Genomic DNA, 57,671 nt, shown 5'->3' with positions numbered 1-57,671 from the left:
GACTGGCCCCGGTGGAACTGGCGGTCATCGAGACCGACGGCGCGCTCGAACAGGCGGACTCGCTGAAGACCGCGTACGACGGAGCACCCGGCACCGGCATGGACGTGCACGCCAACTCCCTGGACGAGATGGCCGTACACCCCGGCATCGTGGCCCGGCAGCTGGGACTGGACGGACTGTGCGAGACCTGCCGTGACTGTCCGGTCGTCCGCTCGTGCGGTGGCGGGCTGTACGCGCACCGCTACCGCTCCGGGAGCGGTGCCGGCGGGTTCATGAACCCGTCCGTGTACTGCGCCGACCTGAAACAGCTCATCACCGGGATCCGCGACAGGGAAGCCCAGAAGACGCCGATGCCGCAACTCCCCCTGGACGAAGCGCACCTCGACGAGCTCGCCACCGGCTTCGGTGGCGCCGAAGCCGTGGAACTGCTGGTCCGGCACGAACTCACCGTCAACCGCGAACTCCTCGCCGCCGTCTGGCACGAGAGCGCGCACAGCGCGACCGGTTCGGCGGCCTGGGAGACCCTCTCGGTCCTCGACGCGGAGGCTCCCGAGTCGGTGGACGCCGTACTGGCCCACCCCTACCTGCGCCCCTGGGCACAGCGCGCGCTGCGCGGTGACGGGGAAGCCGGCCGGATCGCGATGCGCGGGGTCGCGGAACTCGCCGCGGCGGCACTGGTGCGGGCCGGGCGCGAAGGCACCGTGACCGTGCCGACCGGTTCCGGGGTGCTGCGGCTGCCGACGCTGGGCGCGTTCGTCGTGGGGGACGCGACTCGGGCGCAGGTCACCGGGGGCGCGGACGAGGGCTTCACGGTCCGGGTCGGAGAGCGGGCGCACACCGTGGGCCGCAAGTCCGGTGCGGATCCCGCCTGGTGGGCCCGGCACCGGTTCGAACTGCCGGGCTGGGCCGTCGCTCTGGAGGACACGGACCCCTGGCGGGACGCCCACGGCTACCCCGTGCGGACGCGGTTGTCCCCCTCGGCGGCCGAGGACTGGCGCGACCATCTCGCCGCCGCGTGGGAGTGGATCCGGCGTGAACTGCCCGCGTACGCACCCGGACTCGCCGCAGGCCTGAACACCGTGACCCCGTTGCGGGAGTCCGCCACGGGCGCGGACATCAGCTCGGCGGCCCGGGACGCCTTCGGCGCGGTCGGCATCGCCCGGCCGGACACACCTCAGACCCTGGCGTGTCTGCTGGTCCACGAATTCCAGCACGTCAAGCTCGGCGCCGTACTCGATCTCATGGACCTCTACGACCCCACCTGCGAGCAGCTCTTCTACGCCCCCTGGCGTCCGGATCCCCGCCCGCTGGAAGGGCTGTTGCAGGGGACGTACGCGCACATCGCCGTCGTCGACTACTGGCGCGCCCTGCGACGGACCGCGGACGGCACCGAGGCGCGCGAGGCCGAAGTCCGGTTCGCCCGGTGGCGCGAGCAGACCGCGGAGGCGGTGGACACACTCGCCGGCTCCGGAGCTCTGACAGAACTGGGCGAACGATTCGTGTCGGCCATGGGGGAGACCGTGTCGGCACGGCTGACGGATCCGGTGCGCCCCGACGCGCTGATCAGCGCCCGCAGAACAGCGGGGGACCACAAGGGACGCACGGTGCCGGGGAGTTGACTGAGACCCCGGCATATCGGCGGCCCGCAGTCGACTTCGCCGTACCGTTCCGCTGATGAGGCGCTGGTTCCTACACTGAAGCTCCGTCGGCGGCGTATCGGGGGTATTCGTGCGAGGGGACTCAGAGGACCCCAGGAATGGGCGGCCGTACTTTTTCCTCAGTTACGCGCATACACCGCGCAACGACTCCGAGATCGCCGGGCCCAACGCATGGGTGAAGAAGCTGTACGACGGCCTGTGCGCGCACATCCTGGAGATGACGTCGTTACCGGTGGGCGCCAGGGCCGGCTTTCTGGACCAGGGGATCGCGCTGGGAACGCGGTGGACGGACGAGTTGTCGGAGAACCTCGCCCGCTGCCAGGTGTTCGTGCCGCTGTACTCGCCCCGGTACTTCATCAGCGAACAGTGCGGCCGTGAGTGGTGGGCGTTCTCGCAGCGGGAGATCTACCGCCGCACTCTTCGCGGGGAATCGCGCGAGAGCGCCATCGTCCCGGCGTTATGGGTTCCCGTCGAACTCGCCCAGCTTCCCCAGGTGGCCAAGGACCTGCAGTTCCAGCACGGGGACTTCGGGGACGACTACGCCGCGGAGGGTTTCTACGGGCTGACCAAGCTCAGCTATCTCAAAGACCAGTACGAACTCGCCGTCTACCGGCTGGCACAGCGGATCGTGCGCGCCAGCAGGGCCATAAACCTGGAGGAGGGGCAGGTCTACCGGCAGTACGAGTCGCTGCCCAGCGCCTTCGGCGACGGCGCTCACCCGCCCGAGTTCGACGTCACGGTGATCGCCCGCTCCCGGTCGGACCTGCCGCCGGGCCGGGTGCCCGACTACTACGGGGACACCCCGCTCGAGTGGAACCCCTACCACCCGGTGTCGACGCGCTCGCTCGCGGAACACGCCGCCGACCTTGTCAGGGCCATGAACTACCGGGTCACCGTCAGCGACTTCGAGAACGAGGCCGACCGCCTCCTCACCATGGGCCCGCCCACCGCGCCCGCCCTGCTGCTGCTCGACCGGTGGGCCCTCAACTCCCCGCGCGTGAAGGAACTCATGGCGCAACTGGCCGAGCAGCAGCGGCCCTGGATCAGCGTGTTGATCCCCCAGCACAGGGACGACGCGATCTCCCCGGAGCGGGACCGGCAGTTGCAGGAGCTCACCGACCGGGTGCTGGCCGCACGCCAGTTGGTCGGTTCGGGCCACCGCTCGTCCGGCGGTGCCATACGCACCCTCGAAGCCTTCCAGCTCGAACTCCAGAAGGCCGTACGGCAGGCGGTCAACTACTACGAGTCCCATGCGAGGACCTATCCGCCGAAGGGGCCACCCATCGAACCCCCGCGGCTGCCCAGGCTGGGACACCACGTCTGAGCGCGAGGCCGGGGCACCCGCGCGGACCCGCCCGCGGGACCCGGCACGTACGGCACGAGGGAAGAGCAAGGCCGACACAGCGGAGGGCGCCATGACCGAGAACCGCAAGGGTTCAGTGATCACCTTCTACTCGTACAAGGGCGGTACCGGCCGGACGATGGCCCTCGCCAACGTGGCCTGGATCCTGGCCGCCAACGGCTACCGCGTGCTCGCTGTCGACTGGGATCTCGAAGCCCCGGGCCTGCACAGGTTCTTCCACCCGTTCCTGAAGCCCTCCTTACTGCGGGCCACTCCGGGCCTGGTCAACCTGATCGACGACTACCGCCGCGAAGCACTGCGTGACCTGCCCGACCGCGAACCGGACTGGCACCGCCGCTACGCCCGGGTGCGCCCCCACGCCATCTCCCTGGAGTGGAACTTCCCGGAGCCCGGCAGCCTGGACTTCCTGTCGGCGGGCATGCGCCACCGCGACTACCCGATCGTCGGCAACATGGACTGGGACAGCTTCTACAGCAGCTACGGCGGCGGTCAGTTCTTCGACGCGATGCGCTCGGACATGGAGCGGTACTACGACTTCACCCTGATCGACAGCCGTACCGGCCACAGCGACCTCGCCGACATCTGCACCGTGCAGATGCCCAGCACCCTGGTGGTCTGCTACACACTCAGCGACCAGAGCATCGAGGGCGCCGCCGCGGTCGCCCAGGACATCGAGGAGCGCTACGGCGACAAAGGGATCCGGATCCTGCCGGTCGCCATGCGCATCGACGACGGCGAGAAGGACAAGGTCGACGCCGGACGCGCACTGGCCCGTGAGCGCTTCGACGGCCTGCCCAGCGGCATGGACCCCGAGGAACTCACCGCCTACTGGGGTTCGGTGGAGATTCCCTACCGCCCCTACTACGCCTACGAGGAGATCCTCGCCCCCTTCGGTGACCCGCCCAAGGTCGCCAGTTCCATGCTGACCGCCTGCGAGCGGCTGACCTCCGTCGTCACCGCCGGTCGGGTGACCTCCCTGCCGCCCCTCAACGAGGTCAAGCGCAACCAGTACGTCTCGGCCTACACCCGCCGCCGCCCCCTGCCGCCGTCGAAACTGCTGCTCCAGTACGTCTCCGAGGACCGGATGTGGGTGGACTGGCTGGAGGCGGTGCTGCGCGAGGCGCGCTTCGAGGTGGCCTCCCAGGACGTGCGGTCGATGACGACCCTGGAGGTCGGCGCGGAGGCGCTGGCCGGCGGCTCGCAGCGGGTGCTCGCCGTGGTCTCCCCCGCCTTCCTCGGTTCCCGGACGGCCCAGGCCGCCTGGGAGGCCACGGTGCACTCGGGCGGTCCGCACCAGCACCAGCCGGTCGCCCTGCGGGTCGGGGACGTACAGCAGATTCCGTACGCGAACCGGGGCAGCACCATCGATCTGGCCCGGCTGGACGAGGAGACGGCGGCGACCCAGCTGCTCACCGGCCTGGGCCGGCCCAGCTCGCCGCAGCCGGCCGCCCACCCGCACGGCGCGCGCTTTCCCAACAGCAGCACGAGCGTGTCCAACGTCCAGCCCCGCTATCCGTTCTTCACCGGCCGCTCCTCGATCCTGGAACAGGTGCGCCACCAGTTCGTCACCGGCGCGTCCGGGGGGCGGCTGCCCCAGGTGCTGCACGGGCTCGGCGGGGTGGGCAAGACCCAGCTGGCACGCGAGTACGCCAACCGCTTCAAGCCCGACTACGACCTGGTGTGGTGGGTGGACGCCGAACAGCCCGACCTGGTCGCGCCCAAACTCGCCGACCTCGGCCGACGGCTCGCCCCGGGCATCGGCGACGACGTGTCCGAGGCCGCCGTGGCCGCGCTTCAGGCCCTGCGGGCCGGCCACCCGTACAAGCGCTGGCTGCTGGTCTTCGACAACGTCGAGGACCTGGACGACGTGCTGAACCGCTTCAGCGACCAGACCGGCCCGATCCCCGACGACGTCTACGGCCACCTCCTGGTCACCACCCGCACCAAGCCGGCCTCGACCCAGGTCCGGACGGTGGAGGTCGAGGTCTTCACCCGGGAGGAGAGCGTCGAGCACCTCACCGGACGGGTGCCGGGACTGCGCGAGGAGGACGCGGCCCTGGTGGCCGACGCGGTCGGCGACCTGCCCCTGGCGATCGAGGTCGCGGCGGCCTGGCTGGCCACGACGGCCACGCCCGTGGGGGAGTACATCGAGCAGCTGCGTGAGCAGAGCACCCAGGTGCTGTCGGTCCAGGCCGCCGTCAACGCCGTGGAGTACCCGTCCTCCGTGGGCGCCACCTGGAACATCTCCGTCACCCGGCTGCGTCACGAGTCACCCGCGGCGGCCCGGCTGCTCGAACTGTGCAGCTTCCTGTCCGCCGAGCCGATCTCGATGGCCCTCGTCGGCAGCGACGCGATGATCAGGGCGCTGCTGCCCTACGACAAGGACCTGCGCGCGAGGTACATGCTCGGCAAGGTCACCCAGGCGCTGAACAGGTTCGCGCTGGCCAAGGTGGACGCCTCCGACAACTCCATCCAGGTGCACCGGCTGGTGCAGGCCGCGGTGCGCGACAGCATGGACCCGCAGGTGGCCGAGGACACCGTCCACGAGGTGCACCGCATCCTCGCCGCCATACGGCCCTCCGAGGACGCGGTGGACGACCCCGCCAAGTGGCCCGAGTTCGAGGTGATCTGGCCGCACCTCGTCCCCTCCAACATCCGCGAGTGCGCGGAGGAGGAGCCCCGGCAGCTGATGGTGGACCGCATGCGCTACCTGTGGAAGCGCGGCGAACTGCACCTCGCCCGCACCCTGGGTTCCCAGCTCGACGAGTTCTGGAGCACCGAGTTCCCGGACTCCAACGACGAGCAGATACTCAACCTCCGATTCGAGCTGGCCAACATCCTGCGCTCCCAGGGTGAGTACCAGGCCGCCCGGGAGATGGACGAGGACACCCTGGCCCGGCAGCGCAGGCTCCTCGACGAGGGCCACCCGTCCCTGCTCATCACTTCCGGCAACGTGGCCGCCGACCTGCGGGCGCTCGGCCGCTTCAACGAGGCACTGGAGCTGGACCAGCGCAACTACAACGGATTCCGCGAGATCTTCGGCGAGGACCACTCCCGAACCCTCCGCTCCGCCAACAATCTGGCCATCGACCACCGCCTCACCGGGGACAGCGAGGCCGCCCGGCGGCTCGACGAGGACACCGTGCGCCGCCGCACCGCGCTGGTCGGCCCGCTGCACCCCTACACACTCACCACCCGCAGCCACTACGCCCGCGACCTGAGGGAGCTCGGCGAGTACGACGAGTCGGTGGAGATCCTGCGTCAGGTGCGCGAGCTCTTCGGCCAGGTGCTCAACCCGTACGTGCCGGAGGTGCTGCGGGTCGACAAGAGCCTCGCCGTGTCCCTGCGCAAGGCCGGCCGGTCCGCGGAGGCGCTGCAGCTGAGCGAGCAGACCTGGGAGACCCACACCCGCTACCGCGACCGGTACGGCCGCTCCATTCCCGAGGAACTGGCCTGTCAGCTCAACCTCGCCGCCGACTACCTCGCCACCGATCCCGAGCAGGGTGCTGCGCGGGCCGTACGGCAGGTCGAGGAGGTGCTGGAGGGGTATCGGAACTCCTTCGGCCCCGACCACCCGTTCACGATGTTCTGCATCAACAACCTGGCGACCTACCACCGGGCCCTCGGCGATGCGCAGAAGGCCGCGGACCTGGCCGAACAGGCCCACACCGCCCTCGCGGCGGCCCTCGGCGGCGATCACCCGGCCGCTCTGAGCGCGGGGACCAGCCTGGCCAACGCGCTGGCCGACCTCGGTCGCCTCGAAGAGGCCGAGCACTGGGAGCGGCCGGCTCTGACCGGGCTGCGCGCCCGGCTCGGGCCCACCCACCCCGATGTCCTCAGCAGCATGGCCAACCTGGCGATCACCCTCCGCGACCTGGGCCGGGACAAGGAGGCCACCCGACTCCACCAGGACGCGGAGACCGATCTGATCCAGCGGCTGGGCGAGACCCATCCGCTCAGTGAGGCAGCGACCGCATGGCAGCGGATCGATCGGGATCTGGAGCCGCAACAGGTGTGATCCGGGGTGGCGCGGGGCGGGGGCCCCGCGCTGTCATGCGCCGGTGCCGACGCCGCGGCCGTCGTGGCTGGGTGTTGATGCCGCGGCCGTCGTCACCCGTCGAGTCGGGCGGCCCAGCCGATGATGCGGGTCATCACGCGCAGTGCCCCGAAGTGGGCGGCGCCGCGTTCCACCTCGACGCGGGCCCCGGGGATGTTGCGGCCGAGCCAGCGGGTGTGTTCCACGGGGGCGAAGATGTCCTCCTCGCCGTGCCAGAGAAAGACGGGGGCGTCGATGCCCGACAGCTCGAAGCCCCAGCCGGTACTGAACGCCATGACGTCGTCCACCCAGCCGTCGGCGGAACTGCGCAGGCCCTCGGCGAAGTTGCGCTCCAGCATGGCCTGGATGCCGGCGTCCGCGAAGATCCGGCGGTCCGACTCGGGCAGCCCGCTGCGCATCTCGGCGACGGAGGCCGCCGGATCGGCGCGGATCGTCAGTGAGCGTCTTCCCAGCGTGGCGGTGAGCCGGTGCCGGCCCGCGGCCGCGTTGACGTAGGCATGGACATTGGCCTCGGTCATGCCGTCGAACCAGTCGAGGTCGGCGGCGTCCTGAGGGGCGAGCCCGACCAGGGCGCCGACCCGTGCGGTGCGCTCGGGGAGCAGTGCCGCGCAGGCGAGCGCGTGCGGGGCACCGCCTGAGCGGCCCACCACTCCGAACCGGCCGATCCCCAGCGCGTCGGCGATCAGGCGCACGTCCTCGGCCGCCGCGCTCACCGTACGGCCGAGGCTGCGGTCCGAACCGCCGTATCCAGGCCGGTCGAAGGTGATCAGCCGGATTCCCATGCGGTAGAGCACCGACGGCCGCGGGGCGGGGCCGAGCCTGCTGCCCGGGGTGCCGTGCAGCAGGAAGACCGGGCGGCCTTTCGGATCGCCCCGCTCCTCGACCGACAGCCGCCGCCCGTCCCTCGTGCATACAGTCCGCGCCATCCGCAGTCCCCCCACGGCCGGCGTTCCCGTGACTTTCGGCAACAGACCAACCGGCACCGGTCAGTATGCAGACCGGAACCCCCCGGAGTCATGACGTCGGATCACACCGCCATCAGCGGAGCGTCCTCCCGCCACTTGAGGATCTTGTCGAAGCTCACCACGGCGCCGCGGCCCGGCTTGTTGCCGATCTGGACGTGGTCGGCGAGTTCCTGGATGAGACCGAGGCCCCGGCCGCTCTCCGCCTCCACGGGGGTGGGGCGGGGCCGCACCGGCGGGAAGCCCGGGCCGGAGTCGGTGACCTCGATACGGCACTTCTCGCCGTCGAGGTAGGCGGTGACCCGGTAGGCCGCCGTGGAGTCCTGCCGCCCGCTCTCCCCGCCGTGCTCCACCGCGTTGGCACAGGCCTCGCTGAGGGCGAGGGAGAGGTCGTAGGAGACGTCCGGGTCGACGCCCGCGGTCTCCATGGTGCCGAGCAGCAGACGCCGGGCGAGGGGAACGCTCGCAGCCTCGCGCCGCAAATGGAGTGACCACCAGATGCTCATGCTCCAGCCTCCTGGCTGCGGCTCGACATACCGTTACGTATTGCCGCGCGCGCCCCGGTGTAAGCACATCGTTGACGTGATGCCGCCCATATGGGCGATGCGTTGGGCACAACGAACGGTGTATGTGGGGCAGTGCGCACCAGAAGTGACCTTCCGGTCGTACACCCCGTACGTCATCTTGTGGACCTGCCGTATGGCGCTCATAAGCCCAGTGCGATGATGAGCCCGCCATGACTGCCCCCCACGCGCGCTCCGGAGGAGATCTCCGGGTTCTGCGGGCCGCGGTGTTCGCCGCGGTCTGCGTCGTGCTGGCCGCGGCCGGTCACTCGATCGCCTCCTGCGCCACGGTTCCGCTGTGGACGCTCGGCGCGGGGTTCGTCGGGGTCGTTCTCGTCGTGGCACCTCTCGCCGGGCGCGCGCGTTCGCTGCCGGGGATCGCGACGCTGCTCGCGGTCGGACAGACCGTGCTGCATGTGCTCTTCGGGCTCGGCCAGCACGGCACGGCCACGATGACGATGTCGTCGATGCCGCCGGCGTCCGACACCGCTCTGGTCCAGCAGGCCGCGCGGCTGCTGTGCGGGACCACCGCCGCGGCGATCAGCCCGGCGCAGGCACAGAAGGTCCTCACCGAGGCGCGGCTGTACCCCGGGACGACCGGGGTGACGCACCATCCGGCCGAGGCCATGGCCGGCACCTCCGTGTGGCCGTCCCTGCCGATGATCCTCGGGCACGTCCTCGCGGCCGTCGCCGCCGGGTGGCTGCTGCGACACGGGGACCTGGCGCTGCTGCGGCTCGCCGAACTGTCCACGTGCTCGGCGCATTCGGTCGCCGAAGGAGCGCTCGTACGGTCCCTGCGCGGGGCGCTCGCGCTGGTGCGTGCCCTGCGTGCGGGGCTGCCGGGGGCGCCTGACGCCGGGCCGCGCGCCCCGCTCACGGCGTCGCTCGCGCCGCCCCGACCGCGTACGGCGGCACTCCAGCACACGGTGATCCGGCGCGGCCCGCCGGCCGCCGCCGGACTCCTTCTCGCCGCCTGACGCGACGCGACCACCACTCCACTTCGCGAACTTCCTGAAGGACCTGTTCCCGAGGAGACCTGGATGAGGGCCGCCGTCGTGCGGCCCGCGCGTGTGCGCACGCGTATCCCTCGTCACAGGTATCCCTCTCGAAGCGGAGTGCTCTTCATGAAGGCTTCTCGTCTCGCCGCCACCGGTGCCGTCGCCGCCACCGCCGTCGTCATCCTGTCCTCACCCGCGTTCGCACATGTCAGCGTGCAGGCCGAGGGCACCGCCGCCAAGGGCGGTTACGCGGTCGTGGACTTCAAGGTTCCCAACGAGCGCGACAACGCCTCGACCACCAAGCTCGAGGTCACCTTGCCGGCCGACCACCCGCTGGCCTCCGTCATGCCGGAGTCGATGCCGGGCTGGAAGATCGAGGTCACCAAGTCCAAGCTCGCCAAGCCGCTCACCCTGCACGGCGAGCAGATCACCGAGGCCGTCTCCAAGGTCACCTGGACCGCCACCGGCAAGGACGGCGGCATCCGGCCCGGCTACTTCGAGAAGTTCCCGGTCTCCGTCGGCGCCCTGCCCGAGGACGCCGACGAACTGGTCTTCAAGGCGGTCCAGACGTACTCCAACAAGGAGGTCGTGCGCTGGATCGAGGTCCAGGAGGACGGCGCGGAGGAGCCCGAGACGCCGGCTCCCGTGCTCGCCCTGTCCGCGGCCTCCGAGGGCGGACACCACGGCTCGTCGGCCGCCGAGGAGGCGGACGCCAAGACCGAGAACGCCGCCGCGAGCACCGGGTCCGAGGACGGCGACAGCAGTGACACCACCGCCCGCGTCCTCGGCGTGGTCGGCATCGTCGTCGGCGCGCTGGGCGTGGCCTACGGCGTGCTCGCCGGCCGCCGGCGCAGCGACGCCTGACCCTGTTCTCGCGGACGCGCGCCGGGGTCCGTACGGCCCCGGCGCGCACCGGAAAAAACTTACATCTGGGACATTTTGATATGCGCAAGAAGATGTTCGCCGCGGCCGCGCTGGTCGCCGCCGCCACCCTGACCCTCTCCGCCTGCGGCAGCGGTGACGACAACGGCTCGCCCGTGTCCGTGGTCTCGGAGGAGGCCGGCTCGGACAAGGCGGCCACCGTCCTCGACCAGCCCTTCGAGAAGCCGGACCTGGTCCTCACCGACACCAAGGACGGGAAGTACGACCTGCGCAAGGAGACGAAGGGCAGGCCGACGCTGATCTACTTCGGCTACACCCACTGCCCCGACATCTGCCCGCTGACGATGAACAACATCGCCGTCGCGAAGAAGCAGCTGCCCAAGTCCGAGCAGGACAAGCTGACCGTCGTCTTCGTCACCACCGACCCGGCCCGCGACACCCCCGCCGAGCTCGGCAAGTGGCTCAAGGGCATCGACACCCAGTTCGTGGGCCTGACCGGCGACTTCGCCACCATCCAGGCGAGCGCCCGCTCCGTCGGCATCTCCATCGAGCCGACCCACAAGGACAAGAAGACCGGCAAGACCGTCTCGGTGCACGGCACCCAGGTCGTCGCCTTCTCCCCGAAGACCGACCAGGGATACGTCCTCTACGGCGAGGACGCCACCGTCGACGACTACACCAAGGACCTGCCCAAGCTGATCAAGGGGCAGAACCCGTGAAACGTACCTCCACCGGGCTCGCCGTCCTGACGGGGGCGGCCCTGCTGCTGGCCGGCTGTTCGGACTCCGGCGCCTCCTCGGGAGGCCTCAGCGTCTCCGGCGCCTACATCCCGCAGCCCGTCTCCGCCGACATGGCCGCCGGGTACCTGACCATCTCCAACCCGGGCTCGTCGAAGGACGAGTTGACCTCGGTCACCAGTGACGACGGCGAGATCACGATGCACGAGACCACCGGCGGCGCGATGGAGCAGGTCTCCCGCCTGCCCGTCCCGGCCCACGGTCAACTCGTGTTCAAAAGCGGTGCCAACCATCTGATGTTCGAGAAGCTGAAGCAGACTCCGAAGCAGGGTGGGACGGTCACCGTCGAACTGCACTTCGCCAAGTCCGACCCCGTCGTCGTGAAGATGCCGGTGAAGTCGGCGACCTACGTCCCCATGACCGGACACTGAGGGAGGGACCACCTTGACGCAGACCATCGCCCCCCGCGTCCGGACCCTGGTACTGCTGCTCCTGGCCGCGTGCGGCCTGCTGCTGACCACGGCCGGGCCGGCCTCGGCGCACGCCGCGCTCACCGGCAGCGACCCCCAGCAGGGGGTGGTGGTCGACAAGGCGCCCGACCAGGTCTCGCTGACCTTCTCCGAGAAGGTCGCCCTGTCGAACGACTCACTGCGGGTCCTCGACCCCAAGGGCAAGGCCGTCCAGCAGGGCAAGCCGTCCGAGGTCAGCGGCACGACGTACGCCGTGAAACTCCACAGCGGGCTGCCCGACGGCACCTACACCGTCACCTACCAGGTCGTCTCCGCCGACAGCCATCCCGTCGCCGGTGCCTTCACCTTCTCCATCGGCGCGCCCTCCGTCACCTCCGTCTCCGTCTCCGGGGACACCGCGGGCGGCGGGGTCGTCGGCTGGCTGTACGGCTTCGGGCGGTACATGTCGTACGCCGGCTTCATCGTGCTGGTCGGCGGCGCCGCCTTCGTGCTCGGCTGCTGGCAGCGCGGCGCCGGAGTACGGCCCATGCAGCGGCTCGTCGTCGGCGGCTGGCTCACGCTCACCGCGGCCACCCTGCTGCTGCTCCTGCTGCGCGGCTCCTACACGGGCTCCGGGAAGGTCGGGGACATCTTCGACCTGGACCTGCTCGGGAACGTCCTCGAGACCAAGGCGGGCGCTGCCCTCGTCTCCCGGCTGCTGCTGCTCGCGGCGGCGGCCCTGTTCATCTCCGTGCTCTTCGGGGCCTATGACAAGCGCGAGGACGAGGAGAAGCGGGACCTCACCTTCGGGCTCGCGATCGGCGGGACCGTCGTCGCGGCCGGGCTCGCGGCGAGCTGGGCGATGGCCGAGCACGCCTCCGTCGGCCTCCAGGCGGGCATCGCGATGCCCGTCGACGTCGTCCACCTGCTGGCCGTCGCCGTCTGGCTCGGCGGGCTGACCGCGCTGCTCGTCGCGCTGTACCGCTCCGAGGCGCCGGTCGAGTCGGCCGCCGTACGGCGGTTCTCCCAGGTCGCCTTCGGCAGCGTCGTCGCACTCGTCGCGACCGGCGTGTACCAGTCGTGGCGGCAACTCGGCTCCTGGTCGGCGTTCACCGAGACCCGGTACGGGCAGCTGCTGCTGGTCAAGATCGGGCTGGTGGCGCTGCTGGTCGGCATCGCGTTCATCTCCCGGAGGTGGACGGCGCAGCTCGCGGACACGGTCGTGCAGCGGAGCAAGCGGGTGCAGCAGAAGGAGCGGGTCACTGCGAGTGCCTCCGGCTCCGGCAAGTCCAAGGGGGCCGGTTCCAAGGGCGCAGGTGACTCCAAGCGGGCCGCTCAGCTCGCCCGGCAGCAGGCGGCGATGGACACCGCGCGGCAGAAGCGGACACGGGACGCGGATCCGAACCGGTTCGGGCTGCGGCGCTCGGTGCTCGCCGAGGCGGGGGTCGCGGTCGTCCTGCTGGCGGTCACGACCGTGCTGACGCAGACCGAGCCCGGCCGTACGGAGCAGGACGCCAAGGCGGCCAAGGCGGCCTCCTCCTCGTCCTCCTCGTCCTCCTCGTCCTCGACGGCCGGGTCCGGGGCGGTGACCCTGGACATGTCCTTCGACACCGGCGGCACGGACGGCAAGGGCGTCGTGACGGTCGACTTCGACCCCGCGCGCGTGGGCGGCAACGAGATGCACGTCTACGTCCAGCGGCCCAACGGCCGCGCCTTCGACATCCCCGAGGTGAAGGTCGCCCTCACCCTGGAGGCCAAGAAGATCGGGCCGCTCGCCGTCACCCCCGACCGCATCGCCACGGGCCACTGGTCGGCGAGCAACGTGCAGATCCCCATGGCGGGCGACTGGAAGGTCGCCGTGACCGTGCGGACCTCCGACATCGACCAGACCACCGTCTCCAAGAACGCGCAGATCGGCTGAACCGCACCATGGCTGAACAGTCCCTTCCCGTCGTCGCCGAAGGCGCCGCCACGGAAGACGGGCCCGCCTCGGGGCAGGGCATCTCTCGCCGCGCCCTGCTCGGCACCGCCGGCGCCACCGGGCTCGTCCTCGGCGCGGCCGGCGGAGCCGTGGGGTACGCCGCCGCACCCGCCGGGGCGACTCCGCTGACCTCGGTCGGCAGCGACGAGGTGATGTTTCACGGGAAACATCAGCCCGGCATCACCGACGGCCTCCAGGCCCGCGGCCATCTCGTCGCCTTCGACCTCGCGGCAGGGGCCGGTCGCAAGGAGGCCGCCGCGCTGCTGCGCCGCTGGTCGGAGACGGCTCGGCGGCTGATGGCCGGGGAGGCCACCGGGTCCCACGACACGGATGTCGCCCGGGACGCCGGACCCTCCTCACTGACGCTGACCTTCGGCTTCGGGCACGGCTTCTTCTCCCGCACCGGGCTGGAGAAGCAGCGTCCCGTAGCCCTAGACCCCCTGCCCGACTTCTCCTCCGACCAGCTCGACAAGGCCCGCAGCAACGGCGATCTGTGGGTGCAGATCGGCGCCGACGACGCCCTGGTCGCCTTCCACGCCCTGCGCGCGGTCCAGAAGGACGCGGGCAGCGCGGCGAAGGTCCGCTGGCAGATGAACGGCTTCAACCGCACCCCGGGAGCCACGGCCCACCCCATGACGGCCCGCAACCTCATGGGCCAGCTGGACGGCACACGCAATCCGAAGCCGGGCGAGTCCGATTTCGCCCAGCGCGTCTTCGTCCCCGAATCCGGCACGCCCGCGTGGATGGCGAACGGCTCCTATGCGGTCGTACGACGGATTCGGATGCTGCTGGACGACTGGGAGAAGTTGTCCCTGGGGACCCAGGAGGCCGTCATCGGGCGCCGGAAGGCGAACGGCGCGGCCCTCTCCGGGGGCACCGAGACGACCGCGATGGACCTGGAGAAGACCGACGCCAAGGGCGATCTGCTCGTCCCGGTCAACGCCCACGCCCGGATCACCCGGCCCGACCAGAACGGGGGCGCGGCCATCCTGCGCCGCCCGTTCTCGTACCACGACGGCATCGACGCGGACGGCGCACCGGACGCGGGGCTGCTGTTCGTCTGCTGGCAGGCGGATCCGCTGCGCGGCTTCGTCCCCCTGCAGCGCAAACTCGACCGCGGCGACGCGCTCTCCCAGTACATCCGGCATGAGTCGAGCGGCCTGTTCGCGGTGCCGGGCGGGGCGGCGGAGGGGGAGTACGTGGGGCAGCGGTTGCTGGAGGGGTGAGAGGGGGGCGTGGGATGCAGGGGGGTGCGCTGCGTGGCCGCGGTGGCTGGGCGGACCGGGTCACGCGAACGCCCCGTGCGGCCCCTTGGTCACGCCGTTTCACCCCGCGGAGGGGCACTCCTGAGACAGGTGGGTCCCGTTCCACAAGGGCCATTAGGGTGAGGTCATGCCAGCGAGCTATGCGTATCTCGGCCCTGAGGGGACCTTCACCGAAGTCGCGCTGCGGACGCTTCCCGAGGCGGCGACCCGGGAGCTGATCCCGTACGTGTCGGTGCAGTCCGCGCTGGACGCGGTGCGCACGGGCGAGGCCGAGGCCGCGTTCGTGCCCATCGAGAACTCGGTCGAGGGCGGCATCACGACCACTCTCGACGAGCTGGTCGCGGGCGCCCCGCTGATGATCTACCGCGAAGTACTGCTGTCGATCACCTTCGCGCTGCTGGTCAGGCCGGGTACCGGGCTCGCGGACATCAAGACGGTCTCCGCGCACCCGGCCGCCCAGCCGCAGGTGCGCAACTGGCTGAAGAAGCACCTCCCGGACGCCCACTGGGAGTCGGCCGCCTCGAACGCGGACGCGGCCCGGCTGGTCCAGGAGGGCCAGTACGACGCGGCCTTCGCCGGCGAGTTCGCGGCCGCCCGGTACGGCCTTGAGGCGCTGGAGACCGGCATCCACGACGCCGAGAACGCGCAGACGCGGTTCGTGCTGGTCGGCCGCCCGGCCCGGCCCGCCGCAGCGAGCGGAGCCGACAAGACCTCCGTCGTGCTGTGGCAGCGCGACGACCACCCCGGCGGACTGCGCGACCTGCTCGGCGAGTTCGCCACCCGCGGTATCAACCTGATGCTGCTCCAGTCCCGGCCCACGGGCGCGGGCATCGGCAACTACTGCTTCTGCATCGACGCCGAGGGCCACATCACCGACCGCCGGGTGGCGGAGGCGCTGATGGGGCTGAAGCGGATCTGCCGCGAGGTGCGGTTCCTCGGTTCGTACCCGCGTGCGGACAAGGACCCGGCGGACCTGCGGGCGCCGCTGGCCGGCACCTCGGACCAGGAGTTCATGGCGGCCTCGGACTGGGTGGCCCGGTGCCAGGACGGCCGCTTCTAACGCCGGTCCTACCTGCAGATTTTAGTTATCCACAGGAGTTATCCACAGGTCCGCTTCTCGACCTGGGGACAAGTCGACAACAAAAGGCGACCCTGTCGACAAATCGGCCCTCAGGACCCATCCGTGTCCACACGCACGCACGTCACCCTTCGTCCACTGTTTTCCTTTAGGCAATCCTTTGGGGTGACCACTTTCCACTCGAAAGTAGGGGTAAGGGCGGGTTTGCACAGGGAATCCTCAGCGTGACCCCCAGGTTTCGGAGTGATCAATTCCGAAATCCACAGATCCTCCGCACACCCTGTGGATAACTTTTCGAGGGGTGTGGATTCCTGTGGACAACCGCATGCCAAGTCCCGCTCTCCACAAGGGAGTCGAGTCAACAGGACTACGCGCACATGCCTCGCCCCGGGGACCTTGAGCACCTTTCATTGACACGCTGCGCAATTCGCCCATAACGGTACGTAAGACACGATTCGGTACGGCACGGAATAGTGAGTCGTGGGCCGTATCCCCGCACCGGTAGCCTTGGCCGCGTGATTGACCTTCGCCTGCTCCGTGAGGACCCCGACCGAGTGCGCGCCTCCCAGCGCGCCCGTGGAGAGGACGTCGCCCTCGTCGACGCCCTCCTGTCTGCCGACGAGCGGCGCAGGTCGTCCGGCGTCCGCTTCGACGAGCTGCGATCCGAGCAGAAGTCGCTCGGCAAGCTCATCCCCAAGGCCACTCCGGAGGAGCGCGCCGAGCTGCTCCAGAAGGCGGAGCAGCTCAAGGCCGACGTCAAAGCCGCCGAGGCAGCGCAGAACGACGCCGACGAGGAGACCAAGCGCCTCGCCCTGCAGCTCGGCAACCTCGTCCACCCCGACGTCCCCGTCGGCGGCGAGGAGGACTTCGTCGTCCTGGAGACGCACGGCACCATCCGCGACTTCGGCGCCGAGGGCTTCGAGCCCAAGGACCACCTGGAGCTCGGCGAGGCGCTGGGCGCCATCGACGTCGAGCGCGGTGCCAAGGTGTCCGGCTCGCGCTTCTACTACCTGACCGGTGTCGGCGCGCTCCTGGAGCTCGCCCTGGTCAACGCGGCGATCGCGCAGGCCACCGAGGCCGGCTTCACCCCGATGCTCACCCCCGCGCTGGTCCGCCCGCGCGCCATGGAGGGCACCGGCTTCCTCGGCCAGGCCGCGGAGAACGTCTACCACCTCGAGAAGGACGACTACTACCTGGTCGGCACCTCCGAGGTCCCGCTCGCCGCGTACCACATGGACGAGATCCTGGACGCCGACAAGCTGCCGCTGCGCTACGCCGGCTTCTCGCCGTGCTTCCGCCGCGAGGCCGGCACCTACGGCAAGGACACCCGGGGCATCTTCCGCGTGCACCAGTTCGACAAGGTCGAGATGTTCTCGTACGTCGCCCCCGAGGACGCGGAGAACGAGCACAAGCGGCTCCTGGACTGGGAGAAGCAGTGGCTGACCGGTCTTGAACTGCCGTTCCAGGTCATCGACGTGGCCTCGGGCGACCTCGGCTCCTCGGCCTCCCGCAAGTACGACTGCGAGGCGTGGATCCCGACCCAGGGCAAGTACCGCGAGCTGACCTCGGCCTCCAACTGCGACGGCTTCCAGGCCCGCCGCCTGTCCGTGCGCATGCGTGACGGCAAGAAGGTCCAGCCGCTGGCCACGCTCAACGGCACGCTGTGCGCCGTACCGCGCACCATCGTGGCGATCCTGGAGAACCACCAGCTGGCCGACGGTTCGGTGCGGGTGCCCGAGGTGCTGCGTCCGTACCTGGGCGGCCGGGAGCTGCTGGAGCCGGTCGCCAAGTGAGCCGGCCCTTTCCGTACCGGCTGATCGCGACCGACCTCGACGGGACGCTCCTGCGCTCCGACGAGTCGGTCTCGCAGCGCACCCGTGACGCGCTCGCCGCGGCCACCGCGGCGGGCGCCGCCCACATCGTCGTGACCGGACGCGGCGTCCCGTGGACCCGGCACATCCTCGACGACCTCGGCTACGACGGTCTCGCGGTCTGCGGCCAGGGCGCGCAGGTGTACCACGCCGGCGAGCACCGTCTGCTGACCTCGGTGACGCTGGACCGGCAGCTGGCCGGGGTGGCCCTCGCGAAGATCGAGGCGGAGGTCGGCCCGCTGTACCTGGCGGCCAGCCGTGACGGCCTCGACGGCGACGTGCTGGTCGGGCCGGGGTACGCGGTGACGGGCGCTCTGCCGTCGACGCCGTTCACGGACGCGTCGGATCTGTGGGCCGCCCCGCTGAACAAGATCTACATACAGCATCCGAAGCTGTCGGACGACGAGCTGGCCGAGGCGGCCCAGCGGGCCGCGGGCGGCTTCGTCACGGTCGCCATGTCGGGAGAGGGCATCGTCGAACTGCTCCCGCTGGGTCTGTCCAAGGCCACGGGCCTGTCCTTGGCCGCCCGCCGCCTGGGACTGAAGGCAGCGGACACGATCGCCTTCGGCGACATGCCCAACGACATCCCGATGTTCGCCTGGGCCTCGTACGCCGTGGCCATGGCGGACGCGCACGAGGAACTCAAGGCGGTGGCCGACGAGGTGACGTCCTCCAACGAGGAGGACGGAATCGCGGTGGTACTGGAACGACTGCTCGGCTGACGCCAAGCCCTTCTTGCTGGAGCACCTCGCCGGGAAGCCCCGGTCTAGTCCCAGTGACAACGTCTCGCGGAGGATGCACGAATCGAACGTGCGCGGGCTTTCCAGCCCGACCACGGCTTAGCAAGCCGGTGCCTTACCTCTCGGCCAATCCTCCGGGTGGGCGGCCTCACGCGAGAGCGACGTCGCGTGCTCGAAGCGGCCGCCCCGGGCGGTTCCTGCGGGTGGACTCCACGGTGGCGTAACTACACCGGAGTCCTCCGCGGGCTGCCCTGACGGGAGCTGGACGTACTGTCGTGCAGGGACATCGTCCGGCTCCTCTCCCAGAACGTGGCGCCGGTATGTCGTCCGGCGATGTGGACACAACCACTGTGCCTGTACGACCAGTTGGGCGCCACCGATTAAATGCGGCCGTGTGTTCGAGGCTACCGGCGCCGCCACCGCCGTCGGCGCTTGCTGAAGAACCACCCGGCGGGCGGCTCGTCGGAGCGCCAGGGCTGCGGTTCGGGCTCCTCGTCACGCCAGCGCGCCGCCAGCATCCGGGCACGGGCAGACGGCTCGGTCGTCCCCGCGGACCGTATGAAGTCCTCGTCCAGAACGAGGTCGTCCCAGTCGTCCGCCATGCCCGTCCCCTTCGACTCGCAGCCGAACGTTCCCCTTTGTCCAGTCTGCCCGGACAACGGTGAAGTCCCTGTCAGTAAGCGGGACATCAGTGGTACGTCAGGGGCGCCTACTCCTCGCCGGCCAGCGTCAGCGACCGCAGCTTCTGTCCCGCGTACCAGGTCGCGAGGACGGTCACCACGACCAGCAGCACCGTGGCCGTCGGCAGTCCGACGTCCGAGGTGACCAGGTCCCCGCCCGCGACCTTGTGGGCCACGGCCAGCGACCACTGCTGGACGCTCAGGGTCCTCGCGCCGGCGACCAGGGAGCCGAACAGGGCCTCCCAGACCAGCGCGTAGACCAGACCGAAGACCACCGCGTGCCGGGACACCGTGCCCAGCAGCAGGAAGAGCGCCGCGTAGGCGATCGAGGAGACCAGCGCCGCCACCGTGTAGGCGACGGCGATCTGCTGGCCGTTGCCGTTGAGGATGAAGCCCGCGATCAGCGTCGGCAGGGCCGAGAACACCATCGTCACGGCGATCGCCACGATCAGCTTGGTGAAGATGATCGTCGGCCGCTTGAGCGGCTTGGACAGCAGGTACACCACCGAGCCGTCGTCGATCTCCGGGCCGATCGCGCCGGTGCCCGCGATGACGCCGATGATCGGCACCATGGTGGCGAGCGCGAGCCCGCCCAGCAGGTCGGAGGCGGTCTGGTCGTCGGCGCCGACCAGGGCGCGCACGATCACGGAGATCACGATCAGCAGCAGGGGCAGGGCGCCCAGGATGAGGGCCCGGCGGCGGCCGAGCAGGGCCCGGTAGGTGAGTCGGGCGACTGTGGGGTCGTACATCTTTGGGCCTCCTACGCCGCGACGAGATACGAGAAGACGGACTCGAGGGACTCGTCGGAGGGCGAGACCGTGAGCAGCCGGATACCGTGGTCGCGCGCGACCTTGGGCAACAGCGCGGTGAAACGGCCGAAGTCGACGGCCTGGATGCGCAACGCGCCCTCCGCCAGGTCGACTTCGATGCCCGACGTCGACGGGTCGGCGATCAGCGCGGCCGCGAGGGCCCGGTCGTCGCTGGAACGCACCAGGTAGCGGTGCGGACGGTCGGTCATCAGACGGCGGATCTTGCGGAAGTCACCACTGGCCGCGTGCCGGCCCGCGACGACCACCTCGATGTGCCAGGCGAGCTGCTCGACCTCTTCGAGGATGTGCGAGGAGAACAGCACGGTGCGGCCCTCGTCGCCCATGCGCCGCAGCAGGTCCATGAGCTGCATCCGCTGACGGGGGTCCATGCCGTTGAAGGGCTCGTCGAGCAGGAGCAGCGAGGGGTCGTGGACGAGCGCGCTCGCCATCTTCACGCGCTGGCGCATGCCCTTGGAGTACGTCGAGATCTTGCGGTCCTGCGCGTACTCCATCTCGACCGTGGCCAGCGCCTGCTGGGCCGCCTTGGCACCGAGGCCGTGCAGCTCGGCGTTGGCGACGACGAATTCGCGGCCGGTGAGGAAGTCGTACATCGCCTCGCGCTCGGGGACGATGCCGATGTGCCGGTAGATGGCCTCGTTGCGCCACACCTGCTGTCCGTCGAGGGTGACGGTGCCGGTGGAGGGGGCGAGGAAGCCGCCCATCATGTTGATGAGGGTGGATTTTCCGGCGCCGTTGGGGCCCAGGAGGCCGGTGACGCCGGGGCCGATCGTCATGGTGATGTCGTTGACGGCGACCACGTTGCCGAACCAGCGGGAGACATGGTCGATCTGGAGCGTGGTCACAGTCCCACCTTCTTGTAGCGGCGCATCAGGAGGCCGTAGCACGCGGCGATCAGGCCGAGGACGGCCAGGACGTAGACCACGCCCTCGCCGTTCGACGGGCCGACCGCTCCCGGGAACGCCGAGTTCGCGCCGAGGAACGCCGACTGCAGTCCGTCGATGAGCGTGACCGGCGAGAACAGGCCGATCCACGGGACGGCACTGGAGCTGCCCTGGGCGTCGGCGATGGCCTGGAGGGTGGAGACCGCGCCGTAGGAGATGGTCATGACGGCGATCACGGCCGCGATGCCGAAGCCGCGGCGCGGAGTGACCGACGCGATCACCAGGCCGATACCGGCGAAGAGGAGCGAGAGCAGCGCCACGGAGACGAGTCCCTGCCCGAACCCCTTGGTCTGGTCGGCAAAATCCAGCTTGGCCAGGAGCGCGCCCACATAGAGCACGATCAGCGGGGCGGCGGTCAGGATGAACATCGCCGAAGCCAGCGCCGCGTACTTGGCGCGTACGTAGTCCGCCGTCTCGATGGGCCGCGAGAAGTACAGCGGCACGGTCTTGAAGCGCAGGTCGCGCGAGACGGACTGGGGTGCCTGCGAGGCGACGTACAAGCTGATGACGGCCTGCATGATGATCGCGTAGCGCGTGTAGTCGACGGGCAGGTCCTTCGCCTTCGTGGCGACCGCGACGGCCACCATGATGGCCGCGGGCACGCACATCACGACGAACAGCAGCATCGGCAGCACCTTGGACTTCACCGAGCGGCCGAGGCCGTAGGCGCCGCGCAGGGACTGCGAGTACAGCGAGCGGGTGGCGTAGGAACGGCCGAGGCGGGGCCCGTCGTAGGTGCGGTAGCCGATGTTGTGGATGCGGGTCTGGTCACCCGAGGGGACGGTGACCGGGTGCTCAACTGCCATGGCCGACGGCCTCCTTCCGCTGCTCGTCCTCGTTCGTGAAGACTTCCGAGATGTGGTGCCTGCGCTGCTCCATGCGGACCAGGCCGAGGCCGAGGTCGGCGACGACGTCCCGGACGACGTCGTAGGTCTCCTCGCCCTGTGCGGTCAGCAGCAGGATGTGGCCGGCGCCCGGCAGCCCGCTCTGGGAGTCGAGGACCTCCACCCCGCGCGCGTGCAGCGCCTCGCGCACCGCGCGGGTGCCGTCCGGGTGCGCGTCGGTGTCGGTGACCTCGACCGCGAGGGTCGCCGTGGTCTGGGTGAAGTCGGTGGTGGAGCTGGAACGCAGGAGCTTGCCGCCGTCGATGACGACGACGTGGTCGCAGGTGCGCTCCAGCTCGCCCAGCAGGTGCGAGGTGACCAGGACCGAGATGCCGAAGTCGGTGTAGATGCGGCGGATCAGGCCCAGCATGTCGTCGCGGCCGACCGGGTCCAGGCCGTTGGTCGGCTCGTCGAGGAAGACCAGCTGCGGGTCGTGCACCAGGGCCTGGGCGAGCTTCACGCGCTGCTTCATGCCGGTGGAGTAGCCGCCGATGGGGCGGTAGCGCTCCTCGTACAGGCCGACATGGCGCAGGGTGTCCGCGGTGCGCTCCCGCGCGGCGGTGGGCGGCAGGCCGGACATGCGGGCCATGTGCACGACGAACTCGGTGGCCGAGACGTCGGGCGGCAGGCAGTCGTGCTCCGGCATGTAGCCGACCCGCTCACGGATGGCGGCGCCCTCGGTCGCGACGTCGAGCCCGAGCACTTCGGCACGGCCCTCGGACGCGGGGGACAGACCCAGCAGGATCTTGATCATGGTGGACTTGCCGGCTCCGTTGGCGCCGACGAGTCCGGTAACACCGGGTCCGACGTCCAAGGAGAGCCGGTCAAGCGCGGTCACCCGGGGGAACCGCTTGCTCAGGCTTTCGGTCGCGATCACAGTCACATCCCCGACAGTAGTGACGCGGACCACTCCGGTCGTCACCCCGCAGAGCTGCATCGGCATCAGACTCCAGAGGTACGGGCACCTAGGGGTCACCCTGAGGTCCCACAACGCGGCCCCCGTTTTCCACATCGCCGGGTTTTTCCACAGCCGATCCGGGCCCTATTGACGCAACCTCCCATGACTGTCACATTCGCCAGTGTCACGTTACGGGCACGTACCGCAGTCGACGGGGACGAGGCGGCATGACCACAGCAGTGAACAGCGAACTCTCCACCCGGTTGCGGGGATTCAGGCAGGTCCAGCGACTCGCCTACGACTGCGCGGAGGCGGTCGCGGCCCGCCTGGAGCCCGGCGTGAGCGAGCGGCAGGCCGCCCGGATGCAGCGCCAGTGGCTGCGGGAGCGGGGCGTACGGGACTGGTTCCACCTGCCCTTCGCCTGGTTCGGGGACCGCACGGCGTTCACGGGCTTCCGCGTTCCGCTCCAGTTCTTCCCCACCGACCGCCGCCTGGAGCCCGGGATGCCGTTCATCCTGGACATGGCCCCGGTGTACGAGGGCTACACCGCGGACATCGGCTACTCCGGCTCGCTCGGCATCAACCCCGTCCAGGACAGGCTGATGGCCGACCTGGAGGCGCACCGCGAGCTGATCCTGCGCGAGGTCCGTGAGCGGCGGTCCCTGCGCGAGATCTACGAGGATGTCGACCGACTCATGGTCCGCCAGGGATACGCCAACCGGCACCGCGCGTACCCCTTCGGCGTGATCGCCCACAAGGTCGACCGGGTCAAGCAACGCCGCTGGTCACCGCAGGTGTTCGGGTTCGGCACCCAGTCCCTGAAGGGACTGGCGGCCGACGCGCTGCACGGTCACCGGGAGGGCTGGTCGCCCCTGTGGTCGCCGTACCGCTTCTCCGACCACCCGCCGCAGCCGGGCCTGTGGGCGGTCGAACCCCACCTCGGATTCCGGGGCACGGGCGCCAAGTTCGAGGAGATCCTGGTCGTCACCGACTCCCGGGACCCCGAGCAGAGCGCCTTCTGGCTGGACGACGATCTGCCGCACGTGCGGCGCTGGGCGGAGGAGAAGTGACCTTGCTCGAAGACGCGCGCGAACGCCGGGTACGGACCGGCGGAGTCGACCTGTGCGTGGCCGAACTGGGCGACCCCGGACAGCCGACCGTGGTCCTGGTGCACGGCTACCCGGACAGCAAGGAGGTCTGGTCCGAGGTCGCCGCCCGCCTCGCCGACCGCTTCCACGTCGTCCTCTACGACGTCCGAGGCCACGGCCGCTCCACGGCACCCGAGCCGCTGCGCGGAGGGTTCACCCTGGAGAAGCTGACGGACGACTTCCTTGCCGTCGTGGACGCCGTCAGCCCGGACCGGCCCGTGCACCTGGTCGGACACGACTGGGGCTCGGTGCAGTCCTGGGAGTTCGTCACCGTCCCGCGCACCGAGGGCCGCATCGCCTCCTTCACCTCGATGTCCGGACCGTCCCTCGACCACTTCGGCCACTGGATCGCGGGCCGCCTCAGGCGCCCCACCCCCCGCCGCATCGGCCAGCTCCTCGGCCAGGGCGCGAAGTCCTGGTACGTGTACGCGCTGCACACCCCCGCCCTGCCCGAACTGGCCTGGCGAGGCCCGCTCGGCAAGGCCTGGCCGCGCATGCTGGAGCGCGTCGAGAAGGTCCCGGCCGACGGCTACCCGACCGCCTCGCTGCCCGCCGACGCGGCCCACGGCGCCTGGCTGTACCGGGACAACATCCGGTCCCGGCTGCGCCGCCCGCGCACCGACGCGTACGCACACGCGCCCGTGCAGCTCATCACGCCCCTGGGCGACGCGTTCCTCTCGGAGAAGCTCTACGACGGCCTGGAGCAGTGGGCACCCCGGCTGACCCGGCGCACCCTGCCCGCCAAGCACTGGATCCCCCGCTCCCGGCCCGACCAGCTGTCGGCGTGGATCACGGAGTTCGTGACGTCCGTCGAAGGCGGCCGGACCGCCGTGCGGGCGACCGGGAAGCACGCCGACCGGTTCGGCGGGCAGCTCGTCCTCGTCACCGGCGCGGGCAGCGGCATCGGACGGGCCACCGCCTTCGCCTTCGCCGAGGCCGGCGCGCGCGTGGTGGCCGTCGACCGGGACACCGAGTCCGCCGCCCGCACCGCCGAACTGTCCCGGCTGCTCGGCGCCCCCGAGGCCTGGGCGGAGACCGTCGACGTCTCCGACGAACAGGCCATGGAGAAGCTCGCCGCCAAGGTCGCCGCCGAGTACGGCGTGGTGGACGTCCTCGTCAACAACGCCGGCATCGGCATCGGCGGCTCCTTCCTCGACACCACCACCGAGGACTGGAAGAAGGTCCTCGACGTCAACCTGTGGGGTGTCATCCACGGCTGCCGGCTCTTCGGCAGGCAGATGGCCGACCGCGGCCAGGGCGGCCACATCGTCAACATCGCCTCGGCGGCCGCCTACCAGCCCTCCCGGGCGCTGTCCGCCTACGGCACCTCCAAGGCCGCCGTCCTCATGCTCAGCGAGAGCCTGCGCGCGGAACTGGCAGGCCGGGGGATCGGTGTCTCGGCGATCTGCCCCGGCTTCGTCAACACCGCCATCACCTCCACCGCGCGCTTCGCGGGCGTCGACGCCGACGAGGAGAAACGCCGCCAGAAGCGCACGGCCCGCCTCTACCGGCTGCGGAACTACCCGCCCGAGAAGGTCGCCGACGCGATTCTGAGAGCGGTCGTGCGCAACCAGGCCGTCGTGCCGGTCACCCCCGAGGCCCGCGGCGCGCACGCCCTGGCCCGGTGGGCGCCGAAGACACTGCGGGCGATCGCACGGCTGGAGCCGCCGAAGTGAGCCACGAGATCGCCCCGCGCCGGGTGGCCTTCGACTGGTCCCGCACTCCGCTGCACTGGATCCCCGGCGAGCCCACCGCCACCCACGTCATCAACGTCCTGCACCTACTGCTGCCGGCGGGGGAGCGCTGGTTCGTGAAGGTCTTCAAGGAGGCCCTGCCGCTGATCACCGACCCCGAACTCCGCGCCGACGTGAAGGGGTTCATGGGCCAGGAGGCCACGCACAGCGTCCAGCACACCCACGTACTGGACCACCTGGCGGCTCAGCGGCTCGACACCGCCGACTTCACCAAGTACGCCGACTTCCTCTTCGAGCGGCTGCTCGGCGAGCGTCCACCGCTCAACGCGCCCATTCCCGCGCGCGAGTGGCTGCGGTTCCGGTTGTCCGTCGTCGCCGCCGTCGAACAGTTCACGGCGGTGCTCGGCGACTGGGTCCTGGCCGCCGACGGCCTCGACCGGGCCGGCGCCGACGAGGTCATGCTCGACCTGCTCCGCTGGCACGGCGCCGAGGAGGTCGAACACCGCGCGGTCGCCTTCGACATGTACCAGCACTGCGGCGGCACCGGCACAGCCCGCTACGCCCGCCGGATCGCGGGCATGGCGGTGACGGCCCCGGTGATGCTGTACCTGTGGGTATGGGGGACGGCCTATCTGATGCGTCACGATCCACAGCCGACGGGACGGGCGCGCTACTCGCTCAAGGAGCACGAGCAGGCCGTACGAAAGGGCCTGCTGCCGCCCTGGCGAGAGCTGGGCGCGGCCGTACCGCGCTACCTCCGACGGTCCTACCACCCTTCTCGGGAAGGGTCGTCGAGCCGCGCGGCGGAGTACCTGAAGCGGTCACCGGCGGCGAGGGCGGCCTCGTGAGCGACACCCCCGCCTACCGGATCGAGGACCTCGCCCACCTCAGCGGCGCCACCGTCCGCACCATCCGCGCCTACCAGGACCGCAGACTGCTCCCCCGCCCCGAGCGCCGCGGCCGCGCCAACATCTACACCGACACCCACCTCGCCCGGCTGCGGCAGATCGCCGACCTCCTAGACCGCGGCTACGGCCTGGCCTCCATCAAGGAACTCCTGGAGGCATACGACTCCGGCCGCGGCCTCGGCGGGATCCTCGGTCTGGTCGCCGAGGTCGACGGCCCGTGGACCGACGAGGAGGCCGTCCGCATCTCCCGCGCCGACTTGGCCGCACGCTTCGGCGGCATCCCCGACGAGGCCGCGGTGGCCGAGGCGGTGGAACTCGGCGTGCTGGAGCCGGTACCCGGAGACGAGGGCTCCTTCCTCGTGCCGAGCCCCCAAGAGCTCGCCGTGGCGGTCGAGTTGCACGCGTCCGGAGTACCGCTCTCCGCGATCTCGGGCCACCTGCGGGAGTTGAGGGGGCAGGTCGAGCACATCGCCGCCCGTTTCCTGGAGTTCACCACCGAGCATGTCTTCGCCCGCTACCTGCAAGGACCGCACCCACCGACCGACGCGGACGCCACCGAAGCGGCCTCACTGGTACGACGGCTTCGGCCCCTCGCGCAGCACACCGTGGACGCCGAACTCGCGCGAGCGATGAGGTCGTTGGCGGCCCGGCAGCTGCGGCAGCACCTCGGGTCCGAGGAGACGCCGGACGAGCGTGGCGCGTCACGTTCCGTGGCCGTGCCCGAGGAGACGATGCGGGCGGTGGAGGGGCTTGTTGGGGCGGAGCGGGTGACGGAGTTCTTTGTGCTGGCGGCTGAACGGGAGGTGCGGGCAAGGAAGTTGGATGCGCTCACGTCAAGTGGGCGTCCCCCAGTCGATCTTGACGAAGAGGGCTGACATGACAGGGAGTTGTCCACAGAAACGCCAAGTAGCCTGTGGATAACTACAGTTGGTTGTGGATCAAACATCCGAGTCAAAATCATTCGCGTGATTCACGTCTCTCCCGGCACCCTGGCGGGATGAACGAGAACAGGCCACGCGAGTGGGACGAGAGACGTACCGTCAAGGTGTCGAAGTACCTCTCGAAGCATCTGCGCCACCAGCCCGAGCGCATCGGGCTCACGCTCGACGAGGCCGGCTGGGTCGAGATCGACATGCTGATCGCCGCTGCCACCGCGCACGGCTTCCGCTTCACCCGGGACGAGCTGGACCACGTGGTCGCCGCCAACGACAAACAGCGCTTCGCGATCGACGGCACCCGCATCCGCGCCAGCCAGGGCCACAGCATCGACGTCGACCTCGGCCTACCGGCGTCGACTCCGCCGCCGTACCTCTACCACGGCACCGTGGCCCGCTACCTGGACGCGATCCGCGCCGAGGGACTGCGTCCCATGAACCGTCACGATGTCCATCTGTCGGCCGACCGCGAGACCGCGACCCGGGTCGGAGCCCGCCGTGGGCGCCCCGTCGTGCTCTCCGTGGACGCGCAGGTCATGCACCGCGACGGCCACGTCTTCCACGTCAGCGCGAACGGGGTGTGGCTGACCCAGGCCGTGCCACCGCGATACCTGCGCCTGCCCGAGTCGCACTGAGCCCGGTGGGAGATGATCGACACCATGGACAACGGCAGGGACCACCTCCCCACCACCGAGGCCGCCGTCACCGCACTGCGCATCCTCGCCACCGAGTACGGCCTCGCCATCGAGGTGACCCACGACATCGGCGCCGACCAGACCTCACGCCGCAGCGCGGCAGGCGTCGGCGTCACCACCGACCCGGACGGCACCCTGCCCCACGAGGCCTACGTCGAGCTCGGCGGCCGGCCCCGGGTGGATGTGCGCCTGTTCCCGGACGACGACGCCCTGATCACCGTGGACGGAGTCGAGTGCCCCGACGTCGCCCGCGACGACGTCCCCGCCTTCCTCCGCGCCCTCTACGAAGGCCACGCCTGGGTGAAGGCGCGCCGCTTCCCGCCCGGCCACTTCCTGATGGTGCCGCTCCCGGGCGACCGCGTGCACAAGGAGTTCATCCTGGTCGGCCTCAGTTCCTGGCTCAGCGCCCGCACACAGTGACCGTGAGTCGCTGTTTCACGTGAAACACGGCCCGCCGCTTACGCTCGGACACATGAGTCTGCGCCTGAGCACCGTGATCCTCCCTCACCGCCGCTGGAACGAGGGGGGCCGCGAGACATGGCAGCGCGCGGAGCAACTCGGCTTCCACACCGGATACACCTACGACCACCTGTCCTGGCGCACCTTCCGCGACGGACCCTGGTTCGGAGCCGTGCCCACCCTGACAGGCGCCGCGGGCGTCACCGACCGGCTGCGCCTGGGCACCCTGGTGACCTCGCCGAACTTCCGGCACCCCGTGACCCTCGCCAAGGAACTGATCACCCTCGACGACATCTCCGGCGGCCGTGTCACCCTCGGCATCGGCGCGGGCGGCACCGGCTTCGACGCCACCGCGCTCGGCCAGGACCCGTGGACCCCGCGCGAGCGGGCCGACCGGCTCGCCGAGTTCGTCCCGCTGCTCGACCGCCTGCTCAGCGAGGACTCCGTGTCCTACGAGGGCGACTTCTACTCGGCGCACGAGGCCCGCAACATCCCCGGCTGCGTCCAGCGGCCCCGGCTGCCCTTCGCCGTGGCCGCCACCGGTCCGCGCGGCCTGAAGCTCGCCGCACGACACGGACAGGCATGGGTGACCACCGGAGACCCGAAGCTGTACGAGAACGGCACACCCGAGCAGTCCCGCCAGGCCCTCCGCGGTCAGGTCGACAAGCTCACCGATGCCTGCGCGGCACTCGGCCGGGACGTGCACACCCTGGACAAGATCCTGCTCACCGGTTTCACCCCGGACCGCGGGCACCCGCTGGGGTCCCTCGACGCGTTCGTCGACTTCGCCGGCCGCCACCGGGAACTCGGCTTCACGGAACTCGTGATCCACTGGCCGATCCCCGACTCGGTCTTCGCCGCCGACCAGAAGATCTTCGAGCAGATCGCCATGGAGGCACCGGCACAGCTGGGCTGAGACAGCGGCACCGGGAGGGTGGGGTCCGCCCCCGCGTCATCTATGTCTCACGTGTGCGGGCACCCGCACGGTCGTGCAGGCATATGCGGGAGAATGAGCGGGTGACCTCAGCGACTCGACAGCCCGAGACCCCGGCCGCCGGCATACCGCCGCGCCTGATCGCCACTGATCTCGACGGCACTCTGCTGCGCGACGACAAGTCGGTGTCCCCCCGCACGGTGGCAGCCCTCGCCGCCGCCGAAGAGGCCGGCATCGAGGTCTTCTTCGTCACCGGCCGCCCCGCCCGCTGGATGGATGTCGTCAGCGACCACGTCCACGGCCACGGCCTCGCCATCTGCGGCAACGGCGCCGCGGTGGTCGACCTGCACGGCGGCCCCGGTGCCCACCGGTTCGTGAAGGTACGCGAGCTGGCGCGGGAGAACGCCCTGGACGCCGTACGGCTGCTGCGGGAGGCGGCGCCCGGCACGGTGTACGCGGTGGAGCAGACGTACGGCTTCTACCAGGAACCCGACTATCCCAAGCTGCACATGGAGATCCCGGACAACCTCGCCCCCGCCGAGGAACTGCTGGCCGAGGACGGTCCCGGTGCCGCCGAGCCGGTGCTGAAGATCCTCGCCTACCACCCCTCGATCGACCCGGACGCCTTCCTCACGCTCTCCCGCATGGCCGTCGGTGACCGCGCCAACGTCACCCGGTCCAGCCCCAGCGCCCTGCTGGAGATCAGCGGCCCCGACGTCTCCAAGGCCAGCACACTCGCCCTGTGCTGCGCCGAGCGCGGGATCTCGCACGAGCAGGTCGTCGCCTTCGGGGACATGCCCAACGACGTGGAGATGCTGACCTGGGCGGGACAGTCGTACGCGATGGGCAACGCCCACCCCGACGTGATCGCGGCGGCCTCGGGCCGGACCGTCGCCAACAACGACGACGGGGTGGCCGTCGTGATCGAGCGGATGCTGGAGCGGCTATAGGGGGCGCGCGGCTCAGCCGACCGGTGCCCCTCGTGCCGCCAGCCACGGCACCGGGTCCACCGCCGAGCCCGCCTCGGGCGTGACCCGCACCTCGAAGTGCAGATGCGGGCCGGTGGAGTTGCCGCTCGTGCCCGACTGGCCGATCCACTGCCCGGCTGCGACGCTCTCCCCCTGGTCGACGGTGACGGCGGCCAGATGGGCGTACTGCGTGTCATAGCCGCCCGTGTGCTCGATCACGATCTCGATGCCGAAGGCGCCGCCGCAGGACACCTTCACCACCCGGCCCGCGCCCACCGCCCGCACCGGCGTCCCGATCGGCACCGCGAAGTCCTGCCCGGTGTGCCGGCTCGCCCAGTGCGACCCACCGCTGCCGAACCCGGCGGACAGCTCGTACGCCGCCACCGGAGTGACCCAGGCCTGCTCGACGGCCTGCTGCGGCTGGCCCAGGCGCACGGCACCCCGGCACGAACCGGCCGCCACCGAGGCGTCGGCCTGTCCCTGCAACTGCCCCCGGGCCTCTTCGAGCGTCCGCTCGATGTCCCGCTTCAGCGTGGCGAGTTCGGCACTGCGCCGCTCCATCCTCCGCCGGACCGCCGCGGCCTTCGCCTCGTCCGCCGCGAGCCGGGCCTCGGCCCGACGGCTCTTCTCGACCGCGTTGTCGACGGCCAGCGTCGTCCGGGAGAAGACGTGCTGACCTCTCATCAGTTCGGCGGGGTCGGTCGCGAAGATGATCTGCGCGGTGAGCGGAAGACCACCGCCGTCGCGGTACTGGGCCCGGGCGATACGTCCGAGGCCCTCGCGCAGAACGGCGATCTCCCGCCGCTCCCGGCCGAGCAGTTCCTCGAACCACTGCTCCCGCGCCCGCTGCGCCTCCGCCTCCTGGCGCCCCGCCTCGTACCGGCCGGTAGCCAGCGCCGCGTCCTGGTACAGCCGCACCACCTGCGCGCTGATCCCCGAGTCACCGTCCTCGCGGCGGCCCACACCGGCGGCGGCGTCCGTGGGGCGAGCCACCAGCACCGCCAACGCACACAGCAGAGCCGGAACGAGCAGCGGATGACGGCGAGGTGATCGCATGTCAGCGATCCTGTCGCGGGCACCTGGCCCCGGTCCTGTTCAAGGCGTACGGCTGGGGGACACGTTGCTGCGGACGGGTCAGTGCGCGGCCACCAGCAGCTCCGACTCCGCCTCCCGCTCGGCCATCCTCCGCAGGGGCCCCTCCACACCCGTCAACTCCGCGTAGGAACCACGCTGCACGATCCGTCCCTCGTCGAGCACGACCACTTCGTCGACCGACTCGAGCCCGGCCAGGCGGTGGGTGATGAGGAGGGTCGTACGGCCCTCGGTGGCGGCCAGCAGATCGGTGGTGAGCGCGTCGGCGGTGGGCAGGTCGAGATGCTCGGCGGGCTCGTCCAGCACGAGGACCGGGAAGTCGGCGAGCAGCGCCCGGGCCAGCGCGAGCCGCTGGCGCTGACCTCCGGACAGCCACGCCCCGTGCTCTCCGACCAGCGTGTCGAGCCCGGCAGGCAGGCTTTCGGCCCAGTCGAGCAGGCGGGCCCGCCGCAACGCGTCCCGCAACTCCTCCTCTGTCGCGTCCTTCTTGGCCAGGAGCAGGTTCTCGCGCACCGAACTGTCGAAGAGGTGCGCGTCCTGCGCACACAGCCCCACCAGCCGCCGTACGTCGTCGCCGCGCAGCCGGTAGGCGTCCACTCCGCCCAAGGTGTAGGTGCCGGCGCCCGCGTCCAGGAAGCGGAGCAGCACCTGCGCGAGCGTTGTCTTGCCGGAGCCGGAGGCACCGACCACGGCGATCCTCCGGCCCTCGGCGAGGGTCAGGTCGAGGCCCGCGAGCGCGTCCCGGTCCTGGCCCTCGTGCCGGGTGGTCAGCCCTCTGAGGACGACCGGGAACGGCGAGGCGGGCGCCTGCCGAGCGTGCTCCGGCTCCCGTACCGGCTCGGGCGCGTCCAGCACCTCGTGGACGCGCTCCGCGCTCCTGCGCACCCGCTGGCGGTACTGCACGGCGAGCGGCAGCCCGAGGACGGCCTCGAAGGCGGCCAGCGGAGTGAGCACGACAACGGCCATGGCGACCCCGCCGAGCCGCCCGAAGGCGACCGCCTGAGCGCCGACCAGGGCGGTTGCGGTGACGGTCAGGCCACAGATCAGGGCGGTGAGGCCGTCACCGAGTGCGGTGGCGGTGGCGGCGCGCGAGGCGATCCGGGTGAGGACGCCGTCGGCCCGCCGTGCCTCGGCGGTACGGGCAGGAAGGGCACCGGCGACGGTCAACTCCGCGGTCCCGGTGAGGAGATCGGTCACGCGGGTCGACAGTGCCCCACGGGCGGGGGCGAGCCTGCGCTCGGCCCGGCGCGCCACGGTCCCCGTGATGAGCGGGACACCGACACCGGCGGCCAGCAGGCCCGCGGCCAGCACGGCACCGGCCTCCGGCAGCAACCAGGCCGTGAAGCCCACGGAAGCCGCGGACACCACGACGGCCGCACCGGCCGGCAGCAACCAGCGCAGCCAGTAGTCCTGGAGGGTGTCCACGTCGGAGACGAGCCGCGAGAGCAGATCACCACGGCGGGCCGTGCGCAGACCGGCGGGCGCCAGCCGTTCCAGACGCCGGTACACGGCGACCCGGGTGTCGGCGAGCATGCGCAGCACGGCGTCGTGCGACACCAGCCGCTCCGCGTACCGGAACACGGCCCGCCCGATCCCGAAGGCACGGGTCGCCGTCACAGCCACCATCAGATACAGCACGGGCGGCTGCTGCGAGGCCCGCGAGATCAGCCACCCGGAGGTGGCCATCAGTCCCACGGCGCAGCCGAGCGCGAGACTGCCGAGCAGCAGCGCGAGCACGAGCCGGCCTCGTCGGGGGCCGGACATGGCGCGGACGCGGGCGAGAACACCGCGCGCCCGTGTCGGCACCTCACTCGTCCCGGGCTCGGCCGAAGCCGGGCCGCCGTCCTCGACCGTGTGTGCCGTGGACGTGCTGGCCACGCCGCCCACCGGAGCCGGTGCCGCAGGCTCCGCCAGCCGCACGACCCGGTCCGCCACCCCGAGCAACGCCGGTCGGTGCACCACCAGCAGGACCGTCCGCCCGGCCGCCAGCCGCCGTACCGCCGCCACGACCTCCGCCTCGGTGGCTCCGTCGAGCGCGGCCGTCGGTTCGTCGAGGAGCAGTACCGGCCGGTCCGCGAGGAACGCCCGGGCCAGCGAGAGCCGTTGCCGCTGCCCGGCGGACAGCCCGGCACCGTCCTCGCCGAGCGCGGTGTCGGCCCCCAGGGGAAGGGCGTCGACGAACTCCAGGGCCCCCGCGTCCCCCAATGCCCGCCGTACCGCGGCTTCCTCGGCGTCGGGCCGGGCCAGCCGTACGTTCTCGGCGATCGTCCCGGCGAACAGCTGCGGCCGCTGCGGCACCCACGCGACGCGTGACCGCCACTCCTCCAGGTCGACCTCGGCGAGATCGGCTCCCCCGATCCTCACCCGCCCCCCGGCCGGCCGCACGAACCCCAGCAGGACGTTCAGCAGCGTCGACTTGCCCGCCCCGCTGGGCCCGACCAGCGCGACCGTCTCCCCGGGCGCGACCTCGAAGGACACGTCCGTGACGGCGTCCCCCGAGCGCCCGGGGTACCTGACCGTGACCCGCTCGAAGGCCAGCGCACCGGCCGGTACCGCAGCGGTGCCCGATGCCGGTACCGGAGTCTCCAGGACCGTGAAGATCTCTTCGGCGGCCGCCAGTCCCTCCGCCGCCGCGTGATACTGCGCCCCCACCTGCCGCAGCGGCAGATACGCCTCGGGGGCCAGGATGAGGATGACCAGGCCGTCGTACAGGTTCATCTCGCCGTGGACGAGACGCATCCCGATCGTCACGGCGACCAGCGCCACCGAGAGCGTCGAGAGCAGCTCCAGGGCGAAGGAGGAGATGAAGGCGATCCGCAGCGTCCGCATGGTCGCCTGCCGGTACTCGCCGGTGATGCGCCGGATCGACTCGGCCTGTGCTTTGGCCCGGCCGAACACCTTCAGGGTGGGCAGACCCGCGACGACGTCCAGGAAGTGCCCCGACAGCCGGGACAGCAGCCGCCACTGACGGTCCATCCGGGACTGCGTGGCCCAGCCGATCAGCACCATGAAGACCGGGATGAGGGGAAGCGTCCCGACGATGATGGCCGCGGAGACCCAGTCCTCGGTCACGATCCGCGCCAGCACCGCCACCGGCACGACCACCGCAAGGCCCAACTGCGGGAGATAGCGAGAGAAGTAGTCGTCGAGGGCGTCGACCCCCCTGGTGGCGAGGGCGACCAGGGAACCCGTCCGCTGCCCGCTCAGCCACCCGGGCCCCAGTGCCGTGGCCCGTTCCAGCAGCCTCCCCCGCAGCTCCGACTTCACTGCCGCGCTCGCCCGGTGTGCGGCGAGCTCGGTGAGCCAGGAGACGAGTCCACGGCCGACCGCGACGGCCGCCAACAGCGCCAGGGGAGTGCGGAGTTCAGCAACCGCGAGACCGTGCTGGAACGCGCCGACCACGATCTCGGCGATGAGCATCGCCTGGGCGATGACCAGCAGGGCCCCGAGACCGCCCAGACCGACCACGGCCACCAGGAAGAGGCGGGTGGCCCGGGCGTATCGGAGCAGACGCGGGTCGATCGGTTTCACGTGAAACACACCCTCTTCTCAAGGGGCATGTTTCACGTGAAACATGCCCCATATCGGGCTCAGTGGGCGGCTTCGGCGATGTGCTGCGTGCCGATCCGCTTGCGGAACACCCAGTAGGTCCAGCCCTGGTAGAGCAGGACGACCGGTGTGGCGATCCCCGCGCACCAGGTCATGATCTTCAGGGTGTACGGGCTCGACGAGGCGTTGGTGACCGTCAGACTCCAGTCCGCGTTGAGCGAGGACGGCATGACGTTCGGGAAGAGCGTCAGGAAGAGCATGGCCACGGCGGCCACGATGGTGACGCCCGACAGCGCGAACGACCAGCCCTCACGCCCCGCCTGGTTGGCCACCAGAGCGGCGACCAACGCCGCCACGGCCACCACCAGCGCGACCAGGCTCTTGGCGTCACCACTGTCGACCTGCGTCCAGAGCAGGAAGATCAGCGCCAGCGCGGCGGTGACGAGACCGACCCGGGTCGCCAGCTTCCGTGCCCGCTCCCGGATCTCCCCGACGGTCTTCAGGGCCGTGAACACCGTTCCGTGGAACGTGAACAGCGTCAGCGTCACCAGTCCACCGAGCAGGGCGTACGGGTTGAGTAGGTCCCAGAGGGTGCCGACGTACTCGAAGTGCTGGTCGATCTTCACCCCGTGCACGATGTTGCCGAAGGCCACGCCCCACAGGAACGCGGGGATGAGCGAGGTCCAGAAGATCGCGGTCTCCCAGTTGCGCTGCCAGTTCTCCTCGGGCCGCTTGGCCCGGTACTCGAAGGCGACCCCCCGGACGATCAGGCAGACCAGGATGACCAGCAGTGGCAGGTAGAAGCCGGAGAAGAGCGTGGCGTACCAGTCGGGAAAGGCGGCGAAGGTCGCGCCGCCCGCCGTCAGCAGCCACACCTCGTTGCCGTCCCACACAGGACCGATGGTGTTGATCAGGACGCGCTTCTCGGTCCGGTCACGGGCGAGCAGCTTGGTGAGGACGCCGACCCCGAAGTCGAAGCCCTCCAGGAAGAAGTAGCCGGTCCACAGGACGGCGATGAGCACGAACCAGACGTCGTGAAGTTCCATGACTCGATCTCCCTCGGCCTAGTACGAGAAGGCCATCGGCTTGTCGGCGTCACGCGGGTCGCCGCCGATCTTCGTGGGCGGGTTGAGGTCTGCCTCGGTGAGCTCGGGCGGGCCGGCCTTGACGTACTTCACGAGCAGCTTCACCTCGACGACGGCGAGGATGGCGTACAGCGCCGTGAAGACCAGCAGCGAGATGAGGACCTCGGCCTGGGAGACGCCGGGGGAGACCGCGTGCCGGGTCTGCAGGACGCCGTAGACGACCCACGGCTGGCGGCCCATCTCGGTGAAGATCCAGCCCCAGGAGTTGGCGATCAGGGGGAAACCCAGGGTCCAGATCGCCACGAGCCAGTAGAGCCTGCCGAGCTTGGGGCTGAGGGCCTTGTTCTTGAAGAGGACCAGATGCGGCACCTCGTCGTCGGCGACCCTCAGGTGCTGCGGGAGCATGAACTTCTTGCGGGTCAGCCAGAGTCCGGCGAGGCCGATGGCGAAGGACGCCATGCCGAAGCCGATCATCCAGCGGAAGGCCCAGAAGGTGACGGGGATGTTGGGCCGGTAGTCGCCCGGACCGTACTTCTGCTGCTCGGCCTTGTTGACGTCGTTGATACCGGGGACGTACGAGGTGAAGTCGTCGTCGGCGAGGAAGGACAGCAGGCCCGGGATCTCGATGGCCACGCTGTTGTGGCCCTTCTCCACGTCGCCGTAGGCGAAGATCGAGAAGGGTGCGGAGTCCTGGCCGTCCCACAGCGCCTCGGCCGCCGCCATCTTCATCGGCTGCTGCTTGAACATGACCTTGCCGAGCGTGTCACCGCTGATCGCGGTGAGCATGCCTGCAACGACCACGGTGATCAGGCCGAGGCGCAGCGAGGTCTTCATCACCGCGATGTGCCTCTTGCGGAACAGATGGAAGGCCGCGATGCCGACCATGAAGGCGCCACCGGTCAGGAAGGAGGCCGACATGGTGTGGAAGACCTGGGTGAGCGCGGTGTTCTGGGTCAGCACCGCCCAGAAGTCGGTGAGCTCGGCGCGGCCCCTCGCCTTGTTGATCCGGTAGCCGACGGGGTGCTGCATCCACGAGTTGGCCGCGAGGATGAAGTACGCCGACAGGATCGTGCCGATCGAGACCATCCAGATGCAGGCCAGGTGGATCTTCTTGGGCAGCTTGTCCCAGCCGAAGATCCACAGGCCGATGAAGGTGGACTCGAAGAAGAAGGCGATCAGGGCCTCGAAGGCGAGCGGGGCACCGAAGACGTCGCCGACGAACCGCGAGTAGTCGGACCAGTTCATGCCGAACTGGAACTCCTGGACGATGCCGGTGACCACACCCATCGCGATGTTGATCAGGAAGAGCTTGCCCCAGAACTTGGTGGCCCTGAGGTACTTCTCCTTCTCTGTACGCACCCAGGCGGTCTGGAGGCCTGCCGTGAGGGCGGCCAGGGAGATCGTCAGGGGGACGAACAGGAAGTGGTAGACGGTGGTGATGCCGAACTGCCAGCGCGCCAGGGTCTCCGGCGCCAGAGCCAGGTCCACGTCGCCGCTCCTTACCTCACAGGCTTGTGGAACAAATCCTTGCAAAGCGAAGCGCTTGTGAAAGCGTTCACATTCACAAGCAATTATGACGCATGGCGGTTCGACACGTGATGGGTGGGGGGTCCCTGAGTGGGTCCGATAGGTCACATCTGAAGGGGCCCGTTCGGCCCCTGGCGCGCGGGGCCCGGGGTTTCACGTGAAACCCCGGGCCCGCAGACTCGGCGCGTCGCGTCACAGCTCCTTGCGAAAGCCCTCCGCCACCTTGAGGAAGATGTCGTTCGCCTCGGCCTCCCCGACCGTCACGCGCACACCCTCTCCCGCGAAGGGCCGTACGACCACACCGTGCTGCTCGCACGCCGCCGCGAAGTCGACGGTGCGCTCCCCCAGCCGCAGCCAGACGAAGTTGGCCTGGGTCTCGGGCACCGTCCAGCCCTGGGCCCGCAGCCCCTCCACCACACGGTTGCGCTCACAGACCAGCGAGCCGACCCGGCCGAGCAGTTCGTCCTCGGCCCGCAGCGAGGCGATCGCCGCGTCCTGGGCGAGCTGGCTCACTCCGAAGGGCACCGCCGTCTTGCGCAGCGCCGCGGCCACCGGCTCATGGGCGATCGCGAAGCCGACCCTGAGGCCCGCGAGGCCGTACGCCTTGGAGAAGGTGCGCAGCACACAGACGTTGGGCCGCGTGCGGTACAGCTCCACACCGTCCGGCACCTCAAGATCGCGGATGAACTCGCGGTAGGCCTCGTCCAGCACCACCAGCACGTCACTCGGCACCCGGTCGAGGAAGCGTTCCAGCTCGGCACGCTTCACGACCGTGCCCGTCGGGTTGTTGGGGTTGCAGACGAAGATCAACCGGGTCCGTTCGGTGATCGCGTCGGCCATGGCGTCCAGGTCGTGCACATCACCCGCCGTCAGCGGTACCCGCACCGAGGTCGCGCCGCTGATCTGCGTGATGATCGGGTACGCCTCGAAGGACCGCCAGGCGTAGATGACCTCGTCGCCCGGTCCCGAGGTCGCCTGGATCAGCTGCTGGGCGACGCCGACCGAACCGGTGCCGGTGGCCAGGTGGGAGAGCGGGACGCCGAAGCGCTCGGACAGCTCGTTCATGAGGCCCGTGCAGGCCATGTCCGGGTAGCGGTTGAAGGAGGAGACCGCGGCCGTCACGGTCTCCAGCACGCCCGGCAGCGGCGGATAGGGGTTCTCGTTGGAGGACAGCTTGTAGGCCACCGAACCGTCGGCAGCTGCGGGCTTGCCCGGCCTGTACGTGGGGATACTCTCCAGCTCGGCGCGCAGCTTGGGGCTTGTCTCGCTCACCGCAGTCCTCCTCATGACCACCGACGCATGGCGGCCGACTCCGGCAGCCGGCTCCAATACTGCTCACCTTATGAGGATTGGGCCCTGCTGCGTACAGGTGAGAACCAACCTCATCAACCCCACAGGCATCAGGGGCATCACCGTACGAAGGCAGGCGAATCCGGGGGCGCGATCACATATATCTATGCGCCGGTGGCTCACGCCGTAGCGCGCATCACCCGTGCAGGTGAGTTGAGACCTCTTCGAAACATCGGGAACTTGGCAGGCTCATGCGTGCCGACAAGTTACGTAGTGCCATTGGATCGTGCAACTGGCTTTCTTTCATAGGCAGTTGGCACTAAATGACCTTGCAGAAACGTGCCTGTCAACGCGTGCATATGCGTCCGCCCTACCCCACCGCATGAGCCCTACTATCGGCTCGCCATGACAGCAGCAGGGAAGCACCAGGTGAGCCGCGCGGAAACCTCACGTCGAGGCAGTCGGCCGGGCCGGGCGGGCATCAGAGACGTGGCCGCCGCAGCCGGAGTCTCCATCACGACCGTCTCCGACGCCCTGAACGGCAAGGGCAGGCTCCCGGACGCCACCCGCCGCCATGTCAGGGAGGTCGCCGACCGGCTGGGCTACCGGCCCTCGGCCGCGGCCAGAACCCTCCGTACGGGCAAGTCGGGACTCATCGGCCTGACCGTGACGACGTACGGGGATGAACCTTTCACCTTCACCGAGTTCGCGTACTTCGCCGAGATGGCGCGGGCCGCCACCTCGGCCGCGCTCGCCCGCGGCTACGCCCTCGTCATCCTCCCGGCCACCTCGCGCCACGACGTGTGGTCGAACGTCGCCCTGGACGGCACCGTGGTCATCGACCCGTCCGACCAGGACCCGGTCGTCAGCGAGCTGGTCCGGCAGGGCCTGCCGGTGGTCTCCGACGGCCGCCCGGCCGGCGCGCTCCCGGTCACCGCCTGGGTCGACAACGACCACGAGGCCGCCGTCCTCGGCATCCTCGACCATCTCGCCGACGCCGGCGCCCGCCGCATCGGCCTGCTGACCGGGACGACGACGGACACGTACACCCATCTGTCGACCACCGCGTATCTGCGCTGGTGCGAGCGGGTGGGCCAGGATCCGGTCTACGAGGCCTACCCGGCGCACGATCCGTGCGCGGGCGCCGTCGCCGCCGACCGGCTGCTCGCCCGCCCGGACCGACCGGACGCCGTCTACGGCCTGTTCGACCCGAACGGCACCGACCTGCTGGCCGCCGCCCGCCGCTACGGGCTGCGCGTCCCGGACGACCTGCTGATCGTCTGCTGCAGCGAGTCCACCGTGTACGCCAGCACCGAGCCGCCCGTCACCACGCTCTCCCTCAAGCCCCGCCGCATCGGCACGGCCGTGATCCAGCTCCTCATCGACGCCATCGAAGGGGTCGAATCGGACCAACCGGTCGAGCAGGTGATACCGACGGAGCTGATCGTGCGCACCTCGTCCCAGCGGAGGGCCCCGCGCACGACGGTCAGCCCGCCGCGGTCGCCCGAGGAGCAGTAACCGCAGAGTGGCCGGGTGAGGGGCGAAGCCCGGCCCAATCGGGGCGAATGCCGCGGTGAACAGGAGTCTTGCTCCGATTCACCACCCCTGGGTCATCACACGGCGCGATCCGCATTCCTATGATGGGCCCACGACACCGCGGGCCGCTGCGACCAGGCAGTCCGAAGCGGTGCAGATGCGGCGCGATGGTGGAGGGGTCTGATGACTCAGGGGGCCGGTCAGGGACCCGAGGTGGAGCGCACGGCGGTGCTGCGCGACTTCCGGGTGCCCGCGTACGTCAACGAGACCGGTCCGTACGGCCACAGCACACACCCCGGCGACGTCGTCCCGGCCCACGAGGAGGCCTACCCGGAGGGGTACACCCCGACCGAGCAGGACCTGCCCGTCATCGACCACGGTGACGGGATCCAGACGGCCGCAGATCCCACCGAGCACGCGGAGGACGGCCCCGGCCCGCTGTACGTCGTCGGCGACGTCCACGGCTACCTCGACGAACTGATGGCCGCACTCCACGAGAAGGGCCTGGTCGACGACGCGGGCAACTGGAGCGCCGGCACCGCCCGGCTGTGGTTCCTCGGCGACTTCACCGACCGAGGACCCGACGGCATCGGCGTCATCGACCTCGTGATGCGGCTGTCCGCGGAGGCCGCCGCGGCCGGCGGCTACTGCAAGGCGCTCATGGGCAACCACGAGCTGCTGCTGCTCGGCGCCAAGCGGTTCGGCGACACCCCCGTCAACTCCGGCGCGGGCACCGCCACCTTCCAGGCGGCCTGGCTGCTCAACGGCGGACAGAAGACCGACATGGACCGCCTCCAGGACCACCACCTGCAGTGGATGGCCCGCCTCGACGCCGTCGAGGAGGTCGACGGCCATCTGCTCGTGCACTCCGACACCACCGCCTATCTCGACTACGGCGACTCGATCGAGGCGGTCAACGACACCGTCCGCGAGACCCTCACGCGCAATGACGCGGACGAGGTGTGGGACCTGTTCCGCAAACTCACCAAGCGTTTCTCCTTCCGCGACGAGGGCGGCGCCGACCATGTGCGGTCCCTGCTCGACACGTACGGCGGCACCCGCATCGTCCACGGCCACAGCCCGATCCCCTATCTGCTCGGCGAAGTGGGCTCCGAGGACGACAAGGAGGAATCCGGTCCGGTGGTCGAGGGACCGCACGTCTACGCCGACGGACTGGCCATCGCGATGGACGGCGGGGTGACCATGGCCGGAAAACTGCTGGTCCAGCAACTGCCCCTGGATATCTGAGCCTTCACAGGGCAGTCGTTCCCCCACGACGGAGTGACCGTCGACCGCGCAGGCCAGAGGCCAATTTCTGGAAACCCCCTGTCACCCTGTGCCGTGACCGCTCTACCATCTGCTTATCCGTAGCAGGCTCCCCTCCGTTTCTGCCCGACGGCTCGTTGGCATGCGAGCCCCAAGCCCTACGGAGCATCGGGGGATGCACATGAACAGCGTTCCGCAGCACCTGCACAGCGAGGACCGCCAGGAGTACGAGCGGATCCTCGATGAGGCGCTGCGCTCCGCACCACGCCGTCCCGAACTGGCCGCGGTCGGACAGCGGCTGAATCCCGAACAGCTGCGCACCATGGCGCTCAACGCCACCGCACTCATCACGGCGGCCGCGGCGACCGAGTACCAGCACTACGTGAAGGTCCGCGAGGAACAGCGCCGCCCGGCGACGCCGTCCACCCTGTCGTCCGTGCACGAACCCGGCCCGGCCGAGTCCGGCACGGGTGCGATGGGGCTCGCCACCACCATGGGAGAGGTCGCCGAGACCGCCGGTGCGGGCGCCGTCGCCGTCGCCGCCGTTCTGACGCCTGTCCTGGCCGGAATCGCCGCGGCGATCTTCCTGCTCGTGGGATACATCCTCCAGATGCTCAGCCCACCGCCGGCATTCGCCCACGCCATGATCACTATCGGCTGGGTGTTCGGAGCCCTGACCGCGGCCGCGATCCTGGTCGCCGCCGGCGGCCTGCTGATCACCGCCCTGCACAACCGGCCCTCGCCGGACGCGGAGTACGGCGAGCTGAGCGAGGAGGTGGCACGGGCCAGGGACGCCTGGCGCGAGGCCCTGCTGGAACGCGGCCTCCTCCCCTTCCTCGGAGAGGCCCTGGCCGACCCCGGCACCGCCGCACTGCACCACACGGCACCGCCCGCGCCGACCAGCAGGATGCCCAGCCTCGGCTACGACCGTCCGGGCTTCAGCAGCCCCGACGAGGGAGCCTCCGGTGCCCGCCCGAGCTTCACCAGCCCGGACTACACCAGCCCGGACTTCGGGGGGCCGGAGCACCAGCCGGAGTGACACCCGGCACAGCCCCTCGGCTTGCGCCCCCACCCCGGGGAGCGCAAGCCGAAGACCTGCCCGCGGACTGCCCGTCGACGGTCCGCCCGTCGATGGTCCGCCCGCGTCAGTCGGCGATCGGGAGGTACACCCGGTTGCCCGCCGCCGCGAACTCCTTCGACTTCTGGGCCATGCCCTCCTCGATCTCCTCCTGACTGTCGCCGTGGAGTCGGCGGATGTCCTGGGAGATCTTCATCGACGGCAGGATCAATCCACAGGTGGCCGACACCGGATCTCGCTTCTCGATTCGTGATCGGATACTCCCTGGTCACCGACTGCCCAGATCACTAGCCTCGGCTTCTCATCCACACCTGTCCGGGGGGCCTCATGCAAACGCGCACGACACGGCTGACGACAAGAGCCGCAGCAACTGTCGTAGGAGTCTTACTCGCGTCAGGGTGCGGCTCGGCGCAGGAGCCCAAGAGCGTTGCTGAAGCCTCGTCCGCCACGGCTTCGGACAAGGCCGCGGTGGCGCCCCTGACGATGGCGCAACTCAAGGACCTCGCCTTCAAGGACGGAGAAGTCCCGCAAGCCCACGAGCCCATCGAGGTGCAGGAACCTCGGCCGCAGGGAAGCGGACAATCCTTCCCGCCCATATCCGTACCCGCCTGCCAGCCACTCATCGACATCCGCAATGGCAAGAGGTCATCGGCTCACGTCTTCCAGATCTTCAACTGGAAGAAGAACATCATGGGCGGCAGCTCGACGCTCGCCTCCTATGAGGAGGACAAGGCCGAACAGCGCTTCGCGGAACTCAAGAAGGCCCTCGCCACCTGCCGGTCCTACGAGGGCGAAGGCTACGTCGGACCGTTCAAGGTGAAGGTGACCACGGAGACACCGCCGCAGGTCGGCGAAGAGGCGGTGGCCTTCTGGGAGACCATCCCCGTGGGGCCGGAACAGCCCGAGGCCCGCAACGAGCAGTTCATCGTGGTCCGCACAGGGAACACCATCGCCGCGTTCTCCGAGCTCAGCGTAGGCGCGCGCCTGTCGTTCCCCGTCGAACTGATCAGTCGGCAAGTGGAACGTCTGCACAACGCTCAGCAACCTTGATCACAGACTCAACGGCTGGCCGACGCCCCGGTAGGCATCGGCCGGCTGTATCTGCCCAGGTCAGTCCGCCAACGGCAGGAAGACGCGGTTGCTGGCGGCCGCAAACTCCTTGGACTTCTCCAGCATCCCGGCCCGGCCTCCTCCGGGGTGGCACCGGCGTCACCAGCGAACCGCTCTGTGATGATTTGACTGATCTTCGTCAACTACGCGGGAGGAGCGAAAGGATTCCTGTTGGGCGCCGATGGAGCATTCCACCATGATTCGGGCGGCGGGACAGGAACCCAATCCGGTCCACGGTGGTCCAGCCACCACCTGCCAATGGTGTGGAACTTCTCTTCAAATTCGCGATCCCAGAATAGGAAACCGGTGAGAGGTGCCCGCAGGCTGGTGCGGCGGCCGCCCGCTTCGTAGATCACGACGGTCCGGTTCCCGAGGACAGCCTCGATGCGGATGGCTTGGACGTCGTCCCACTGGATGGTCCGGCGTCGCAGGTTGTGCACGATGGCCGTCGACTGCGTGAGCGTGACGCCGAAACGCCTATTCGTGATCAGCAGCACGAACAGCAGGGCGGCCCACGTACCAGACGTCTTGGCCACCTCAGCGCCCGACAGCGCCCCAGCCACCCACTCCCAGATGCGCGTCCCCATGACGACGCCGAGGAGAGGCAGAACGGGCAGCACGCGTTGCAGACGCGTCGACCGGTAACGGAGGGCCTTCGGCGGCACGGCCCCGGCCTGTGATCGCTCCACCAACCCCACCCCTCGCACGATGCAGCCGTCGCCGGCACATGATCGACAAGGCAGCATGGCGCACCCGGGACACGCTGTCCATCCGTCTAATCCTGGAAACGCCAGGTCCGTCGCACGCGGGCCTCAGTCCACGATCGGCAAGTACACCCTGTCGAACGGGGAAGGCAATGCAGTCACACTTACGATGCCACGAACTCCAAGGTCCAATCGGCAGTGGTCACTGGCCTGGTCGACGACCACGCTGCAACCACCCCAGCGACTGCAGCACTCGACGGCTGCTGCCGCCCCAAGAAGGAACCTCAGGACTCGATGCCACGGACAGCAGCAGTGATGCCGTCCTTCTTGAACGGCTCGACCAGACCACGGACAACTGCCACGAGCGCCTTGGGTTCCGGGAAGATCCTCCACACGTCTGCGTGGCCGTCGATCCATTGAAAGTGCTCAAGCGTAAGGATGCGCGCGGCGGTCGACATGATCGCGAATCTCGTACCCACCCGTCACCCGGGTAACTGGATACCTCGGCGGGACCCGCCCGAAAGTGGCTGCACCGAAGCGCCGCCCCGGAAGCGAAGTTTCTCGGAGCGGCGCTCGTGGGGGCGTCAGTCCGCGAGCGGGAGGTAGACCCGGTTTCCTGAGGCCGCGAACTCCTTCGACTTCTGCAGCATCCCCTCAGCGACCTCCTCTGCCGTCGCCCCCGCAGCCGCCGTACCGCCGAACTGTGCTGTGATGCTTTGGCTGATCTTCATCGAGCAGAACTTCGGCCCGCACATGGAGCAGAAGTGAGCCGTCTTGGCCGGTTCGGCCGGGAGGGTCTCGTCGTGGAACTCCCGGGCCGTGTCAGGGTCGAGGGCCAGGTTGAACTGGTCCTCCCAGCGGAACTCGAAACGGGCGTCCGAGAGGGCGTCGTCCCACTCCTGGGCGCCTGGATGTCCCTTGGCGAGGTCAGCCGCGTGGGCGGCGATCTTGTAGGTGATGACACCCGTCTTGACGTCGTCCCGGTTCGGCAGGCCCAAGTGCTCCTTGGGCGTGACGTAGCAGAGCATCGCGGTGCCCCACCAGGCGATCATCGCGGCACCGATGCCGGAGGTGATGTGGTCGTAGGCCGGCGCGACGTCGGTGGTCAGCGGGCCGAGCGTATAGAACGGAGCTTCATCGCAGATCTCCTGCTGAAGGTCGATGTTCTCCTTGATCTTGTGCATCGGGACGTGTCCCGGGCCCTCGATCATGGTCTGTACGTTGAAACGCTTCGCGATCCGGTTGAGTTCCCCGAGCGTGCGCAACTCCGCGAACTGCGCCTCGTCGTTGGCGTCCGCGATCGAGCCGGGCCGGAGGCCGTCGCCCAGCGAGTACGTGACGTCGTAGGCGGCGAGGATCTCGCACAACTCCTCGAAGTTCTCGTACAGGAACGACTCCTTGTGGTGCGCGAGGCACCACGCCGCCATGATCGAACCGCCGCGCGAGACGATTCCGGTCTTGCGGTTGGCCGTCAGCGGTACGTACGGCAGGCGCACGCCCGCGTGGACTGTCATGTAGTCCACGCCCTGCTCGGCCTGCTCGATGACCGTGTCCTTGTAGATCTCCCAGGTCAGCTCCTCGGCACAGCCGTCGACCTTCTCCAGCGCCTGATAGAGCGGCACCGTGCCGATGGGGACGGGGGAGTTGCGCAGCACCCACTCGCGGGTGGTGTGGATGTTGCGGCCGGTGGAGAGATCCATGACCGTGTCGGCGCCCCAGCGGGTCGCCCAGGTCATCTTCTCGACCTCCTCCTCGATGGAAGAGGTCACCGCGGAGTTGCCGATGTTGGCGTTGACCTTCACCAGGAACCGCTTGCCGATGATCATCGGCTCGATCTCCGGATGGTTGACGTTCGCCGGCAGCACCGCGCGGCCCGCCGCGATCTCCTCGCGGACCACCTCGGGAGAGACGTTCTCCCGGATGGCCACGTACTCCATCTCCGGTGTGATCTCACCGCGTCGGGCATAGGCGAGCTGTGTGACCGCCTCGCCGTCACGGCTGCGGCGCGGCTGGCGGGCCCGCCCAGGGAAGACCGCGTCGAGGTTGCGGAGGCCACCCCGTGGTGAGGTGTGCTTGATCCCGTCGTCCTCGGGGCGCACGGGACGGCCCGCGTACTCCTCGGTGTCCCCGCGGGCGATGATCCAGTTCTCCCGCAGTGGCGCAAGGCCCCGGCGGACGTCCGTCTCGGTGAGCGGATCGGTGTACGGGCCCGACGTGTCGTACAGCGTGACCGACTGCCCGTTGGTGAGGTGCACCTGTCGGACCGGCACCCGCAGATCGGGGCGCGAGCCCTCTGGGCCCGTCACATATCCCTTGTGCCAGCCGATGGACTTCCCGGCCTCCTCGTCGTGCTGGTCGGAGGCAGGCGTGCGCGCGTCCTTGATGGTCATGAGACCTACTCCCTACGCCGGCATTACCCGGTAACAGGTTCGGCGGTCGACGCAGCGGCTTCCGTCTGCCGACGTTTCGTGGGGAACGTCACTCGCTTGAGATGACGTTCCACGTGAAACATCGCTGGGACGGAGGTCAGCGCCCTCTCAGCCCGGTGCTCCGAGCTCCCGCGTGTACAAAGGTGGCTCCACGCTAGCGTCAATTCTGGCGCGGTGAACAGAGGGCCCCTGTTGTTCTTGCGATGATCGGGCGGTGACCACGACGCATCAGCCCCCGTACCCGCCCCCCGAGCCTCCGCGTCGGCCGGGCTCCGGAAACGGCCCTGGGCACGGCCCCGGCAGCGGTTCCCGCGGTGGCTTCGAAGACAGCGGCCCCGGCGGGACCGGTGGGGTCAGCGGGGCCGGTGGCTGGCACGAGCATGAGGGTGAGCACAGTGGCGGTCATGGCGGTGGACATGGCAGCGGTCATGGCTACGGCCACGGTCAGGGTGCGAGCCACGGTGCCCCAGGCGGTGGTGGTCTGGGTGGCGGCGGCGGTCTTGGTGATGGCGGTGGCCATGGCGGTGACGGCCACCGCGGCGGCTCGGGAGACGAGCATGGCTCCGGAGACGGGCACGGACATGGGAGCGGGCCCGGCTCCAGCGGTGGGCACGGCCACTCGCACAGCCACGGACCGGCGACTCCCGTCTCCAAGCACCTGCGCAAGGTCATCGCGGCGATCCTCATCCCCTTCGGGGTAGCCGTGGTGGTGGGACTCGGCGTGCTGTGGCCCGGTGGCGCCCCGGCGCACGAACGCACCGGGGTCGGCTTCGACCGGCAGACCCAGCACGCGACGGTCAGCAAGGTCGTGAGCGTCAGCTGCAAGTCGGTGAACGCCTCGGGGGAGACCCCGACCGGGGACACCTCGACCGCCGAGGGCTCGTCCGCCGAGCAGCAGGCGAAGGGCAGCTGCAAGAAGGCGACGATCAGCGTCGACACCGGCAAGGACAAGGGCCGCACCTTCACGGAGATCGTCCAGCCGGACCAGTCACGGCAGTTGCACGAGGGCCAGAAGGTCGTGGTCGCGTACGAGCCCTCCGCGCCCAGGGACTTGCAGTACTCGGTCACCGACGTGGACCGCGGGTTCCCGATGGCGCTGCTCGCCGGCATCTTCGCGCTCGCCGTCGTGGTCGTCGGGCGCATGCGCGGTGTCATGGCGCTGATCGCGCTGGCCGTCAGCTTCCTGCTGCTGAACTTCTTCGTCCTGCCCGCGATCCTCCAGGGCTCGAACCCGCTGCTCGTGGCGGTGGTCGGATCGAGCGCCATCATGCTGATCGCCCTCTACATGTGCCACGGTCTGTCGGCCAGAACCTCCGTGGCGGTCCTCGGCACGCTGATCTCCCTGGTGCTGATCGGCGTCCTCGGCTCGCTGTTCATCAACTGGGCGGCGCTGACGGGCAACACGGACGACAACACCGGGCTCATCCACGGCTTGTACCCGTCGATCGACATGAGCGGTCTGCTGCTCGCCGGCGTCATCATCGGCTCGCTCGGTGTTCTCGACGACGTGACCGTCACGCAGACCTCGGCGGTCTGGGAGCTGCACGAGGCCAACCCGACGCTGGGCTGGCGCGGGCTGTACCGCGCGGGCATCCGGATCGGCCGCGACCACATCGCGTCCGTCGTCAACACCCTCGTCCTCGCCTACGCCGGTGCCGCACTGCCGCTGCTGCTGCTCTTCTCCATCGCGCAGTCCAGCGTGGGGACGGTCGCCAACAGCGAGTTGGTGGCGGTGGAGATCGTGCGCACACTGGTCGGCTCGATCGGCCTCGTCGCCTCGGTACCGGTCACCACGGCCCTCGCGGCCCTGGTGGTCTCGGCCGACCGACCGGGGACGGAGGCGGCGGGAACGGGAGCGTCCACGCCCGTACCGGCGATGAGTGCGAGCGCGGGGACGGCCGACAGTCGGCCGGCGGCTGGCCGCGGTGGGAAGGGGCGGCGGCGCAGGCGGTGAGAGGGGGCCAGGGCGGGGGCGGTCCGGAGCTCCGGTCCCCCTGTTCTCCGGCGCCCCGGCCCCGGCCCCGGCCCCGGCCCCGGCCCCGGCCCCGAGTTACCCTGCTCCGAATTACCGGCTCTGGACTCCGGACTCCCGGCTTTGAGTTACCAGCGCTCCCGGCTGCCTGCTGCAACCAAGAGACCCACTCGCTGCAAAACCTGTGCCAGGGCGCTGGATCGCGCCCCATCCGCTCCCGCCCCCCACCTCGTCGCCCCGAACAGCCCCGAGCAGCCCTGAGCGCGGAGCGACCCGCAGCCTGGGCGTTCCCACGGTTCCCATGGCCCCGATCACCCGCCCCGGCTGACAGGACTGACTGCGCCGTCCGCCCCGGCAGAATCACCCCGGCGGGGGCTCCACCCTGAGCTCCACCAGCGGGCACTCAGGGACGTCTTCCCACTCTGTTCCCGATCCGGCAGAAGCGTTCCTGCACCCTCCCACCCCACGCTGAAGCGTTCCGCCACCTCGCCACCGCAAGGTGTCAGCCCGCGCTCTGCTCCTCCGCCAGGATCCGGTCCAGCGCCTCGTCCAGATGGGTGTCGAAATCGGCCAGCGCGGCCTCCTGGCCCAGCGGCACCAACTTGTCCGTGCGGTCGAGGAACGCGATGATCGGCGCCGTCGACGAGCGGAACAGAGCCTGGTCGCCGCCGACCTGAAGCCTGATCAGCACATCGCCCAGCAGGTCGGAACCGGCGGGCGAGACCCGTACATCACCCTCCCCGCAGGGTCGTCCCACCCCGTCGATCAGCAGCTCGCGGCCGAAAGCCCAGGTCACCGGGGCATCGCCCGGGAGATGGAAGGTCAGCCGGACCGCGTACGGATCGCAGGCCTCGTAGCGCAGCTCCACGGGAATGCGGAAGGAGAGCTCCTCGGACACGAGAAAGCTCATCATGACCTCTGCCTGTACGGTCTCGCGCATCGCTTACCCCGTCATCTGCCTTCGTCGGCCGAAATGATCCCTCTGATACTGGTGGCATCTTGCTGAACGTGTACGACAGATCACAAGGAGTGAGTTTTCAGATACTGATAGAGATTGCCAGCGATCCCATCAAACGCCCGATTTCCTCTTGCAATTGCTGGGTGGCGGCCATCAATCGGTCTGCCTGATGAGCGGGCAATGAGATGGCCATCGTTGCCGCAGCGTTACCCACCGTGATCGGAATCGCCGCGCACACCGTCCCCAGTGCGTACTCCTGACGTTCGATCACCGGTCCCATTCGCGCGGTCCGTTCGAGACGACGGAGCAGACTGTGGCCGTCGCGCACGGTGTACGGCGTGATGGACTGCACGGGGTACCGGTCGAGATGGTCACGCCGGCGTTCGTCGTCGAGCTGGGCGAGCAGACACTGCCCGATGGCGTGTGCGTGCCCGGTCTCGCGAAAGTCGGCCCACTCCTCGACTGCCGGGTTTCCGGGGCTGTCGGAGACGCAGAGGACCTCGATCTCGCCGTCGCGGTACTGGGCGTAGTACACCGGCACGCCGATCAGGTCGCGCCAGTGCGCTAGCGCGTCGACGACGGTGCTGCGACGTTTCTGCTCGGCTCCACTGCTGCTCAGCCGCTCAGCCGCCTCCCCGAGGAAGAACAGGCCCTTGTCGCGGCGCAGATAGCCCTCGTGCACGAGGGTGCGCAGCAGGTGGTACGCCGTGGGGAGTGCCAGCCCGGTCTCGCGGGCGAGTTGTTTGGCGGGGGCTCCGTACTCGTGCTCCGCGACGGATTCGAGCAGGCGCATCGCGCGCTGGACGGACCCGATCAGGGTGGCGGAGTGGGCCTGTTCGGGAGGTTCGGAGGAGGGCGCCGCGTGCCGCTGGACGGGGGCGGACGGCCGTACGGAGGCGGTGGGCTGCAGGGGAGCAGACGCCGGTACCGAAGCCGTCGACCGGGCGGGATCGGGTGGCTGTCCGAGCGCTGACGCCCGTACCGGGGCTGTCGGCTCAACCGGAGCCACCGGCTGCGTCGGGCCCACCGGCTGGGCGGGGCCCACGGGCTGGGCAGCGGCTACCGGGCTTCCTGGAGCCGTCGGCCGTACCGAAGCCGTCGGCTGAGTCGGAGCCGTGGGCTGCGTCGCCTGCGTCGGAGCCGTCGTCACGCGGGCGTCGATCTGTGCGGGTGCGGTGTCAACCGTGGCCAAGGGTCACTCCCGGGGCGCGAGGGGGCAGCCCGTGCGGGGAACACGGGAGGGGGTGTACTCCGCTCGCGGGGTCGTCCCCGCGTCGAGTTCCGGACTTTAACGGTCCGCCACCGCACGTATACGGCCCGTCCGGAAAACTTCCCTCGCCCGAGGGAACGGGGCATTCCTGTTACCGGTCGCCCCGCCCGCTCCCGATGCTTACCAGTCGCTGCGCGAAGAGGAGCTCGACATGAACTTCCGCACGACGTAGACGAGACCGCCGACCAGGGCCACGAAGACCAGCAGCTTGAAGAGCAGGCCGATGACAAAGCCGACCACCGTGGCTATCAGCCCGCCGAACACGACCAGGGCGATGACCGGCACCGCGATCCACTTCACCCACCACGGCATCCCCGCGAAGATCTCTCCCATCGCACTTACCTCTCTGCAGTCCGGCACTGTCCGGCCCCTCTGGTACCGGATCCACCAATGTCCTGCACTCGATGCTAGGGCCGGGAGGTGCCGCTGCGGGGGCCTCGCATCCCTTGTCCTCCCCTGACTGATCCCCTAGGGAACCCCGAGACCGCAGGTCAGCTCTCGGGGGGAGAGAACACCACCATGACCCTGAGGTCCTCGCTGATGTGGTGGAACTTGTGGGCGACACCGGCCGGGACGTACACCACGCTGCCGCGCGCCACCTGCGTCGTCTCCATGCCCACGGTGATCGCCGCGCGTCCGCTGACCACGAAGTAGACCTCGTCCTGGTTGTGGGGCTGCTGCGGATCCTGGGCGCCCGCGTCGAGTGCGTACAGGCCGACGGACATGTTCCGCTCACGCAGGAACTGCAGGTAGGCGCCGTCATTGGCGGCACGCTCCGCCTCCAGTTCATCCAACCGGAATGCCTTCATGGACTTGGTCCGCCCTCGTCAGTGCCCGTAACCGATCTCTTCTGTCACGATCAGACACATGAAGAATTTCCTAGTCAAGACGATCGCCAACGCGGGTGCCCTGGCGGTCGCCGTCTGGCTGCTCGACAAGATCACCCTGACCGGTGGCAGCACCGGCAAGAAGGTCTGGACGCTGATACTCGTCGCGCTGGTCTTCGGCCTGGTGAACTTCCTGGTCAAGCCCATCGTGAAGGTGCTCACCTTCCCGCTGTTCATCCTGACGCTCGGCCTGTTCACGCTCATCGTCAACGCGCTGATGCTGCTGCTGACCTCGTGGCTCGCCGACAAGCTCGATCTGAGCTTCCACGTCGAGGGGTTCTGGACGGCCGTCCTGGGCGGCCTGATCATCTCGATCGTGTCCTGGGCCCTGCACGTCGTCCTGCCCGACGAGGACTGAGGAGGCATGACCTATCGCGTCTGTTTCGTCTGCACGGGCAACATCTGCCGTTCCCCGATGGCCGAGTCGGTCTTCCGCTCCCGCGTGGCGGAAGCCGGTCTGGAGGGCCTGGTCGAGGTCGACAGTGCCGGCACGGGCGGCTGGCACGAGGGCGACGGCGCCGACCCGCGCACCGTGTCCGTCCTGGAGGAGCACGGCTACGACGGCGCCCATATGGCCCGGCAGTTCCAGCCGTCCTGGTTCTCCCGCCTCGACCTGGTGATCGCCCTCGACGCCGGCCACCTGAGGGCCCTGCGACGCCTCGCGCCCACGCCGGAGGACGCCGGGAAGGTACGGCTGCTGCGTTCGTACGACCCCGCCGCGGGCGACGAGCTGGACGTTCCGGACCCGTACTACGGGGGCCTGGACGGCTTCGAGAAGTGTCTTGAGATGGTGGAGGCGGCGAGCGAGGGTCTGCTCGCCGAGGTGCGCGAGCGGACGAAAGGACGGGTGGCATGAGCGGCAGGGCTGCGGACCAGGGGGAGGGCACGCGCGCGGTACGGGCGGGACTGCCCGAGGCGGTCAAGAACGAACCGACCCTGCCCGGTCCGGCCTTCGCCGCCCATTTCCATCTGCCCGGCGAGGTCGACGGCCCGTACACCTACGGCCGCGACACGAACCCGAGCTGGAGCCTGCTGGAGCGCGCCATCGGCGAGCTGGAGGCGCCGGGGCAGGACGGAGTGGAGACGCTGGTCTTCGCCTCGGGCATGGCCGCCGTCTCCGCCGTGCTCTTCTCGCAGCTGCGGGCCGGGGACACGGTGGTCCTGCCCAGTGACGGCTACCAGGTTCTGCCGCTGATCCGCGCCCAATTGGAGGCGTACGGCATCGAGGTACGCACCGCGCCGACCGGTGGCGACGCCCAGCTCGACGTCCTCGACGGCGGGCGGCTGCTGTGGATCGAGAGCCCGTCCAACCCAGGCCTCGACGTGTGCGACATCCGGCGGCTCGTCGAGGCGGCACACGCGCGTGGTGCGCTCGTCGCCGTGGACAACACACTCGCCACCCCGCTCGGACAGCGCCCGCTGGAGCTCGGCGCGGACTTCTCCGTGGCCAGCGGCACCAAGCAGCTCACGGGGCACGGAGACGTCCTCCTCGGGTACGTCACCGGGCGCGAGGGCGAGGCCATGGACGCCGTCCGCCGCTGGAGGAAGATCGTCGGAGCGATCGCCGGGCCCATGGAGGCCTGGCTCGCGCACCGGTCGATCGCCACCCTCCAGATGCGGGTCGACCGGCAGAACGCGACCGCGCTCGTGCTCGCCGAGGCGCTGCGGAAGCGGCCCGAGGTGACCGGGCTGCGCTACCCGGGGCTGCCCGACGACCCCTCGCACAAGATCGCGTCGCAGCAGATGCGCCGCTACGGATGCGTGGTGTCCTTCACGCTGCCCACGCACACGCGTGCCGACCGTTTCCTCGACGCTCTGCGGATCGTGGACGACGCGACGAGCTTCGGCGGGGTGCGCTCCACGGCCGAGCGGCGTCGGCGCTGGGGCGGCGACGACGTGCCGGAGGGCTTCATCCGCTTCTCGGTCGGGGCGGAGGATCCCGAGGACCTGGTGGCGGATGTGCTGCGTGCGCTGGAAGAGTCGGCCGACTGACCGGCTCAGCAGCGGTTTTCCGGACACGCGTCATGTCCGGCTACGTACGACGGGCGGTCCGAGCCTCCCCCCTCGTGGCTCGGACCGCCCCGGTTCCCGCGCGCCAAGAACCGCGCGAACCAGGCTAGTTGACTCTGTGTCAGTGTCCAATCACAGTAGCGACAGGGGCCTATCGACATATTTATAGTTGGGCCCCTGCCCCGGAGCCGCCTCAGGGACCGGGCCAGGGCTCGGAGGGGGCGTCACCATGGATCTGGCCTTACTGCGCACCTTCGTGACGGTGCACCGGGCCGGTTCCTTCACCCGCGCCGCCGCACTGCTCGGGCTGTCGCAGCCGGCCGTCACCTCGCAGATCCGCACCCTGGAACGGCAGTTGGGCAGGCCCCTGTTCTTACGGCAGGCCCGCGGTGTGACCCCGACGACCATCGGTGACGAACTCGCCCACAAGGCCGCCCCTCATCTCGACGCCCTGGTGGAGATCACCGAGACCGGCCTGGACGACGAGTCCTCCCTTCGCACGCTGCATCTCGCGGGGCCGCCCGAGTTCACGGCCGAGCGAGCGCTGCCCGCGCTCACCGAGCTGACCGGCGAGGACGGCCAGGGTTTCGCCCTGCGGGCCTCCTTCGGGAACGCCGAGGAGACCCTGGAGGGTCTGGCCGCCGGGCATCACGATCTGGCCATCAGCACGGCCCGTCCGCGGGGTGCGCTGCTCACCGCGAGCACGCTCTGCGACGAGGAGCACGTCCTGGTCGCCGCCCCGAGCTGGGCCGACCAGCTCGGCCCAGGGGAAGCGGTCAAGCCGGTTCCCGGGGTCAAGCGCGCCCCGGCGTTCGAGGACGTCCCCGTGGTCGAGGTGCACGAGTCACTGCCCTTCGTCTCGCGCTATTGGGCCTCCGTCTTCGATTCCCGTCCGCCCGCACCGGGCACCGTCGTCGTCCCCGACCTGCGCGCGGTACTCGCCTGCGCGGTCGCGGGCGCCGGGCTCGCGGTGCTGCCGCGCTATCTGTGCTCGGCCGCCCTGGAACGCGGCGACGTCGTCGCGCTGCACGAACCCACCGTGCCCCCGCTGCGGACGTACTTCCTGGTGGTGCGTACCGGGACGCTGGCCATGCCGCATATCGCGCGGGCGCACGAATGGCTGCTGCGGGCGGCTGCCGACTGGTGTTGAGCAGGGGTTTCACGCTCTCGGCCCGGCGATCCCGACCGATGACGGCACACGATGTTTCACGTGGAACCATCCGGGCCACATTCCCCCCATGACCGTAAGACCCGTGGTCAAGCGCACCGCCCGTGCCGTCCTGCTCGACGGTGACGATCTGATCCTGATCAAGCGCACCAAGCCCGGCATGGATCCCTACTGGCTGACTCCCGGCGGTGGAGTCGAGCCGACGGACACGACCGTCGTCGACGCCCTGCACCGCGAGGTCTACGAGGAACTCGGCGCCAAGATCACCGACGTGGTGCCCTGCTTCGTGGACACCGTCGAGCACATCGGCGACGACGGCGGTGCGACCGGAGTGAAGGTGCAGCACTTCTTCGTCTGCCACCTGGAGTCGATGAACCCGTCCCTGCGGCACGGGCCCGAAGTGGACGAGCCCATCGGCGAGTACGAGATCGTCCGGGTACCGTTCACTCGCATCGGGATCGCGTCGGTCCACCTGGTCCCGCTGTCCCTGCGCCACTATCTGGACGGCAACATCGAGGGCGTACGGGCCATGCACGCCCCGGACCTGGGCTGAGCTCGCGCCAGGTCACTGGGCCAGGACGAGCTCCTCCACGGAGTCGTGGCGTATGCGTTCCGACGGGATCCCGAAGGACCTGAGCGTGTCCACACCGCTGCGGATCATGCCGGGCGGGCCCGAGAGGTAGGCGTCGTAGTCGCGCCATGGGCCGTACGCGCGTACGGCGTCCGGGAACCGAAGACGAGCCCGCTGGTCGACGACCGCACGGACCGACAGCCAGGGGTGGGACTGCTGGAGCCTGAGCATCGTGTCGATGGCGTACAGGTCGTGGTCGGTGCGGGCTCCGTAGAACACCTCGACCGACCTTCGTGCACCGTGTTCGGCCACGTCCTCGACCAGCGCCTTGATCGGAGCTATGCCAGTACCGCCGCCCAGGCAGAGCAGTCCCCTGTCGGTGGTGTGGTCCACGGTCATGGACCCGGTCGGCGGACCGAGCCGGATGACGTCCCCGGGGCGGGCCCGGTGCACCAGCGCGTTGGAGACCCAGCCCGCGGGGACGGCCTTCACGTGGAACGACAGCAGACCGTCGGAGCGGGGTGCCGAGGCGAACGAGTAGTGCCGCCATATGCGCGGCCACCACGGCGTCTCCAGGCTTGTGTACTGGCCGGCGAGGAACGGATAGGGCTGGTCGGGCCGGACGGTGACGACGGCGACGTCCGAGGTCCGCAGGTCGTGGGACACGACCTCCGCGAACCACCAGGCGGGGGCGCGCAGTGCGTCCGCGGCCGCCGCGTCGATCATCACCTGCGAGATCGTCGTGTACGCCCGGACCCAGGCCGCTTCGGTCTCGCTGTCCCAACTGCTGGAGGCGTACTTGCTCAGCGCGCCGATGAGGCACTCCCCGACCGCCGGATAGTGCTCGGCGCGGGTGCCGTACTTGCGATGGCCGCGGCCGAGGTTCTGCAGGTAGTCGACCAGCACAGGCGGGTTGTCGATGTGCTCGGCCGCCGTCAGCAGCGCCCTGAGCAGGCGGTCCCGCTGGGCGTCCATGGAGGCGGGGAACAGCGGTCGCAGACCGGGATGGCGTACGAAGAGCAGCGCGTAGAAGTACGACGTGACCTTCTCGGCGACGGGTGCGACCTCGGCCATGGTCCGGCGGATGCGGACGGCGTCCGGGGAGGGTGGCTGGTCCCTCGGGGGCAGGCCCGGGAGCTGTGAAGGCGTGGTGCTGAGCGCCGTGAGGGTGCCCTGGTACGGGGAGGAACGATGGACGGGGACTCGGGGACGTGCGGAGGGGGCCTCGTCCGGCCCTGTGGGGGGCTGAGCCGGAGCGGACCGCGGTAAGGGCGGTGTCTGCGCCGGGGGGCCTGTCTCGTACGTCCGTATCGGGCTCTGTGCCTCGTCGGCCAGGCCGGGTATCTCCTCGGTGGGTGCCGCCTCCTTCTCGTGGCCGGTCTCCGTGCCGGGGGGCGCTGTGTCCGAAGCGTCGGGCGGCGGTGCTGTGGCCTCGGCCGACGGGCCCGCCTCAGTGGCCGGCGGAGCTGCTGGAGAGGCGCCTGCCCATGGCCTGCCGACCGGGCGCGGCTCGGTCGGCCTGCTTCCCTCTGCCGTCTCGTCCGCGGCACCGGGCGCCGTCGTCGGCTGATGGTGTGGAGCGGACCAGCCG

At 69.9% G+C, this 57,671-nt stretch carries 50 protein-coding genes, 1 tRNA gene and 2 pseudogenes (2 of these 53 only partly in view); 30 read left to right on the top strand and 23 right to left on the bottom strand.

The features are described 5' to 3' along the window. The 3 genes from H293_RS0119705 to fxsT form a co-directional block, all read left to right on the top strand. On the top strand, positions 1-1,619 hold the 3' portion of the coding sequence (locus H293_RS0119705) for an FxsB family cyclophane-forming radical SAM/SPASM peptide maturase (protein ID WP_020119571.1). The gene continues 790 nt to the left of window position 1, outside the view; the window shows 1,619 of its 2,409 coding nt (coding positions 791-2,409); the start codon falls outside the window, past its left edge; its stop codon occupies positions 1,617-1,619. A gap of 109 nt (positions 1,620-1,728) precedes the next feature. Continuing rightward, a complete protein-coding gene (locus tag H293_RS0119700) occupies positions 1,729-2,982 on the top strand; it encodes a TIR-like protein FxsC (protein WP_033415485.1) in 1,254 nt (417 codons plus the stop codon). A 91-nt stretch (positions 2,983-3,073) separates the two neighbouring features. Further along, a complete protein-coding gene (gene fxsT / locus H293_RS0119695) occupies positions 3,074-7,039 on the top strand; it encodes an FxSxx-COOH system tetratricopeptide repeat protein (protein WP_020119569.1) in 3,966 nt (1,321 codons plus the stop codon). 92 nt (positions 7,040-7,131) lie between these two features. Here fxsT and H293_RS0119690 read toward each other — a convergent pair whose 3' ends face one another. After that, positions 7,132-8,004, bottom strand: coding sequence for an alpha/beta fold hydrolase (locus H293_RS0119690; RefSeq protein ID WP_020119568.1), 873 nt, complete (start codon positions 8,002-8,004; stop codon positions 7,132-7,134). Between the two features lie 101 nt (positions 8,005-8,105). Further along, on the bottom strand, positions 8,106-8,546 hold the full coding sequence (locus H293_RS0119685; protein WP_020119567.1) for an ATP-binding protein: 441 nt from the start codon (positions 8,544-8,546) through the stop codon (positions 8,106-8,108). Between the two features lie 230 nt (positions 8,547-8,776). Here H293_RS0119685 and H293_RS0119680 point away from each other — a divergent pair, with 230 nt between their 5' ends. The 9 genes from H293_RS0119680 to H293_RS0119640 all read left to right on the top strand — a co-directional run bounded on the left by H293_RS0119680 (position 8,777) and on the right by H293_RS0119640 (position 18,586). Then, positions 8,777-9,580, top strand: a complete 804-nt coding sequence (locus tag H293_RS0119680) for a hypothetical protein (RefSeq protein WP_028808013.1) — start codon at positions 8,777-8,779, stop codon at positions 9,578-9,580. Positions 9,581-9,727: 147 nt separating this feature from the next. After that, positions 9,728-10,465 (top strand): YcnI family copper-binding membrane protein, encoded by a 738-nt coding sequence (locus H293_RS0119675; RefSeq protein ID WP_020119565.1) that lies wholly within the window; start codon positions 9,728-9,730, stop codon positions 10,463-10,465. An 80-nt stretch (positions 10,466-10,545) separates the two neighbouring features. Next, positions 10,546-11,202 carry an SCO family protein gene (locus H293_RS0119670; RefSeq protein WP_020119564.1) on the top strand — a complete coding sequence of 219 codons (657 nt, stop codon included), beginning with the start codon at positions 10,546-10,548 and terminating at the stop codon, positions 11,200-11,202. Then, positions 11,199-11,651: a copper chaperone PCu(A)C gene (locus tag H293_RS0119665; RefSeq protein WP_020119563.1), complete on the top strand. Its 453-nt coding sequence runs from the start codon at positions 11,199-11,201 to the stop codon at positions 11,649-11,651. Before H293_RS0119670 ends, H293_RS0119665 begins: the two co-directional genes overlap by 4 nt. Before the next feature lie 13 nt (positions 11,652-11,664). Then, positions 11,665-13,590: a copper resistance CopC/CopD family protein gene (locus tag H293_RS0119660; RefSeq protein WP_020119562.1), complete on the top strand. Its 1,926-nt coding sequence runs from the start codon at positions 11,665-11,667 to the stop codon at positions 13,588-13,590. 8 nt (positions 13,591-13,598) lie between these two features. After that, positions 13,599-14,876, top strand: a complete 1,278-nt coding sequence (efeB, locus tag H293_RS0119655) for an iron uptake transporter deferrochelatase/peroxidase subunit (protein WP_020119561.1) — start codon at positions 13,599-13,601, stop codon at positions 14,874-14,876. Positions 14,877-15,042: 166 nt separating this feature from the next. Continuing rightward, complete coding sequence (gene pheA, locus H293_RS0119650) at positions 15,043-15,975, top strand: prephenate dehydratase (protein WP_020119560.1); 933 nt, start codon at positions 15,043-15,045, stop codon at positions 15,973-15,975. A gap of 533 nt (positions 15,976-16,508) precedes the next feature. Continuing rightward, the gene (gene serS / locus H293_RS0119645) at positions 16,509-17,786 is read left to right on the top strand and encodes a serine--tRNA ligase (RefSeq protein WP_028808012.1); all 1,278 of its coding nucleotides are present in this window, start codon (positions 16,509-16,511) and stop codon (positions 17,784-17,786) included. After that, entirely contained in the window at positions 17,783-18,586 is an 804-nt protein-coding gene (locus H293_RS0119640) for an HAD family hydrolase (protein ID WP_020119558.1), read from the top strand. The genes serS and H293_RS0119640 overlap by 4 nt, the downstream gene beginning before the upstream one ends. Positions 18,587-18,653: 67 nt before the next feature. Here H293_RS0119640 and H293_RS0119635 read toward each other — a convergent pair. The 6 genes from H293_RS0119635 to H293_RS0119610 all read right to left on the bottom strand — a co-directional run bounded on the left by H293_RS0119635 (position 18,654) and on the right by H293_RS0119610 (position 22,816). Next, a tRNA-Ser gene (locus tag H293_RS0119635) sits at positions 18,654-18,740 on the bottom strand. Between the two features lie 268 nt (positions 18,741-19,008). After that, positions 19,009-19,206, bottom strand: a complete 198-nt coding sequence (locus tag H293_RS0119630; RefSeq protein WP_007383214.1) for an SGM_3592 family protein — start codon at positions 19,204-19,206, stop codon at positions 19,009-19,011. Between the two features lie 107 nt (positions 19,207-19,313). Then, on the bottom strand, positions 19,314-20,033 hold the full coding sequence (locus tag H293_RS0119625) for an ABC transporter permease (RefSeq protein WP_020119557.1): 720 nt from the start codon (positions 20,031-20,033) through the stop codon (positions 19,314-19,316). 11 nt (positions 20,034-20,044) lie between these two features. Further along, positions 20,045-20,956 (bottom strand): ABC transporter ATP-binding protein, encoded by a 912-nt coding sequence (locus H293_RS0119620; RefSeq protein ID WP_020119556.1) that lies wholly within the window; start codon positions 20,954-20,956, stop codon positions 20,045-20,047. After that, complete coding sequence (locus tag H293_RS0119615) at positions 20,953-21,861, bottom strand: hypothetical protein (protein WP_007383217.1); 909 nt, start codon at positions 21,859-21,861, stop codon at positions 20,953-20,955. The genes H293_RS0119620 and H293_RS0119615 overlap by 4 nt, the downstream gene beginning before the upstream one ends. Then, positions 21,851-22,816, bottom strand: a complete 966-nt coding sequence (locus H293_RS0119610; protein WP_028808011.1) for an ABC transporter ATP-binding protein — start codon at positions 22,814-22,816, stop codon at positions 21,851-21,853. The genes H293_RS0119615 and H293_RS0119610 overlap by 11 nt, the downstream gene beginning before the upstream one ends. 248 nt (positions 22,817-23,064) lie before the next feature. Here H293_RS0119610 and H293_RS0119605 point away from each other — a divergent pair, with 248 nt between their 5' ends. From H293_RS0119605 to H293_RS0119570, 8 genes are all read left to right on the top strand, one after another. Next, a complete protein-coding gene (locus tag H293_RS0119605; RefSeq protein WP_028808010.1) occupies positions 23,065-23,907 on the top strand; it encodes a M24 family metallopeptidase in 843 nt (280 codons plus the stop codon). Continuing rightward, entirely contained in the window at positions 23,904-25,661 is a 1,758-nt protein-coding gene (locus H293_RS0119600) for an SDR family oxidoreductase (RefSeq protein WP_020119553.1), read from the top strand. The genes H293_RS0119605 and H293_RS0119600 overlap by 4 nt, the downstream gene beginning before the upstream one ends. Further along, on the top strand, positions 25,658-26,527 hold the full coding sequence (locus tag H293_RS0119595) for a metal-dependent hydrolase (RefSeq protein WP_020119552.1): 870 nt from the start codon (positions 25,658-25,660) through the stop codon (positions 26,525-26,527). Before H293_RS0119600 ends, H293_RS0119595 begins: the two co-directional genes overlap by 4 nt. Beyond that, positions 26,524-27,462 (top strand): MerR family transcriptional regulator, encoded by a 939-nt coding sequence (locus H293_RS0119590; RefSeq protein WP_020119551.1) that lies wholly within the window; start codon positions 26,524-26,526, stop codon positions 27,460-27,462. The genes H293_RS0119595 and H293_RS0119590 overlap by 4 nt, the downstream gene beginning before the upstream one ends. A 122-nt stretch (positions 27,463-27,584) precedes the next feature. Beyond that, positions 27,585-28,157 carry an RNA 2'-phosphotransferase gene (locus H293_RS0119585; RefSeq protein WP_020119550.1) on the top strand — a complete coding sequence of 191 codons (573 nt, stop codon included), beginning with the start codon at positions 27,585-27,587 and terminating at the stop codon, positions 28,155-28,157. A 24-nt stretch (positions 28,158-28,181) separates the two neighbouring features. Beyond that, complete coding sequence (locus H293_RS0119580; protein ID WP_028808009.1) at positions 28,182-28,637, top strand: hypothetical protein; 456 nt, start codon at positions 28,182-28,184, stop codon at positions 28,635-28,637. A gap of 52 nt (positions 28,638-28,689) precedes the next feature. Beyond that, on the top strand, positions 28,690-29,592 hold the full coding sequence (locus tag H293_RS0119575) for an LLM class flavin-dependent oxidoreductase (RefSeq protein ID WP_020119548.1): 903 nt from the start codon (positions 28,690-28,692) through the stop codon (positions 29,590-29,592). A gap of 83 nt (positions 29,593-29,675) precedes the next feature. Then, a complete protein-coding gene (locus tag H293_RS0119570; protein ID WP_199790174.1) occupies positions 29,676-30,560 on the top strand; it encodes an HAD family hydrolase in 885 nt (294 codons plus the stop codon). A gap of 12 nt (positions 30,561-30,572) precedes the next feature. Here the strand turns inward: H293_RS0119570 and H293_RS0119565 are convergent, their stop codons facing one another. The 5 genes from H293_RS0119565 to hisC all read right to left on the bottom strand — a co-directional run bounded on the left by H293_RS0119565 (position 30,573) and on the right by hisC (position 39,103). Further along, the gene (locus H293_RS0119565; protein ID WP_028808008.1) at positions 30,573-31,634 is read right to left on the bottom strand and encodes a M23 family metallopeptidase; all 1,062 of its coding nucleotides are present in this window, start codon (positions 31,632-31,634) and stop codon (positions 30,573-30,575) included. A gap of 78 nt (positions 31,635-31,712) precedes the next feature. Then, positions 31,713-35,201, bottom strand: a complete 3,489-nt coding sequence (gene cydD, locus H293_RS0119560; protein ID WP_020119545.1) for a thiol reductant ABC exporter subunit CydD — start codon at positions 35,199-35,201, stop codon at positions 31,713-31,715. 59 nt (positions 35,202-35,260) lie between these two features. Further along, on the bottom strand, positions 35,261-36,265 hold the full coding sequence (gene cydB / locus H293_RS0119555; RefSeq protein WP_020119544.1) for a cytochrome d ubiquinol oxidase subunit II: 1,005 nt from the start codon (positions 36,263-36,265) through the stop codon (positions 35,261-35,263). An 18-nt stretch (positions 36,266-36,283) separates the two neighbouring features. Beyond that, entirely contained in the window at positions 36,284-37,792 is a 1,509-nt protein-coding gene (locus H293_RS0119550; RefSeq protein WP_020119543.1) for a cytochrome ubiquinol oxidase subunit I, read from the bottom strand. Positions 37,793-38,023: 231 nt separating this feature from the next. Beyond that, positions 38,024-39,103, bottom strand: a complete 1,080-nt coding sequence (gene hisC, locus H293_RS0119545) for a histidinol-phosphate transaminase (RefSeq protein WP_020119542.1) — start codon at positions 39,101-39,103, stop codon at positions 38,024-38,026. A gap of 423 nt (positions 39,104-39,526) precedes the next feature. Here hisC and H293_RS0119540 point away from each other — a divergent pair, with 423 nt between their 5' ends. The 3 genes from H293_RS0119540 (at position 39,527) to H293_RS0119530 (ending at position 42,962) form a co-directional block, all read left to right on the top strand. Further along, entirely contained in the window at positions 39,527-40,639 is a 1,113-nt protein-coding gene (locus H293_RS0119540; RefSeq protein ID WP_007383231.1) for a LacI family DNA-binding transcriptional regulator, read from the top strand. A 201-nt stretch (positions 40,640-40,840) separates the two neighbouring features. After that, complete coding sequence (locus H293_RS0119535; protein WP_020119540.1) at positions 40,841-41,905, top strand: metallophosphoesterase; 1,065 nt, start codon at positions 40,841-40,843, stop codon at positions 41,903-41,905. Positions 41,906-42,098: 193 nt separating this feature from the next. Then, positions 42,099-42,962, top strand: coding sequence for a membrane protein (locus tag H293_RS0119530; protein ID WP_020119539.1), 864 nt, complete (start codon positions 42,099-42,101; stop codon positions 42,960-42,962). A 106-nt stretch (positions 42,963-43,068) separates the two neighbouring features. Here H293_RS0119530 and H293_RS0119525 read toward each other — a convergent pair. Further along, positions 43,069-43,218, bottom strand: a pseudogene (locus tag H293_RS0119525) (thiamine biosynthesis protein ThiC); the annotation flags it as partial. A gap of 110 nt (positions 43,219-43,328) precedes the next feature. Between H293_RS0119525 and H293_RS53770 the strand changes: the two are divergent. Then, complete coding sequence (locus tag H293_RS53770) at positions 43,329-44,051, top strand: hypothetical protein (protein ID WP_028808007.1); 723 nt, start codon at positions 43,329-43,331, stop codon at positions 44,049-44,051. A gap of 60 nt (positions 44,052-44,111) precedes the next feature. On the opposite strand, the pseudogene H293_RS61670 reads toward H293_RS53770, so the two are convergent. The 4 genes and pseudogenes from H293_RS61670 to thiC all read right to left on the bottom strand — a co-directional run. Further along, positions 44,112-44,210: pseudogene (locus H293_RS61670) on the bottom strand (thiamine biosynthesis protein ThiC); the annotation flags it as partial. Positions 44,211-44,254: 44 nt separating this feature from the next. Next, entirely contained in the window at positions 44,255-44,809 is a 555-nt protein-coding gene (locus H293_RS0119515; RefSeq protein WP_020119536.1) for a hypothetical protein, read from the bottom strand. Positions 44,810-45,099: 290 nt separating this feature from the next. After that, positions 45,100-45,273: a hypothetical protein gene (locus tag H293_RS0119510; RefSeq protein ID WP_158694428.1), complete on the bottom strand. Its 174-nt coding sequence runs from the start codon at positions 45,271-45,273 to the stop codon at positions 45,100-45,102. Positions 45,274-45,399: 126 nt separating this feature from the next. Continuing rightward, positions 45,400-47,205, bottom strand: a complete 1,806-nt coding sequence (gene thiC / locus H293_RS0119505; protein ID WP_020119534.1) for a phosphomethylpyrimidine synthase ThiC — start codon at positions 47,203-47,205, stop codon at positions 45,400-45,402. A 520-nt stretch (positions 47,206-47,725) separates the two neighbouring features. On the opposite strand from thiC, the gene H293_RS0119500 reads away from it, so the two are divergent. Further along, entirely contained in the window at positions 47,726-49,198 is a 1,473-nt protein-coding gene (locus tag H293_RS0119500; RefSeq protein ID WP_028808006.1) for a YibE/F family protein, read from the top strand. Positions 49,199-49,718: 520 nt separating this feature from the next. Here H293_RS0119500 and H293_RS0119495 read toward each other — a convergent pair. From H293_RS0119495 to H293_RS0119480, 4 genes are all read right to left on the bottom strand, one after another. Then, positions 49,719-50,156 carry an SsgA family sporulation/cell division regulator gene (locus tag H293_RS0119495; RefSeq protein WP_007383236.1) on the bottom strand — a complete coding sequence of 146 codons (438 nt, stop codon included), beginning with the start codon at positions 50,154-50,156 and terminating at the stop codon, positions 49,719-49,721. Between the two features lie 97 nt (positions 50,157-50,253). After that, positions 50,254-50,991, bottom strand: coding sequence for an IclR family transcriptional regulator (locus H293_RS0119490; RefSeq protein WP_078612621.1), 738 nt, complete (start codon positions 50,989-50,991; stop codon positions 50,254-50,256). Positions 50,992-51,564: 573 nt separating this feature from the next. Next, positions 51,565-51,777 (bottom strand): DUF5326 family protein, encoded by a 213-nt coding sequence (locus H293_RS0119485; RefSeq protein ID WP_020119530.1) that lies wholly within the window; start codon positions 51,775-51,777, stop codon positions 51,565-51,567. 158 nt (positions 51,778-51,935) lie between these two features. Then, positions 51,936-52,253, bottom strand: coding sequence for a cupin domain-containing protein (locus tag H293_RS0119480; protein ID WP_028808005.1), 318 nt, complete (start codon positions 52,251-52,253; stop codon positions 51,936-51,938). A 58-nt stretch (positions 52,254-52,311) separates the two neighbouring features. Here H293_RS0119480 and H293_RS0119475 point away from each other — a divergent pair, with 58 nt between their 5' ends. From H293_RS0119475 to H293_RS0119455, 5 genes are all read left to right on the top strand, one after another. Continuing rightward, on the top strand, positions 52,312-52,689 hold the full coding sequence (locus H293_RS0119475) for a phage holin family protein (RefSeq protein WP_020119528.1): 378 nt from the start codon (positions 52,312-52,314) through the stop codon (positions 52,687-52,689). 6 nt (positions 52,690-52,695) lie between these two features. Then, on the top strand, positions 52,696-53,187 hold the full coding sequence (locus H293_RS0119470; RefSeq protein WP_020119527.1) for a low molecular weight protein-tyrosine-phosphatase: 492 nt from the start codon (positions 52,696-52,698) through the stop codon (positions 53,185-53,187). Beyond that, positions 53,184-54,323, top strand: a complete 1,140-nt coding sequence (locus tag H293_RS0119465; protein WP_020119526.1) for a cystathionine gamma-lyase — start codon at positions 53,184-53,186, stop codon at positions 54,321-54,323. The genes H293_RS0119470 and H293_RS0119465 overlap by 4 nt, the downstream gene beginning before the upstream one ends. Before the next feature lie 247 nt (positions 54,324-54,570). After that, positions 54,571-55,491, top strand: a complete 921-nt coding sequence (locus H293_RS0119460; protein WP_020119525.1) for a LysR family transcriptional regulator — start codon at positions 54,571-54,573, stop codon at positions 55,489-55,491. A gap of 88 nt (positions 55,492-55,579) precedes the next feature. Continuing rightward, positions 55,580-56,062, top strand: coding sequence for an NUDIX domain-containing protein (locus tag H293_RS0119455; RefSeq protein WP_028808004.1), 483 nt, complete (start codon positions 55,580-55,582; stop codon positions 56,060-56,062). A gap of 12 nt (positions 56,063-56,074) precedes the next feature. Here H293_RS0119455 and H293_RS0119450 read toward each other — a convergent pair whose 3' ends face one another. Beyond that, on the bottom strand, positions 56,075-57,671 hold the 3' portion of the coding sequence (locus tag H293_RS0119450; RefSeq protein ID WP_397895347.1) for a globin domain-containing protein. 53 nt of this gene lie beyond the right edge of the window; only the last 1,597 of its 1,650 coding nucleotides appear in the window; its start codon lies off the right edge, out of view; the stop codon is at positions 56,075-56,077.

The organism is Streptomyces canus 299MFChir4.1, from assembly GCF_000383615.1.
GTDB lineage: Bacteria > Actinomycetota > Actinomycetes > Streptomycetales > Streptomycetaceae > Streptomyces > Streptomyces canus_C.
The sequence above is the reverse complement of the archived record's forward strand: the minus strand, read 5'-3'. Positions and strand labels throughout refer to the sequence as shown.

Coding starts and splice junctions, on each gene's coding strand:
- fxsT (WP_020119569.1), top strand. CDS start 3,074: ATGACCGAGAACCGCAAGGGTTCAGTGATCACCTTCTACTCGTACAAG.
- H293_RS0119690 (WP_020119568.1), bottom strand. CDS start 8,004: ATGGCGCGGACTGTATGCACGAGGGACGGGCGGCGGCTGTCGGTCGAG.
- H293_RS0119685 (WP_020119567.1), bottom strand. CDS start 8,546: ATGAGCATCTGGTGGTCACTCCATTTGCGGCGCGAGGCTGCGAGCGTT.
- H293_RS0119680 (WP_028808013.1), top strand. CDS start 8,777: ATGACTGCCCCCCACGCGCGCTCCGGAGGAGATCTCCGGGTTCTGCGG.
- H293_RS0119675 (WP_020119565.1), top strand. CDS start 9,728: ATGAAGGCTTCTCGTCTCGCCGCCACCGGTGCCGTCGCCGCCACCGCC.
- H293_RS0119670 (WP_020119564.1), top strand. CDS start 10,546: ATGCGCAAGAAGATGTTCGCCGCGGCCGCGCTGGTCGCCGCCGCCACC.
- efeB (WP_020119561.1), top strand. CDS start 13,599: ATGGCTGAACAGTCCCTTCCCGTCGTCGCCGAAGGCGCCGCCACGGAA.
- pheA (WP_020119560.1), top strand. CDS start 15,043: ATGCCAGCGAGCTATGCGTATCTCGGCCCTGAGGGGACCTTCACCGAA.
- H293_RS0119630 (WP_007383214.1), bottom strand. CDS start 19,206: ATGGCGGACGACTGGGACGACCTCGTTCTGGACGAGGACTTCATACGG.
- H293_RS0119625 (WP_020119557.1), bottom strand. CDS start 20,033: ATGTACGACCCCACAGTCGCCCGACTCACCTACCGGGCCCTGCTCGGC.
- H293_RS0119615 (WP_007383217.1), bottom strand. CDS start 21,861: ATGGCAGTTGAGCACCCGGTCACCGTCCCCTCGGGTGACCAGACCCGC.
- H293_RS0119605 (WP_028808010.1), top strand. CDS start 23,065: ATGACCACAGCAGTGAACAGCGAACTCTCCACCCGGTTGCGGGGATTC.
- H293_RS0119585 (WP_020119550.1), top strand. CDS start 27,585: ATGAACGAGAACAGGCCACGCGAGTGGGACGAGAGACGTACCGTCAAG.
- H293_RS0119580 (WP_028808009.1), top strand. CDS start 28,182: ATGGACAACGGCAGGGACCACCTCCCCACCACCGAGGCCGCCGTCACC.
- H293_RS0119575 (WP_020119548.1), top strand. CDS start 28,690: ATGAGTCTGCGCCTGAGCACCGTGATCCTCCCTCACCGCCGCTGGAAC.
- H293_RS0119570 (WP_199790174.1), top strand. CDS start 29,676: ATGCGGGAGAATGAGCGGGTGACCTCAGCGACTCGACAGCCCGAGACC.
- H293_RS0119565 (WP_028808008.1), bottom strand. CDS start 31,634: ATGCGATCACCTCGCCGTCATCCGCTGCTCGTTCCGGCTCTGCTGTGT.
- cydB (WP_020119544.1), bottom strand. CDS start 36,265: ATGGAACTTCACGACGTCTGGTTCGTGCTCATCGCCGTCCTGTGGACC.
- H293_RS0119540 (WP_007383231.1), top strand. CDS start 39,527: ATGACAGCAGCAGGGAAGCACCAGGTGAGCCGCGCGGAAACCTCACGT.
- H293_RS0119535 (WP_020119540.1), top strand. CDS start 40,841: ATGACTCAGGGGGCCGGTCAGGGACCCGAGGTGGAGCGCACGGCGGTG.
- H293_RS0119530 (WP_020119539.1), top strand. CDS start 42,099: ATGCACATGAACAGCGTTCCGCAGCACCTGCACAGCGAGGACCGCCAG.
- H293_RS53770 (WP_028808007.1), top strand. CDS start 43,329: ATGCAAACGCGCACGACACGGCTGACGACAAGAGCCGCAGCAACTGTC.
- H293_RS0119510 (WP_158694428.1), bottom strand. CDS start 45,273: ATGTCGACCGCCGCGCGCATCCTTACGCTTGAGCACTTTCAATGGATC.
- thiC (WP_020119534.1), bottom strand. CDS start 47,205: ATGACCATCAAGGACGCGCGCACGCCTGCCTCCGACCAGCACGACGAG.
- H293_RS0119495 (WP_007383236.1), bottom strand. CDS start 50,156: ATGCGCGAGACCGTACAGGCAGAGGTCATGATGAGCTTTCTCGTGTCC.
- H293_RS0119485 (WP_020119530.1), bottom strand. CDS start 51,777: ATGGGAGAGATCTTCGCGGGGATGCCGTGGTGGGTGAAGTGGATCGCG.
- H293_RS0119480 (WP_028808005.1), bottom strand. CDS start 52,253: ATGAAGGCATTCCGGTTGGATGAACTGGAGGCGGAGCGTGCCGCCAAT.
- H293_RS0119475 (WP_020119528.1), top strand. CDS start 52,312: ATGAAGAATTTCCTAGTCAAGACGATCGCCAACGCGGGTGCCCTGGCG.
- H293_RS0119470 (WP_020119527.1), top strand. CDS start 52,696: ATGACCTATCGCGTCTGTTTCGTCTGCACGGGCAACATCTGCCGTTCC.
- H293_RS0119465 (WP_020119526.1), top strand. CDS start 53,184: ATGAGCGGCAGGGCTGCGGACCAGGGGGAGGGCACGCGCGCGGTACGG.
- H293_RS0119460 (WP_020119525.1), top strand. CDS start 54,571: ATGGATCTGGCCTTACTGCGCACCTTCGTGACGGTGCACCGGGCCGGT.
- H293_RS0119455 (WP_028808004.1), top strand. CDS start 55,580: ATGACCGTAAGACCCGTGGTCAAGCGCACCGCCCGTGCCGTCCTGCTC.